36 protein-coding genes (1 of these 36 running past the window's edge) are annotated in these 49201 nt (G+C 65.3%); 11 read left to right on the top strand and 25 right to left on the bottom strand.

Going from position 1 to position 49201, the window contains the following annotated elements; all coding sequences use genetic code 11:
• The coding region (locus JJB74_RS27285) for a methyl-accepting chemotaxis protein (protein WP_234484902.1) at positions 1–419 on the top strand (419 nt) is incomplete at its 5' end.
• A 106-nt stretch (positions 420–525) separates the two neighbouring features.
• Here the strand turns inward: JJB74_RS27285 and JJB74_RS27280 are convergent.
• The 3 genes from JJB74_RS27280 to JJB74_RS27270 are packed head-to-tail and all read right to left on the bottom strand — an operon-like array spanning position 526 to position 2966.
• Complete coding sequence (locus JJB74_RS27280; RefSeq protein WP_200597470.1) at positions 526–804, bottom strand: DUF6587 family protein; 279 nt, start codon at positions 802–804, stop codon at positions 526–528.
• Positions 804–2678: a ferrous iron transporter B gene (gene feoB, locus JJB74_RS27275; RefSeq protein ID WP_200597468.1), complete on the bottom strand. Its 1875-nt coding sequence runs from the start codon at positions 2676–2678 to the stop codon at positions 804–806. Before feoB ends, JJB74_RS27280 begins: the two co-directional genes overlap by 1 nt.
• 9 nt (positions 2679–2687) lie before the next feature.
• Entirely contained in the window at positions 2688–2966 is a 279-nt protein-coding gene (locus JJB74_RS27270; RefSeq protein ID WP_200597466.1) for a FeoA family protein, read from the bottom strand.
• Positions 2967–3268: 302 nt separating this feature from the next.
• Here JJB74_RS27270 and JJB74_RS27265 point away from each other — a divergent pair, with 302 nt between their 5' ends.
• Complete coding sequence (locus tag JJB74_RS27265) at positions 3269–4450, top strand: GGDEF domain-containing protein (RefSeq protein ID WP_200597464.1); 1182 nt, start codon at positions 3269–3271, stop codon at positions 4448–4450.
• Positions 4451–4648: 198 nt separating this feature from the next.
• Positions 4649–6529, top strand: coding sequence for a sensor domain-containing diguanylate cyclase (locus JJB74_RS27260; protein ID WP_200597462.1), 1881 nt, complete (start codon positions 4649–4651; stop codon positions 6527–6529).
• On the opposite strand, the gene JJB74_RS27255 is transcribed toward JJB74_RS27260, so the two are convergent.
• Together JJB74_RS27255 and JJB74_RS27250 are read right to left on the bottom strand one after the other, a co-directional pair.
• Positions 6526–7113 carry a M23 family metallopeptidase gene (locus JJB74_RS27255; protein ID WP_200597460.1) on the bottom strand — a complete coding sequence of 196 codons (588 nt, stop codon included), beginning with the start codon at positions 7111–7113 and terminating at the stop codon, positions 6526–6528. The two genes, JJB74_RS27260 and JJB74_RS27255, sit on opposite strands and share 4 nt — an antisense overlap.
• Before the next feature lie 81 nt (positions 7114–7194).
• Positions 7195–8289, bottom strand: coding sequence for a two-component system response regulator (locus tag JJB74_RS27250; RefSeq protein ID WP_200597458.1), 1095 nt, complete (start codon positions 8287–8289; stop codon positions 7195–7197).
• A 290-nt stretch (positions 8290–8579) separates the two neighbouring features.
• On the opposite strand from JJB74_RS27250, the gene icmF reads away from it, so the two are divergent.
• Together icmF and rarD are read left to right on the top strand one after the other, a co-directional pair.
• Positions 8580–11864: a fused isobutyryl-CoA mutase/GTPase IcmF gene (icmF, locus tag JJB74_RS27245; RefSeq protein ID WP_200597456.1), complete on the top strand. Its 3285-nt coding sequence runs from the start codon at positions 8580–8582 to the stop codon at positions 11862–11864.
• 110 nt (positions 11865–11974) lie between these two features.
• Positions 11975–12862 carry an EamA family transporter RarD gene (rarD, locus tag JJB74_RS27240; protein WP_200597454.1) on the top strand — a complete coding sequence of 296 codons (888 nt, stop codon included), beginning with the start codon at positions 11975–11977 and terminating at the stop codon, positions 12860–12862.
• Between the two features lies 1 nt (position 12863).
• On the opposite strand, the gene JJB74_RS27235 is transcribed toward rarD, so the two are convergent.
• The 3 genes from JJB74_RS27235 to JJB74_RS27225 all read right to left on the bottom strand — a co-directional run bounded on the left by JJB74_RS27235 (position 12864) and on the right by JJB74_RS27225 (position 21315).
• Entirely contained in the window at positions 12864–18425 is a 5562-nt protein-coding gene (locus JJB74_RS27235) for an ankyrin repeat domain-containing protein (RefSeq protein ID WP_200597452.1), read from the bottom strand.
• A gap of 160 nt (positions 18426–18585) precedes the next feature.
• Positions 18586–21093: an ankyrin repeat domain-containing protein gene (locus tag JJB74_RS27230; RefSeq protein WP_200597450.1), complete on the bottom strand. Its 2508-nt coding sequence runs from the start codon at positions 21091–21093 to the stop codon at positions 18586–18588.
• 9 nt (positions 21094–21102) lie between these two features.
• Entirely contained in the window at positions 21103–21315 is a 213-nt protein-coding gene (locus JJB74_RS27225) for a hypothetical protein (RefSeq protein WP_200597448.1), read from the bottom strand.
• Between the two features lie 135 nt (positions 21316–21450).
• Between JJB74_RS27225 and ettA the strand changes: the two genes are divergently transcribed.
• The gene (gene ettA, locus JJB74_RS27220) at positions 21451–23118 is read left to right on the top strand and encodes an energy-dependent translational throttle protein EttA (RefSeq protein WP_200597446.1); all 1668 of its coding nucleotides are present in this window, start codon (positions 21451–21453) and stop codon (positions 23116–23118) included.
• A 233-nt stretch (positions 23119–23351) separates the two neighbouring features.
• On the opposite strand, the gene JJB74_RS27215 is transcribed toward ettA, so the two are convergent.
• From JJB74_RS27215 to JJB74_RS27185, 7 genes are all read right to left on the bottom strand, one after another.
• A complete protein-coding gene (locus tag JJB74_RS27215) occupies positions 23352–23786 on the bottom strand; it encodes an ankyrin repeat domain-containing protein (RefSeq protein ID WP_200597444.1) in 435 nt (144 codons plus the stop codon).
• 590 nt (positions 23787–24376) lie between these two features.
• Entirely contained in the window at positions 24377–25771 is a 1395-nt protein-coding gene (locus JJB74_RS34010; protein WP_200597443.1) for an ankyrin repeat domain-containing protein, read from the bottom strand.
• A 64-nt stretch (positions 25772–25835) separates the two neighbouring features.
• Positions 25836–26261, bottom strand: a complete 426-nt coding sequence (locus JJB74_RS27205) for a type III secretion system chaperone family protein (protein WP_200597441.1) — start codon at positions 26259–26261, stop codon at positions 25836–25838.
• Positions 26258–26959, bottom strand: coding sequence for a hypothetical protein (locus JJB74_RS27200; protein WP_234484901.1), 702 nt, complete (start codon positions 26957–26959; stop codon positions 26258–26260). Before JJB74_RS27200 ends, JJB74_RS27205 begins: the two co-directional genes overlap by 4 nt.
• Positions 26960–27145: 186 nt before the next feature.
• Positions 27146–28066: a hypothetical protein gene (locus tag JJB74_RS27195; RefSeq protein ID WP_200597437.1), complete on the bottom strand. Its 921-nt coding sequence runs from the start codon at positions 28064–28066 to the stop codon at positions 27146–27148.
• 234 nt (positions 28067–28300) lie between these two features.
• A complete protein-coding gene (locus tag JJB74_RS27190) occupies positions 28301–29470 on the bottom strand; it encodes a zinc-dependent alcohol dehydrogenase (RefSeq protein ID WP_200597435.1) in 1170 nt (389 codons plus the stop codon).
• Positions 29467–30498: an SRPBCC family protein gene (locus JJB74_RS27185; protein WP_200597433.1), complete on the bottom strand. Its 1032-nt coding sequence runs from the start codon at positions 30496–30498 to the stop codon at positions 29467–29469. The genes JJB74_RS27190 and JJB74_RS27185 overlap by 4 nt, the downstream gene beginning before the upstream one ends.
• 205 nt (positions 30499–30703) lie before the next feature.
• On the opposite strand from JJB74_RS27185, the gene JJB74_RS27180 reads away from it, so the two are divergent.
• On the top strand, positions 30704–31030 hold the full coding sequence (locus tag JJB74_RS27180; protein ID WP_200597431.1) for a cupin domain-containing protein: 327 nt from the start codon (positions 30704–30706) through the stop codon (positions 31028–31030).
• 4 nt (positions 31031–31034) lie between these two features.
• On the top strand, positions 31035–31922 hold the full coding sequence (locus tag JJB74_RS27175) for an ion transporter (RefSeq protein ID WP_200597429.1): 888 nt from the start codon (positions 31035–31037) through the stop codon (positions 31920–31922).
• Here JJB74_RS27175 and JJB74_RS27170 read toward each other — a convergent pair.
• Positions 31874–35482 carry a hypothetical protein gene (locus JJB74_RS27170; RefSeq protein WP_200597427.1) on the bottom strand — a complete coding sequence of 1203 codons (3609 nt, stop codon included), beginning with the start codon at positions 35480–35482 and terminating at the stop codon, positions 31874–31876. The two genes, JJB74_RS27175 and JJB74_RS27170, sit on opposite strands and share 49 nt — an antisense overlap.
• Before the next feature lie 125 nt (positions 35483–35607).
• Between JJB74_RS27170 and JJB74_RS27165 the strand changes: the two genes are divergently transcribed.
• Positions 35608–36396: a phytanoyl-CoA dioxygenase family protein gene (locus tag JJB74_RS27165; RefSeq protein WP_200597425.1), complete on the top strand. Its 789-nt coding sequence runs from the start codon at positions 35608–35610 to the stop codon at positions 36394–36396.
• A gap of 99 nt (positions 36397–36495) precedes the next feature.
• On the opposite strand, the gene JJB74_RS27160 is transcribed toward JJB74_RS27165, so the two are convergent.
• The 4 genes from JJB74_RS27160 to JJB74_RS27145 form a co-directional block, all read right to left on the bottom strand.
• Positions 36496–37485, bottom strand: a complete 990-nt coding sequence (locus tag JJB74_RS27160) for an ROK family protein (protein ID WP_200597423.1) — start codon at positions 37483–37485, stop codon at positions 36496–36498.
• A 90-nt stretch (positions 37486–37575) separates the two neighbouring features.
• The gene (locus JJB74_RS27155) at positions 37576–39366 is read right to left on the bottom strand and encodes a glycoside hydrolase family 15 protein (protein WP_200597421.1); all 1791 of its coding nucleotides are present in this window, start codon (positions 39364–39366) and stop codon (positions 37576–37578) included.
• Positions 39363–40163, bottom strand: a complete 801-nt coding sequence (gene otsB, locus JJB74_RS27150; RefSeq protein WP_200597419.1) for a trehalose-phosphatase — start codon at positions 40161–40163, stop codon at positions 39363–39365. Before otsB ends, JJB74_RS27155 begins: the two co-directional genes overlap by 4 nt.
• On the bottom strand, positions 40163–42421 hold the full coding sequence (locus JJB74_RS27145) for an alpha,alpha-trehalose-phosphate synthase (UDP-forming) (protein ID WP_200597417.1): 2259 nt from the start codon (positions 42419–42421) through the stop codon (positions 40163–40165). The genes otsB and JJB74_RS27145 overlap by 1 nt, the downstream gene beginning before the upstream one ends.
• A gap of 248 nt (positions 42422–42669) precedes the next feature.
• On the opposite strand from JJB74_RS27145, the gene JJB74_RS27140 reads away from it, so the two are divergent.
• Complete coding sequence (locus JJB74_RS27140; RefSeq protein WP_200597415.1) at positions 42670–43284, top strand: type 1 glutamine amidotransferase domain-containing protein; 615 nt, start codon at positions 42670–42672, stop codon at positions 43282–43284.
• Between the two features lie 305 nt (positions 43285–43589).
• Here the strand turns inward: JJB74_RS27140 and JJB74_RS27135 are convergent, their stop codons facing one another.
• Positions 43590–44087 carry an ankyrin repeat domain-containing protein gene (locus tag JJB74_RS27135; protein WP_267913205.1) on the bottom strand — a complete coding sequence of 166 codons (498 nt, stop codon included), beginning with the start codon at positions 44085–44087 and terminating at the stop codon, positions 43590–43592.
• A 275-nt stretch (positions 44088–44362) separates the two neighbouring features.
• Between JJB74_RS27135 and JJB74_RS27130 the strand changes: the two genes are divergently transcribed.
• Positions 44363–45166 carry an alpha/beta fold hydrolase gene (locus JJB74_RS27130; protein WP_200597411.1) on the top strand — a complete coding sequence of 268 codons (804 nt, stop codon included), beginning with the start codon at positions 44363–44365 and terminating at the stop codon, positions 45164–45166.
• A 9-nt stretch (positions 45167–45175) separates the two neighbouring features.
• Here JJB74_RS27130 and JJB74_RS27125 read toward each other — a convergent pair whose 3' ends face one another.
• The 4 genes from JJB74_RS27125 to JJB74_RS27110 form a co-directional block, all read right to left on the bottom strand.
• On the bottom strand, positions 45176–47446 hold the full coding sequence (locus tag JJB74_RS27125; RefSeq protein ID WP_234484900.1) for a PAS domain-containing hybrid sensor histidine kinase/response regulator: 2271 nt from the start codon (positions 47444–47446) through the stop codon (positions 45176–45178).
• Between the two features lie 163 nt (positions 47447–47609).
• Positions 47610–47912: a DUF1330 domain-containing protein gene (locus JJB74_RS27120; protein WP_200597409.1), complete on the bottom strand. Its 303-nt coding sequence runs from the start codon at positions 47910–47912 to the stop codon at positions 47610–47612.
• 13 nt (positions 47913–47925) lie between these two features.
• Entirely contained in the window at positions 47926–48894 is a 969-nt protein-coding gene (locus JJB74_RS27115; protein ID WP_200597407.1) for an NAD(P)H-dependent flavin oxidoreductase, read from the bottom strand.
• A gap of 174 nt (positions 48895–49068) precedes the next feature.
• Positions 49069–49201 carry the final stretch of an outer membrane beta-barrel protein gene (locus tag JJB74_RS27110; protein WP_200597405.1) on the bottom strand. It continues 449 nt past the right edge of the window, so the window shows 133 of its 582 coding nt (coding positions 450–582); its start codon lies beyond the right edge, outside the window; its stop codon occupies positions 49069–49071.

Raw genomic sequence — 49201 nt, 5'->3', positions numbered from 1 at the left:
TGAACGCCGCGGTCGAAGCCGCCCGCGCCGGCGAGCAGGGTCGCGGCTTTGCGGTGGTGGCGTCCGAAGTGCGCAGCCTGGCGCAACGCTCGGCGTCGGCCGCGCATGAGATCAAGGCATTGATCAGCGATTCGGTGGCCAAGGTCGATACCGGCAGCCAGCTGGTGAACCAGGCGGGCGCGACGATTGAGGAAGTGGTGCAGAGCGTGCGCCGGGTGACGGACATCATGGCCGAGATCACTGCAGCCAGCAGCGAGCAGAGCGCAGGCATCGAGCAGGTCAATGGCGCGGTCACGCAGATGGACGCGGTCACGCAGCAAAATGCCGCGCTGGTCGAACAAGCTGCCGCTGCCGCCGGCAGCCTGCAGGAACAGGCCGCCGCGCTGGCTCGCCTCGTTTCCAGCTTCCGCCTGGCTTAAGCAACTACGCGCAGCGCTTTTAGCGGCGGAAACCGCACGCATGCCAGCAAAAAAGGCCGCTCCGGAATCAGACGGAGCGGCCTTTTTCATTGTTGAGATGGCGTTTCTACCCTTGACGCCGCGCCGTGCGCCGCAATGCTTCCGCGCTGATCGCGAATTCCTTCTGCGCCGGCTTGGCCGGGCCGCAGCCGTCGCAGCCGCCGCAACCGCCCGCCGAGGCGCTGGACATGGCAGCCAGGCGATCGGCAAGCGCATGCCAGCCGAAGGAACGCGCCGCGCCGGCGGCCCGATTTCGGATCGCCATGCGCAATGCGCGCGGCAGCAGGCGCACCGCCACCGCCCAGACGGCGACAGCGACGATGATGGCAACGATGAGTCCTTGCATCAGCTTCCTCCCAACAGCACGCGGCTGATCTGATAGGTGGCGAAAGCGCCGAGATAGGCCAGCGCGAACATGTAGCTGGCCATGGCAGCCACCGGTTTCCAGGAATTGGTTTCCCGCCGCACCATCGACAAGGTCGACACGCACTGCGGCGCAAACACATACCAGGCCAGCAGCGACAGCGCCGTCGGCAGACTCCAGGTGGCGGCGATCATCGGCGTGAGCGTGGTCGACAGCGCGTCGCCGGTGGCCGACAGCGCATAGACGGTGCCGAGCGCGCCGACCGCGACTTCGCGCGCGGCCAGGCCCGGGATCAGCGCGATGGCGATCTGCCAGTTGAAGCCGACCGGCGCGAACACGACTTCGAGCAGGCGGCCGAGATGCCCGGCCAGGCTGTACTGGATCGCCGGCCCGGTGGCGCCATCCGGCGGCGCCGGGAAGCTCGACAGGAACCACAGGATCACCATCAGCGCCAGGATGATGGTGCCGACGCGCGAGACGAAAATACGGGCGCGCTCCCACAGGCCCAGCGCCAGGTTACGCAGGTTCGGCCAGTGGTAGTTCGGCAATTCCAGCATCAGCGTATGCGCGTTCTTGCTGTGGAAGGCGCGCTTGAATACCCAGGCCACCGCCATCGCCGACACGATGCCGGCGATATACAGCGCGAACAGCACCAGGCCCTGCAGATTGAAGATGCCCACGCTGCGGTCAGGGATGAAGGCGCCGATGATCAGCGCATACACCGGCAGCCGCGCCGAACAGGTCATCAGCGGCGCGATCATGATCGTGGCCAGGCGGTCGCGCGGATTCTGGATGGTGCGCGTGGCCATGATGCCCGGCACCGCGCAGGCGAAGCTCGACAGAAGCGGAATGAAGGCGCGACCGGACAAACCGACGCTGCCCATCAGGCGGTCGAGCAGGAAGGCCGCGCGCGGCAGGTAGCCGGAGTCCTCGAGCGCGAGGATGAACAGGAACAGGATCAGGATCTGCGGCAGGAACACCAGCACGCTGCCCACGCCAGAGAGAATGCCGTCGACCACCAGGCTCTTGAGCACGCCGTCCGGCATCATGTCGCGCACCATGCCGGCGGTGCCGTCCACGCCGTTCTTGATCAGGTCCATCGGCAGCTTGGACCAGGAAAACACCGCCTGGAAAATCAGGAACAGCACCGCGGTGAGAATCAGGTAGCCGAGCACCGGGTGCAGCACGAAGGCATCGATGCGGTCGTCCACCGTATGCGCGCGGCCGGCGTTGCGGATCACGGCGTTCAGGATGCGGCGTACTTCGGCCTGGGTGGCTTCGGGCGATACCGTGGCGGCGTCGGCATGGGCGCCGGTTGGGACGATCAGCTTGCCAGTCTTCGCCATGGCGTCCAGCTGGCTGACCAGCGCGGTGCTGCCGCCGGGCTTGATCGCCACGGTCTCGATCACCGGAATGCCGAGCTCGCCTTGCAACTTGGCGATATCGATCACCAGGCCGCGCTTCTTCGCCACATCCATCATGTTGACCGCCAGCACCGTCGGCCGCTTCAGCCGCAGCACTTCGAGCACCAGGCGCAGGTTCAGGCGCAGATTGGTAGCATCGACCACCAGCACTACGACGTCCGGCAGCGCGGCGTCGGCGCGGGCGCCAAACAGCACTTCGCGGGTGATCGCTTCGTCCGGCGTCATCGGCTCCAGGCTGTAGGCGCCGGGTAAATCGATTACCTGGTAATGCACGCCCGCCGTGGACGTGAACTGCCCTTCCTTGCGCTCGACGGTCACGCCGGCATAGTTGGCCACCTTCTGACGCGCGCCGGTCAGGCGGTTGAACAGCGCGGTCTTGCCGCAATTCGGATTGCCTACCAGGGCGATGCGCAGGGGCTGATTCATGGTCATGGCGCTCGCCTACAAGGGTTGGACAAGCACCATCGCCGCTTCATGACGGCGCAATGCGAAGGTGGTATTGCCAAGGCGCACGGCGATCGGGTCATTGCCCGGAAAAGAGACCGCGACGATGCGCACCTGTTCTCCCGGCACGAAGCCGAGCTCGCGCAGGCGCAGCTGCGTCGCGCGCTGCTCGTCGCTTTCAGGAGTGCGCATGCCGGTAACGGTGGCGCGATCGCCCTTTTTGATCGTCGAAAGCGCTTGGAAGGCGAGTGAAACGGTTTGGGAAGCGTTGGACATGACAGCCACGGAAGTGCCCGAATCGGAAATGCAGCCGGAAAAACCAGCGATGAGGGAGTGTACCACCGTAATGATAATGATTCTTAATCCTGGCAATAATTGCTACACATGCCGTTCGCGGCATGCTGGCCGTCGAAAGATGGGGCCGACGTGCCGGACATCAACAGTTGCTCATGCTGATCGCACACCCTGTATTGTTGAGCTGCTGCCTGGCCTAGCTGATGTGCTGCGCGTCCGAGAGATTGAAAGGAGGTCAACAGCTATACTTCGCTGATCGGTCAACAAATCCACAGCCAGCTTTCATGTCCAGTGCCATCTACCCGCTGCTGCTGACTGCCGCGCTGTGCGTGGTCATGGTCTTCGTGTTGGCGTCGCTTGGCCGTAGCGGCATTCCCGGAGTCCATGCCTGGGCACTGGCCAATGGCGCAGCCATGCTGTCGCTGCTGCTGTTTTCCGCTGTCGCCGGACTGCCGGCGCTGTTGGCGGTCGAGATCTCCGAAGCGCTGTTGGGTCTGTCGATCTGCTTGCTGTATGACGGCTTCCGCCGTTTCCTGGGCCGTCCGACGCCGTATGCCGTCCTGGGCGCCGGGCTTGCTCTCATGTTGGCTGCTGTTGCCTGGTTCCACTACGTCGTCGACGATCCCGACACGCGTATGGCCATCGCCTCGCTGCTGCATGGCGGCGTGTGCCTGGCCATTGCCGCTGACATCCTGCGTCAGCCGCACGACGCGCGTCTGGCCTATGCCCATCGTTTCACCGCCACGGCGGCCCTGCTGTTTGCGGGCGGCCACCTCGGACGGGCACTGGCGCATCTTGCCCATCCGCGCATGCTGGCCGGCGCGGCGCCAAGCCTGTCGAACAGTTTCTATCTGGCGCTGGGCACGGTGGCGCTGCCAGTGCTGACCATCGGCGCGGTGATGATGGTGCACGAACGCATGCTGGCGCAGGCCGAAGACATGGCCAACCGCGACTATCTCACCGGCGCCTGGAACCGGCGCGCGCTGTTTCGCTTTGCCGATCGCGAACTGCAGCGCGCGCGTCGCACCGGCCGGCCGCTGTCGCTGCTGGTGCTCGACGTGGATCACTTCAAGCGCATCAACGACCTTCACGGTCATGCGCAGGGCGACCGGGTGCTGGTCGATCTGACAGCGCAGGCCGGCGCGATCATCCGTCGTTTCGATTTGTTCGCCCGCCTCGGCGGCGAGGAATTCGCGCTGCTGCTGCCCGAAGCGGATGCCGACGCCGCGCTGCATGCGGCGCACCGTCTGCGCCAGGCGATGCAGCGCACGCTGCCCGAGAGCAGCGGCGCGATTGCCTATACCGTCAGCATCGGCGTGGCAACGCTGCGGGAGGAGGAAAGCTTTTCCGCGCTGTTGGGACGCGCCGATGTCGCACTGTATGCAGCCAAGGAAGCCGGTCGCAACACGGTACGCATGGCCGAGCCGCCAGATGGGCTGCCGCAAGCGCCACATGCCAGGGGCTAGGAAAGCCAAATTACGCGAAACACCAAGTGAAACAGGACGGCTCCGACCAATTTGCATTCAGGAATTCACGATAAAGAAACGGTCGCCTACCGACCACAAGTCCGCGCCCTCGTGTTACTCTCGGGCACCATACTCATCCAAACGGTGCGCCCTCTACATTGCGCACGCTTTCCGTAAAACGCGTTTCCTTTCTTTCGCATGGTCACTTCAGTGCCGCTGAGCAAGCGTGCCGAGCACGGCTACCGGTTTTCATCGGCGATTTTCCTGTGGCCAGTGATGGGCCTGCTCACGGGATTGCTGTTCTGGGGCTTCGTGCAGCTGCGGCTTGAAAAGGAATACGCCAATGCCGAGCAGGCCGGCATGCAAAAAGCCACTTCCCTGTCCCGTGCCTATGCCGCGCAGCTGCGGCATACGATCGGACAGCTCGACCAGCTCACGCTGCAGTTGCGTTATGAATGGCGGCGTCATCCGGGCAAGCCGAATTTTGAAGAACAGTTGGCCGAAGGACTATATCCGCTGTCGTCCCAGATCTATGCGCTGATCATCGACCGTAACGGCAATCTCGTCGACAGCACCCTCGGAAAGTCGCAGTCCGGCATCAATGTGGCTGATCGCGACTTTTTTCGGCAATTGCAAACGACAGGATTTTCGGGCCTGCAGGTCAGCGGACCGGAAGTCGCGCGCCTGACCGGGATGACGGTGCTGCGCTTCTCGCGTGCGCTGACGCGGAGCGACGGCAGCTTCGACGGCGCCGCCGTGGTTGCGGTACAGCCGCAATACCTGGCCTCCTTCCAGGACATGTCCAATGCCTCGCGCGAGGATTTCGTCTCCCTGATGGGATCGGATGGACGGGTTCTCGCCGCCAGCCGGGAAACCGGCGTGGTCACCGACACCGTTTATCGCCATGCGCCGAGTTTTCCGGGTGAGCAGGGCGTTGCGCGGATATCGGCTGAGCATTTCCTCGACGATGTGCCGCGATTCGTCGCCTGGCAGACGCTGCAACCCGAAGGACTGCTTGCGGTTGTCGGCATTGCCGAGTCAAGCGTGTTTGCCGCGTATGACAAGACAGCGCGTGATTACCGGTCTGCCACAGTGACGGCAAGCGCCTTTCTGCTGCTGTTCGTCTTCATCGGCATGATCTATACCGCCCGCCTTACCTGGAAAAAGGAGTTGGCCGAGGAAATCGGCGATACCTACCGCCTGGCGCTCGAAGGCGGGCGCGAAGGCTTCTTCATGGTGCGGGCACTCTTCGACATGGATGGCGGCATCGAGGATTTCGTCATCGAGGTATGCAATGAGCGCGGCGCTGCGTATGCCGGCCAGACTCGCACGCGCCTTGTCGGCCAGCGGATTTCCGGCGTGTGGCCCCCTCGACAGGCCGAACGCATCGCCGCGGTCTGCCGCCATGCGATGCGCGCGGGTTTTCACGAGGATGAGGTGCGCACGCCTGCGCTGGATGAAACGCGCCCCCTGTGGCTGCACCGGCGTTTCGTACGTTATGGCCGCGGATTGGCGATCACCGTACGCGACATTTCCGATGCGCGCGCGCACCAGGAAGCGCTGTCGCGCATGGCGCATGCCGATGTGCTGACCGGCCTGCCCAACCGCGCCTGGCTGATGCGCCACCTGCCGCAGGCCATCACGCGCGCGCGCCGCCAGAATCGCATGCTGGCGGTCATGTTCATCGATCTCGATGACTTCAAGTCGGTCAATGACAGTCATGGCCATGCCGCCGGCGATGCCTTGCTGCAGGTCGTGGCGCGGCGCCTTTCCGGCGCGGTGCGCGGCAGGGATCACGTCGCGCGCCTGGCGGGCGATGAATTCACGGTGGTGCTGGAAGACGTCGAAGGCGACGAGGTAGTACAAATCGTGGAACGCATCATGGCGGCGATGTCCGAACCCTTCCTGATTGGCAATAGCCATCGGCATCAGACGCTGGCTTCCATCGGCATCAGCCGCTATCCCGAGGATGGCGAAGACATGGATGCGCTGCTACGGGCGGCCGATGCGGCGATGTATTGCTCCAAGTCCACCGGGAAGGGACGTTACGTCTTTTACCAGGCGCAAGACAACGACTAGGACGCGGACTCCGAAGCGCCACGCTGGGCGCCTTCGGTATGCACGTCCAGATGCAGCAGCGGATAGGGATTGATGGGCCCGCGCGCGGTGTAGATACCGTAATGCAGATGCGTCGGACCGCCGCGGGCATTACCGGTGTTGCCGACATAGCCAAGCACCTGGCCGGCAACGATGCGCTGCCCGCGTCGCAGATCGCCGTAGCGGTCCAGGTGCGCATAGTAATGGCGCTGTCCGCCGGGTCCGAGTACCCACACCACCTTGCCGCCGAGCCGGTCGACCCCGATGCCGAGCACGATGCCTTGCGTGGCCGACAGCACTGGCCGGCCGCGCGGCGCGAAGATATCCATGCCCTCGTGCCGGCGCGCGCCGCCATCGCGCGGCACATGCCAGGAATCACGCAAGCCGGACGCGGCCACGCCCTGCACCGGCGAAGGGATGTGCGATGGCGCGGGAAGCGCGGTCAGCCGCGCGGCATACCACGCGGTTTCCAGGGCCGGCCTGATCGCGCCGTCCAGCAGGCCGGCAAGCAGAAGCAGCAGGCAGGCGCCAAGCGCAGTGCGCAGAAAACGGAGAAGAAAGCCCATGGAAGCGCATCGAAACCTGTGGATGGCGCGGCACTCTCCACCATGGCGGGCCGGCGCGGCAGGCGCCGCGGATCGGCGCCGTCAAGCGTTCGATACGCAGGACACGTGTCGGTTCGCCGCCAATGCGCGATGAAACCGGTAGCGTCCCTTGCCCGCGCCCTTGGCGGCATACATCGCCAGGTCTGCCGCATGCAGCAGCGCATCTTCGTGCTGCGCATCGCGCGGATAAAGTGCAATGCCGATGGACAAGCCGACAAGTGCACGACCATGCATGAGCTCGAACGGATTGCGCAGCGACTCCGTTAGGCGAGTCGCCACATTGGCGGCATCGGCTTCGCTTTCTATACGTTCGATCAGTGCAACGAACTCATCACCGCCCAAGCGTACGAGCTGATCGCCCGGCTTCAGCACCGAACGCATGCGCAATGCCGCCGCGCGTAGCAATTCATCCCCGGCGGCATGACCATGACTATCGTTGACCGCCTTGAAACCATCCAGATCCAGGTAGAGCAAGGCCAGCATCCGACCACTGGCGGCCGCGCGCGCCATTGCCAGCGGCAAGGCGTCGCGCAGCCAGTTGCGGTTGGGCAAAGCGGTCAACGCATCTTCATTGACCAGGCGCGACAGCGCCTGCGCCCGTGCCCGGGATTCCTGCATATGCGCCTCGGCACGCGCCAGCTGCCGCTCCAGGCGTGCCACTTCGCTTGCGTGCGCGGCAAGCCGGCGCTGCCCCGAAAGCAGGGCTTGCTGCAGACTGGCGCGGATACGCCACTGTTGCCGCATATCTTCGGCACGCAACAGCGCTGCTTCGATTGCCGGCAGAACATGGCCAACATCGGCCGGCTTGACCAGGTAACCGAGGGCGCCGCATGCAGCCGCCTTGCGCGCTGCCGCCGGATCCGGACTCGCCGAAAGAAAGAGAAAGGGAAGTTGCCTGTCCTGTTGCAGCCGACACGCGAGCTCGAAACCGGACATGCCGGGCAGGGAGACGTCGATGAGCGCCATATCGGGCGCCGGAACGCGTTCGCCGAGCAGGGCCAGCGCGGCTTCGGCCGAAGTCGCGGTGACGACCCGGTAACCGGCTAGCGTCAGGCAACGCTGCAGTTTCGCCAGCAGGATGCTGTCATCGTCGATCGCGAGTATGCAGCGCTGCCCTGTTTCACGTTCCCTGTGCACGACGATCTCCCCTTGGTGCGCGCTTGTAGTGCGGTTTGCGCAGCGACTGTAACGGCCGTCGCTGCCGGGGTATTGATGTAGGCCAAATGGATGGAACTGGCGAAAGATCAGCGGGATGAACGGCGAGGACAGTCCGGCTAAGCCGTCGAAGCGGAAAAAATCCGCGCTATACTACTTTGACGTTGACGTTAACGTAAAGCGATTCTTCACCGCATTCCATTTCGGTCGACACCGCAAATCCGCAGCACGGCATGTCGACCGACACAACACCGACACCATACGGAGACTCCATGACCGACCTCTCGGTTTCCGGCAAGCTTGCGTCCGCCACGACCGGCGCCAAGCCGCGTTTCGTCACCGCCGCCTCGCTGTTCGATGGCCACGACGCCTCGATCAACATCATGCGGCGCATCCTGATGGCGCAAGGCGCGGAAGTGATTCACCTCGGCCACAACCGCTCGGTGGAGGAAATCGTGACCGCGGCCCTGCAGGAGGATGCGGATGGCATCGCGGTGTCGTCCTACCAGGGCGGCCATGTCGAATACTTCAAGTACATGATCGATCTGCTGCGCCAGCGCGGCGGCGGCCATATCCGGGTATTCGGCGGCGGCGGCGGCGTGATCGTGCCGGCCGAGATCGCCGAGCTGCACGACTACGGCGTGGCGCGCATTTTCAGTCCCGAAGACGGCCAGCGCATGGGCCTGGCCGGCATGATCGAGTTCATGCTCGATACCTGCCGCGCCGAGCCGAACGCCGCGCGCGCCATCGCCTCGCTCGATGCGCTGGCCGAAGGCGACATCGACGCACGGCACCTGGCACTGGCGCAATGCATTACGGCGGTCGAAAACGGCGCGCTTGCGCCGACGCTCTTCACGGAACTGCGCGAGCGCGCCTCGACTCTTTCCACACCCGTGCTCGGCATCACCGGCACCGGCGGCGCCGGCAAGTCCTCGCTGACCGACGAGCTGATCCGGCGCCTGCGCCTGGACCAGGACGACGCCTTTCACATCGCGCTGATCTCGATCGACCCATCGCGCCGCAAGTCCGGCGGCGCGCTCCTGGGCGACCGCATCCGCATGAATGCAATCAGCCCGTGGCAGGGCAGAACGCGGGTCTTCATGCGTTCGCTCGCCACCCGCGAAGCCGGCTCGGAAATCTCGGCGGCGCTGCCGGACGCCATCGCCGCCTGCAAGCTGGCCGGCTTCGACCTGGTGATCATCGAAACCTCGGGCATCGGCCAGGGCGACGCGGCCATCGTGCCGCACGCGGATGTATCGATGTACGTAATGACGCCCGAATTCGGCGCGGCTTCGCAGCTGGAAAAGATCGACATGCTCGACTTCGCCGACGTCATCGCCATCAACAAGTTCGACCGCAAGGGCGCGCAGGATGCGTTGCGCGACGTGGCCAAGCAATACCAGCGCAACCAGGAACGCTTTGCCGAGCCAACTGAAGCGATGCCGGTCTACGGCACCCAGGCGTCGCGCTTCAATGACGATGGCGTGACGGCCTTGTACCAGGGCCTGTTGCCGCTGCTGGCGCAGAAGGGCCTGCGGCTGCGCGAGAGCCGGCTCGCGCCGGTGCGGCAGCGCTACTCGTCAGGCCGCAACGCCATCGTGCCGCCGGCGAAGAACCGCTATCTGGCCGAGATTGCCGACACCGTGCGCGCATACCGCCGCCATGCCGAGCGCCAGGCCGCGTTGGCGCGCGAACGCCAGCAGTTGCGCGAAGCGGCACGGATGCTCGCGGCCGACGGCGGCGACGCCAGCCACCTCGAACGCCTGGCCGAGATGCGCGATGCGCAGATGGATGCCGGCGCCAAGGCGCTGCTCGCATCCTGGCCGGCGCTGCAGGCCGCGTATGCCGGCGACGACTACGTGGTGAAGGTGCGCGACAAGGAAATCCGCACGAGCCTCGTCCACACCACGCTGTCCGGCTCGAAGCTGCGCAAGGTCGCGCTGCCGAAGTTTGTCGACCATGGCGAAATCCTGCGCTTCCTGATGCTGGAAAACCTGCCCGGCGCCTTTCCGTACACCGCCGGCGTATTCGCCTTCAAGCGCGAGAACGAAGACCCCACCCGCATGTTCGCCGGCGAAGGCGACGCCTTCCGCACCAATCGCCGCTTCAAACTGCTGTCGCAGGGCATGCCGGCCAAGCGCCTGTCCACCGCCTTCGATTCGGTCACGCTGTACGGCGCCGACCCGGCGCTGCGGCCGGACATCTACGGCAAGGTCGGCAACTCGGGCGTGTCGATCGCCACGCTGGACGACATGCGCGTGCTCTACGACGGCTTCGATCTGTGCAGCCCGGACACCTCGGTATCGATGACCATCAACGGTCCGGCGCCGACCATCCTGGCGATGTTCATGAACACCGCCATCGACCAGCAGATTGCGCGCTTTTGCCAGCAGCGTGAACGCGAGCCCAGCCTGGATGAAGCCGCCGCGATGCGCGCGCAAGTCTTGAAGACCGTGCGCGGCACGGTGCAGGCCGACATCCTGAAGGAAGACCAGGGCCAGAACACCTGCATCTTCTCCACCGAGTTCTCGCTGAAGGTGATGGGCGACATCCAGGAATACTTCGTAGAGAACGAAGTCCGCAACTTCTATTCGGTGTCGATCTCGGGCTATCACATCGCCGAAGCCGGCGCGAATCCGATTTCGCAGCTTGCCTTCACGCTGTCCAACGGCTTCACCTTCGTCGAAGCCTATCTCGCGCGCGGCATGCACATCGACGACTTCGCGCCCAACCTGTCCTTCTTCTTCTCCAACGGCATGGACCCGGAATACACCGTGCTGGGCCGCGTGGCGCGCCGCATCTGGGCCACGGCGCTCGCCGAGCGCTACGGCGCGAACGAGCGCAGCCAGAAGCTGAAGTACCACATCCAGACTTCGGGCCGCTCGCTGCACGCGCAGGAAATCGCGTTCAACGACATCCGTACCACGCTGCAGGCGCTGATCGCGATCTACGACAACTGCAACTCGCTGCACACCAATGCCTATGACGAGGCCATTACCACGCCCACCGACGAATCGGTGCGGCGCGCGCTGGCGATACAGCTGATCATCAATCGCGAATGGGGTCTGGCGAAGAACGAGAATCCGAACCAGGGCAGCTACATCATCGAAGAACTGACCGACCTGGTCGAAGAAGCGGTGCTGCAGGAGTTCGAGCGCATCGCCGAGCGCGGCGGCGTGCTCGGCGCGATGGAGACTGGCTACCAGCGGGGCCGCATCCAGGAAGAGTCGCTGCTGTACGAGCACAGGAAGCACGATGGCAGCCTGCCCATCATCGGCGTGAACACCTTCCGCAATCCGCAGGGCGACGGCGCACCGCAGGCGATCCTGCTGGCGCGCTCGACCGAGGAGGAAAAGCAGTCGCAACTGCAGCGCCTGGCCGACTTCCATGCGCGCCATGCCGATGCGGCGCCCGCGATGCTGCACAGGCTGCAGCAGACGGTGATTGGCGACGGGAACGTGTTCGCGGCGCTGATGGACGCGGTGCGGGTCTGCTCGCTCGGGCAGATCACCGAGGCCTTGTTCGAGGTCGGCGGGCAGTATCGGCGCAGCATGTAGTCCGCCACGGCCGGGCGCGCATGGCTGCGCGCGCCCGGCGCCGACGATTAAGAAAAGCAACTTTCCCGACCGGAGCGCATAATCGCGGCTTTGCAAATTCCGCTCCCTCGATGAATCCCGGCATCCTGCAAGCCGCCTCGGCCTTCCTGGCCTGGGGCCTGTTCCCCCTGTACTTCAAGGCGCTGCGCGAGATCGCGCCGATGGAAATCCTGATGTACCGGGTGCTGTGGTCGCTGGTGTTCATCGTGCTGGTGCTGGCCTGGCGCCGGCAATGGGCCTGGATCAAGGCGGTGGCGCGCCAGCCGCGCGTGCTGGGCAGCTTCGCCGCCAGCGCCTTCCTGCTGTCGGCCAACTGGTGCATGTACATCTGGGCGGTCAATACCGACCGCATCGTCGATGCCAGCCTGGGCTACTTCATCAATCCGCTCGTCAACGTGGTGCTGGGCTACCTGCTGCTGAAGGAAAGGATGCGGCCGCTGCAATGGGGCGCGGTGGCGCTGGCCGCGGCCGGCGTGGCCTGGCTGGGCTGGCAGGCCGGGCATGCGCCGTGGATAGGCATCGGGCTCGGGCTGACCTTCGGCTTCTACGGCCTGCTGCGCAAGACCGCCGCGCTGGGCGCGCTCGAAGGCCTGGCGCTGGAGACCATGGTGCTGGCGCCCATCGCCGCCGCGGCGCTGGCCTGGATGGCGCTGCACGGCGACACCGGCTTCGCCACCGCCTCCCCGGCCACGCGCTGGCTGCTGGCCGCCTCGGGCCCGGTCACCGCGGTGCCGCTGCTGCTGTTCGCCGCGGCCGCGCGCAAGCTGCCGCTGTCGCTCCTGGGCCTGATGCAATACGTGGTGCCCTCGATGCAACTGCTGCTCGGCGTGCTGCTGTACCGCGAACCCTTCGGCGTGGCGCGGCTGATCGGCTTCGCGCTGATCTGGGGCGGGCTGGCGCTGTATTCGGCGCATGCGCTATTGGCCGGGCGCAATGGACGCGGCACGCGCAGCGCCTGAATCAGCTGTCGCCGCGCTCCTTCGGCGCGGCTGTATGGCGCGCGACGAAATCGAAGTCCTTCTCCCTGTCGCCACTGATCTGCGCCAGCGACTTATCCATCGAGGCATTTACCCGCTGCGCGTGGACGACCGCCTGCTTCACATCAATCATGGCAAGCGCAGCGCTGTGTGCAGCGTCAGCAGGGGGACGCTGCAAGCCGGCCAGGAGCCGTGCGAAGGCCGAAGGGAGCATGAAAGCTTGCGCGCGATCCAGCAGCACGGCCAGCCAAGCGGTATCGCCGCTCTGCAGCGCCGTCTGAATGCCGTTCCTGGTGCCTCTCAACAGGTTGAAGTCCGCCACATCGACCGACGTGTGACCAGGCATCGTCTGCGGCGCTGCCAAGTTCCGGTTTCCCGCGACGCTTTCCAGTCGGGATATCAATTCATCGTTTTTTATCAAATCGGGCAATGAAATCTTGGCGAACAACTTATTCAGGCTGGCCGGGTTCAGTATCGCGTCCGCAGGATCTTCGCCGTCTTCATATTGGTAGCCGGACGTCGGCTGGGGCGAAGACTGACTCAGCGGCGCCCCGGGCTGCATCAGATCCTTGGCCTGCATCGTATGCGGCCTTGCATCGTCGCTGCGATGACTCTGCCGGAGTGCGGAAGCGGCATCGGCGGCGGGACCGGATTGCTGTCCCGGCATGGAACCTGAGCGCTGGACTGGCACTTTCGCTTCTACCGTGCGCTGAGATATTTCCCGAGCATAACGAAGCAGGCAATCATGAATCTGGACATGGCCGTTTGCTTTCGCCAAACCAAGCGCTGTTTCACCCGTACGCGACGTCTGCCCCATCAATGCCGCGCCATCCGCTGCCAGCAATGCCTTGACCACTTCCCCATGCCCGTTTTTCGCGGCAAGCATCAGCGCGTTCTCGCCGGACTGCGTGAGCTTGCGCGTGTTGATCCGGTAGTCAATCAGGGTCTTGACCGCAAGTAAACATCCGTTTTCCGCAGCCAGCGCCAGCGCGTTTCTGCCGTCCGGCAAGCAAGCCTCCAGCATCGCACCGGCCCCCGGTATTTGCAGCAGCAAGGCCAGCACCATGAAATGCCCTTCCTTTGCCGCGAGCAGCAGCGGCGTATAGCCTTGAGGGTTCGCCGTCAGCGCCAGGCTGCCCTGGCGCCAGCCCAACAGCGCCAGCACCACATCCGGCTTGCCGTATTCGGCGGCAAACGTCATCGCCGTCTGGCCGCTTCGCGTCACCACGCCTGCCTGCGCGCCGTCCTCGAAGTTCAACAGCATCCGGACCACGTCCCCATGCCCTTCTTTCGCCGCGAGGATCAGGGCATTCTCCCCGGACCAGGTCAGCTCGCCGGACGCGGCGAGCTGACCGCCATTCCACGCCAGCAGCAGCCCCACGCAATCCAGCTGGCCGCGCACCGCCGCCATCATCAGCGCGTTCATGCCATCGGAGGCTCTCCTGTACCGCGCCAGGCGCCCGTTGCCAAAGCCGAGCAGCAGCTTCACGGTTTCCACATGCCCCATGCCGGCTGCGAGCAGCAGCGCGGTGCTGCCATACATGGACACGCCCTCGGCCAGCGCGCCATCGTCCACTTCAAGCAGGACCTCGACCATCCGCGTCTTCCCGGAAAAAGCCGCATTCATTAACGCGTTGACGCCGCCTTCCCTGCATTCCCAGGCCCATGCCTTGCCGGCCGGCGTGCGCAGCAACCCGCGCATGGCGGCCACGTCGTCGCTCTGGTAGGCATGCTCCAGCAAGCCCGGTGTCGCAAGCGATGCAGCCGGCGCCATGGCCGGCGACACGCCCTGCGTCGTGGACGCGGGCCTGACCATTTCCAATGCGGCGCTGCCGTCACGGCGGTGCAAGGTATATCCCACCTGCGGCAGATCCACCTTTTGCCGCACCACCGCCGGGCCGCCTGCGCGCGCCAGTTCCTCGGCGACATCTTCATGGTCGTTCAGTATGGCCAGCGTCAACGCCGATGCGGCTTCCGTCGCGCACGCGCGCAAATCGAGGCCGGCATCGAGCAGGCGCCGCAAGACGCCGAGATGGCCTTCCCTTGCCACGTGCGCCAGCAGGGCGGGAGCCTGCTGCTGCAAGAACCGCGTCCGCATGGCGCTGTCGAGCGACGCCAGGAGAACGCCGAGCGCCTCGTCGTGACCTTTCTCGGCCGTGGAATTGAGCGCCACGAAAACTCCCCCGACGGCGACGTTCAGCGCGCCTTGCCGCCAGCCCAGCAGTACGCGCAGCACATCCGCATGCCCGTGATAGCTGGCCTGCATCACGGCGGTGAGACCGTAATCGTGAAAATGGCGGGCAAGCCTTCTGTCGTTGTGATCCATCAGCGTGCGGACCACGTCCACGTGCCCATTCGAAGCGGCAAGGGCCAGCGGAGAGTCCACGCCGAAGTTGCTCTGCCAGGAGCCGAGCAGCAGGCCGCCCTGCCAGGCAAGCAGGAATTTCACGCAGTCCAGATGGCCGCCCTCGACCGCAAGCAACAGCGCGTTCCTGCCATTCACGGTGTTTTTCTGCAGGGCCAGCCGGCCCCTGTCGAACTTGAGAAGTATCTTCATGGCTTCCAGTCGCCCGGCTCCGGCGGCAAACAGCAAGGCGCTGTTTCCTGCCGCGTCGAATTGCCCGGCCAGCGCGCCGTTGTCGACGTCGAGCAAGGCCTCCACCATCCTGGCATTGCCGCTGGCAGCGGCCAACATCAAGCGGTTGCTGCCGGATGGGCTTTGCCAGCGCGCCCATTCCCGTCCAGCCTCCGAGCGCAGCAGCCTGCGCACGGCGGCCGCATCGCCATCCTGGAACGCCTGCTGGATCCTGTCGGCATCGCTGTCGAGCGCGTTGGCCGTGCGATGCGGCTGGCCCGGCGCCGCCGCTCCGGACCACGCGAATTCGGTTGGAAGCGAAGCTGCCCCGGCTTGCGCGCGCTTTTCGACCTTGCCCCTTCCAGCCTTGCGCTTGCGCGATTTCCCGGCAGCGGATGCGGGCTTCGCCGGCGCCACGTGTCGAACCTCGTCGCGCGGCTCCTCGTCCTCTTCATCCTTCCCACCGAACAGGCGCCGCGCCGCGGCGTCGAAATCCTCGCGCGCCAGCCTGGCTGCATTCCAGTTCCTTGAACCGAAGAGCGCGCTGTCGATGCGGGCATCGAATGTCTCCAGTGACATGCCCAGCGCAAAGCCCGGCTGCTCGATCAGCCAGGCCATGGCCTGGCGCTTGCCGGACACGATCAGGTAATACAACGCGCTGTTGCCTGCGCCGTCGACCGCGCCGATCAGGGTCGGCTTTTCCCTTGCAAGCGCGCGCAGCGCCTGCAGCGTGGCGTCGTCGCTTCTGTCGCTGCTGGCCAGCTCGAACCATCGGGTAACCGGATCGGCGGCAGGCTGGTGGAAATCGCCGCCGGCGACCTGCCTGGCGCGCGGCGCCTGCGATGCCGTGGACACGCTGGCACCGGCGGACAAGGCAGGCGTGGTCGTGGTGTTGGAAGGCACGAACGATTGCGCGCTCGTGTCCACGGGCGCGCGGTAGGTGGTGGAAGGCTTCGCGGCGCCCTCCGGCCGCAGCGCCGGCGCGCTCGACAGCGCGGCCAGCTTGCCGCCCGGCGGCACCCAGCCGACTTCACCCGGCAAGGGCTGCGGCGCCGGCGCCTCGACGCTCGTTTCCAGCACGATGGGCGCGGCCTCTTCCCGGTGCGCCAGGCCGGCGATGGCCGCCTCCACGTCGCCCGCACCCGGTTCGCCCGCGCCCTTCCAGCCCAGCAGCGTTCTTGCCGCCTGGCGCCACGGGGCCGCGTCTTGCGTCACCCATTTCTCGCGCAGGCCCAGGCGCAGCGCCTGCAGGCAATACAGCCGGTGCGTGTCGTCCGTGACATCGCTGGCCTGCAGCAGTCGCAGCAGGTGCGCGAACGCCAGCTTCATGGCCGGCGCAGCGTGCGCATCGCCTCGCGGCAGCTCGACGATGGCGCGCAGGCACAGCGCGGTGGTGGCGCCATCCCAGCGCCCCGATTCGCAGTCGGGAATGGCATGGATGAGGCGCTGCGCGAGCGCGTCGCACGCGTCGGCCGGCGCAAGACCGCAGGCGCGCAGGTAGCCGATGGCCGAGAGCATGCCGCCCAGGCTGATCGGCGACAGCCGACTTTCATCCTGCTTCTGCGCCAGCGCGAGCAATTGCTGCGCCGCCGCCTTCAGCAACGCGCGATCGCGCGCGGTTTCCTCATTCTGCGCGGCGAGCGGCTTGCGCTTTTCGCTGGCCTTGACTTCCATGCGCGCCATCGCCCTGACGAAGCTCATCAGGTTGGCCAACGACTGGCCGCCATCGCCGTCGAGCCGGAAGCCCGGATGGCGCAGCATCTCGATCAGGTGCGCGCACGCCTCCCTGTAGCCGACGGCGCAGCCGACGAAGGCCGCTTCCTCGTGCAGTTTCAGCTCGAACACCATGCGCAGGAAATTGCTGTAATTGGCCAGTACCTGGCCGCCACGCGCGAGCAGCTCCGCGCGCGCGGTGTGCGGCATGCGTTCCAGCAGCACTGTCACCAGCGGCATCAGCCAGCCATGCGTGGACTTCGGCAGCAAGCCGGCATCGAGGCAGTCCTTCAGGGTGTTGCAGAGGTTGGCGATGCCCACGCCGCCATGCGCCAGCAGCGCCGGCGCGCACTTGCACAGGGCCTCGAGCGTGTCCCGGAAGCTTGCGCGCGCCGCATGCGCCTTCCTGTTCTCGCCCTTAAGCGGCAGCAGCTCGAATTGCCGCACCGTGTTCATCCCCACGAAACAGGCCGCCAGCTGCTGTGCGTCCAGCCCATGCGCGGCGGGATTTTTCGCCCACGCCGGCATCTGTTGCAGCGCCTCGCCGAAGGCCTTGCGGATGACGGCATCATCGGATTGCAGGAGCCTGGCTTTCAGGCCGCGGCTGAACCAGGTCAGCAGCGCCAGCGTGGCCGTGGTTTGCGCCCGGTCGCCGGCCACGCCGCCGCGCCCGACGCAGCGCGCCAGCAACGGGCCCAGGCGCGTGGCGGCCGCGCGCAGCGACTTCACCTGCGCGGCGCTGCACACGCGGCAATCGACGAGTTCTGACAGCATGCCCAGGCCGTTGCAGATGAGCGCGGCGGTATCGGCGCCGGCGGCGTCGAGATCGATTGCCTTGCTCGCCACATGGCGTTCGAACTCATCGAGGAAGCGCGGCAGTGCGCGCGCCAGCGCGGCCAGCGCCTTCGGCGGCGCATGCGCATGGGCCGCGCGCGCGGCCACCTGGCGGCAATACGCCAAATCCCTGAAGCATTCTTCCCATTGCCCCGAACCGTCGAAACGCGGACCGGATAGAGACGTGCACAACGATTCCAGCAGCGCGGCATCGTCTGCCGCCGTCCAGCCGGACTCATCATGCCCCGCGCGCGCCGCTGCCGCTGCCGCTGCCGTTGCCGTTGCCGATGTCGATGCCTGATGACCGGCCTGCTCGTGCAGCGCTGGCGACTGCGCGGCATCGTGCTGCATGTTTCGACCATCGTCCGCGGGCGGCGAAGCTGGCGGCTGGCGGGAAGACATGCCTGAGTAATTGAGTTGCATGGGAGACCTTTCTGGACGGGCTGCAAAACGGGGGAACCGGGGGAATGGGCACGCTGCATGAGTGCGCCATGCCCATGCGCGGTTCCTCGCGCCGCACACCCGTGCGTGCGGCGCCGATGCCGCCCGGGCGAACGGGCCGGCATCGGGCTTCTTCCCTTCCTCAGTCGCGCCGGGATACCGCTGGCAGCGCCATGTCTTTGGCTTGCCCGGCTGAAGGCACGCCGGATGCGCCTGCGCTGCGGAGCGTCTCGCCTGCCGGTGCGGCGGTTGCGGCGTGCCCGGTGGATTGCGGCATGGCGGGCATGGCGGGAATTGCGGGAATTGCGGGAATGGCGGGAATGGCGGGCATGGCGGCAGGCGCATTCGTGCCGCCATCGTCCATGCGCGCCGACGGCGCCGGATTTGCTCCGGCATGGTTTGCTCCGGCATGGTTTGCTCCGGCCTGGTTTTGCGATGTCGCCAGGAGCGCGGGCCGCCCTGCACGCAACTGCCGCCGCAACAGCGCCGCGCCTTCCGCGCGCAACAGGACATCGGCGGCGCGCCCATGCCCTCCCCGCGCGGCGAGCGCCGACGCGGTTGCGCCGGCGTCGGTCTGCAGGCACGGGTCCATGCCCGCGGCGAGCAGCGTATCGATGGCCTGGTCGTGGCCTCCCTCGGCGGCGAGCATCAGCGCATTCCTGCCATCCGGAAGGCGGGCCTGCGCCAGCGCGGCGCCGTTCCAGCTCGGCAGCAGGCAGGCCAGCACGTCGGCGTGGCCCTCGCGCGCCGCCAGCAGCAGCGGCGTGTAGGCACTGGAAGTGGTTTGCAGGGCGAGCTGGCGCTGCCTCCAGCCCAGCAGCAGGCGCACCACGTCGGTCCATCCGCGCTCGGCGGCGTGGCTCAGCGCGGTGTGGCCTGTCGGCGTGGACAGCGTCGCCAGCGCGCCGTCCTGATGCGCCAGCAGAACCCTGACCACCTCCGCATGTCCTTTTGCGGCCGCGAGAATCAGGGCGTTTTCGCCCGTGTTCGTCAGCGCGTCGCGCGCGGCGAGCGCGCCGCCCTTCCATGCCAACAGCACCTTCACGCAAGCGAGCTGACCGTTTACCGCCGCCATCATCAGCGCATTCATGCCGCCCAGGGTGCCGGTCTGCCACGCCAGCGATCCCTTGTCGAACTTCAGCAGCAGTTTCAGCACGTCGAGGTTGCCCGCGCCGGCCGCCATCATCAGCGCACTGCTGCCCCTGACCGACAGTTCCCTGGCCAGCGCGCCATCGTCCACCTCGAGCAGGGCTTCCATCATGCGGGCGTCGCCGCGCAGCGCTTCCACCATCAGCTTGTTGCAGCCGTCCTGCACCTTTTCGCGCGCCCAGGCCTTGCCGGCCGGCGTGCGCAGGAGCTTGCGCATGGCAACCACATCGCGATTGCCGAAAGCCTCCAGGAGCATGTTCGGCCCGCCTTGCCTGCTGCCTTGCCTGCCGCCGGCCGCGGCCTGCCGCCGGGTCGCCTTCGCGCCCGATGACGGCGGCGTGGAACGATCGAGCAGGCTGAGGTTTTCACCGGCTTGTCGCAACAGCTTCCAGATATCGACGTTGACGTCCTGCAATGCCTCCCTGTGTTCCGAAGCCAGGCTGGCCGAGCGGAGCAGCGCCGTCGATCCATCGCTGAGGATCTGCGCGACGAGCGTCTGATCGAAGCGCAGCAGGCGCTCGAGTATCCCGACCTGGCCATATTGCACGGCCAGGACCAGCGCGGTGCGGTTCGCCTCCAGCTCCTGCCGCGCCAGGGCCGCGCCGCCGGCGCGCAGCAAGGCATCGAGCACCTTGCCATGGCCATGCCTGACTGCGCACAGCAGCGCCCTTGCGGCCGCGTCAGGCTGGGCATGCGTGTCGACGCCGGCAGCGAGCAATCGCGCGACGATGTCGCCGTGCCCGGCCTCGGCGGCCCGCACCAGCGCCTTGCCACCCGCGTGCGCGCAAAACATCCGCAGGGTCGCGCCATCGAGCGCGCTCAGAGCAAGGGCGAAAGCGCCATCGTCCCCCTTGCCGGCCGCATCGACCAGGGCCGCGAAGTCCATTTCCTGCGGCGCGAGCGCCATGCGCTGCGGTCCCTGCGGTCCCTGCGATCCATTGGTCGACGTGGTGTGCGTGGGCATGGATGTGGCCGCGGTCGACAACGGCGGCCCGCCATGCGCAAGCAAGGCCGGCGCGCTCGTCAATGCCGCCGGCTGGCCGCCCGGCGGTATCAGTCCGGCTTGCGCCAGCAGCGGCTGCGGCGTCGCTGCGGAGACCGCGCGAACGACATCGTCATCGGCCGACAGGAGCCCGGACTGCACGCCGTTGCAAAACCAGGTCAACAGCGCCAGCGTGGCTGCGGCGCCTTCCGCGCTGATCGCGATGTCCTTTTTGAGGATGCCTTCAACCAGGTGCGGGCACAGGCGGGTGGCGAAGGCACGCAGGCTGCCGATCTGTTCAGCGCTGTACAGGCCGCCGTCGACGAGCTCGCAGAGCATGCACAGGCCCTTGCACACGAGCGCAACGGCTTCGTCGCCGGCCGTGCGCAAATCGATTGCGCCGCTTGCGACCTGGCGCTCGGCCTCGTCGAGGAAGCGCGCCAGGCATTGCGCCAGCTCGCCCGGCCATGGCGACTGCGGCCGGGCGCGTGCGGTCTGCGCCAGGGCCTGGCGGCACATGTCGAGCGTTCAGAAACACTGCTGCCATGAATCGGGCTGGTCGAAGCGCACATCGGCGAGCTGCGCGCATAGCGCTTCGAGCAGGATGGCATCGCCGTGCGATGCGCGTTCGCCGGAGACCCGCGGCACGCCCGTTGCAGGACCGCCGTGTCCATCGTCCCTGCCGCTGATGGCCGGAGACGGGGAAGCGCAGCGGGGACAGTGGCTGACATGTCGCGACATGGCGGACCTTTCGGAAGGAATGCGGTTGGATTGGGCGTGCTTGAGTGCATGGCCAGGCTTCCCGGTTCCGCGCTGTACCCTGTCGCCGCCATCGGTTATCCTCAACCCCCTTTCTTCGCGAACCCTGCAATCGCCATGGCAAATTACGTATACACGATGAACCGCGTGGGCAAGATCGTGCCGCCCAAGCGCCAGATCCTGAAAGACATCTCCCTCTCCTTCTTCCCCGGCGCCAAGATCGGCGTGCTCGGCCTGAACGGCTCGGGCAAGTCCACGCTGCTGAAGATCATGGCCGGCATCGACCGCGACATCGAAGGCGAAGCGGTGCCCATGCCCAACCTGAAGATCGGCTACCTGCCGCAGGAACCCGAGCTCGACCCGGAACAGACCGTGCGCCAGGCCGTCGAGGGCGGCCTGGGCGAAGCCTTCGAAGCGCAGGCCAAGCTCGAGGCGGTGTATGCGGCCTATGCCGAGCCGGACGCCGATTTCGATGCGCTGGCCGAAGAGCAGGCGCGCCTGGAAGCCGTCATCGCCGCGGCCGATGGCGGCAACCTCGACTTGCAGATGGAAGTCGCCGCCGATGCGCTGCGCCTGCCGCCGTGGGACGCCAAGATCGGCGTGCTCTCCGGCGGCGAGAAGCGCCGCGTCGCGCTGTGCCGGCTCTTGCTATCCAAGCCGGACATGCTGCTGCTGGACGAGCCGACCAACCATCTCGACGCCGAATCGGTGGACTGGCTCGAGCAATTCCTGCAGCGCTTTCCCGGCACCGTGGTCGGCATCACCCACGACCGCTATTTCCTCGACAACGCCGCCGAATGGATCCTGGAGCTGGACCGCGGCCACGGCATTCCGTGGAAGGGCAATTACAGCTCGTGGCTGGAGCAGAAGGAAGGCCGCCTGAAGCAGGAGGAAGCGACCGAGAGCGCGCGCCAGAAGGCGCTGAAGAAGGAACTCGACTGGGTGCGCCAGAACCCGAAGGGCCGGCAGGCCAAGAGCAAGGCGCGCCTGGCCCGCTTCAACGAACTGTCCGAATACGAATACCAGAAGCGCAACGAGACCCAGGAAATCTTCATCCCGGTGGCCGAGCGCCTGGGCAATGAAGTCATCGAGTTCAAGAACGTCAGCAAGGCCTATGGCGATCGCCTGTTGATCGACAACCTGTCGTTCCGCGTGCCGCCGGGCGCGATCGTTGGCATCATCGGCCCGAACGGCGCCGGCAAGTCGACGCTGTTTCGCATGATCGCCGGACGCGAGCAGCCGGACTCGGGCGAAATCGTCGTCGGCCCGACGGTGAAGGTGTCGCTGGTGGACCAGTCGCGCAACGAGCTCGACAACAGGAAGACGGTGTTCGAAGACGTGTCGCAGGGCGCGGACCTCCTTACCGTGGGCCGCTTCGAGATGCCGTCGCGCGCCTATCTCGGCCGCTTCAATTTCAAGGGCAGCGACCAGCAGAAAGTGGTCGGCAACCTCTCCGGCGGCGAACGCGGCCGGCTGCACCTGGCCAAGACGCTGCTCATGGGCGGCAACGTGCTGCTCCTGGACGAACCGTCGAACGACCTCGACGTGGAAACCCTGCGCGCGCTGGAAGATGCGCTGCTCGAATTCGCCGGCAGCGTGATGGTGATCTCGCATGACCGCTGGTTCCTGGACCGTATCGCCACCCACATCCTCGCCTTCGAAAGCAATTCGCAAGTGGTGTTCTTCGACGGCAATTACCAGGAATACGAGGCCGACAAGAAGAAGCGCCTCGGCGAGGAAGGCGCCAAGCCCAAGCGCATCCGCTACAAGCCGCTGCACCAGTAAGTGCGTTGGAATGAAGCGCTCACAAATCGGGCGCTTCGGATCCCTCTTCGGCAAACGGCCATGTGTTTTCTCCCAGCAGCGGCGGACAAGGCATAGGCGATAGTGCGCCGCTATTGACCGCTGGCGCGGGGCCGGCGCTGGTAGTTGATGTGCTCGACTTGCTCGACTTGCTCGATTCTGACGACGGCAAGGTCTCCATTGCAGCTCAGGATCGGCGTCCAGAACGGAACACCTCACTTGGGCAGCTGCGTCTTATGCGGCTTGCACCCGCTGGTAACTTCATGAATCGGTAGCCTGCCCAAAGCGCCTGCCGCAGCCAGGCGTTGCTCCTCTCCCTTCAGGGCAAGCAGCAATGCGACGATCTCGGGCGCTTCGGAACGGGCGGCCCGATGAATCGGCAACCTGCCCTCGAAGTTGTGCACCATCCTGAGCGCCTCCTGCGCATCGTCGAAACTCAGGAGCAGCCGCGCGGCCTCGACGTTGGAATATTCGGCGGCGACATGCAATGCCGTGTCTCCGGATTGATCCGGCGTGAGCAAGGTAGCCTGTCCGGCGTCGATATTGAGCGCTTCGGCGAGCAGCGCGTTGAATCCGAATTCGACCAGCAGCGAAATGAGCGGCCCGCCGTTTGACCATCCTTCGACGAGCAGTCGCTGCAGCCCCGCCATGTTGCAGCATTCGAACAATACGTCGCGCCAGTTTTAGAGGCGCGGACACCAATGCTCCCCAAGACGATCGATAGTCAAGAGACCGAAACGGAGTCGTTCCTCTGCCGCCTTCCCGGCGAGTTCACGATGCCATGCTTCCGGACCGTTTGCGATCTCCATCCTCACGCACCGCTCCATGTGGTCCCGGGCGCTGCCGGCGGCACTTGGCCAATGCTGGCCGGAAGCGGCGCGGTATACATAGGCATAGACGCTGTGCTGCCCGGCCTGCGCTGCCGCCATTGCGGTGGCTGATTGAGTGGCAAAAGCGGCATGGCGGGAGACAGGGACGGCATGCCAGCTACCGTGCCAAGCGCCTGAAGCGGCGGCGTCCAGAGCCGGGGCGCATTGCCTGGATTCTGACCATTGCCCTGCGCGGCATTCGCCATATTGGCCAACTGCTGATGATGGACCAAGCACTGCACCGTGTCAGATGAACGATCCTTGCGGGAACCGGTACGTTTCATCGGCACGCCTCCTGAAAAATTGGAGCTACCTGGCAACGCTGTGCCGATGCATGTTCCGAGGTCATGGCACCTGAACGCTTCGGCGCACTACTGCTGCGCCTCCTGCGTCTGCAGCGCACTCTTCTCGTCCTCGCCACCCTGCGGCGTGGGCGCGCTCATGGGCCACAATGGCGCCTGCTCGCTTTCGGGGAACGCCTTGCGCATTGCCGCCTCGATCTGCCCGAGCACCTCCTGATTGCCAGCCGCCTGTGCATGCTGCAGCGCGTTTAGGTCATCCACATCGCGCTGAAACAGTTGCGCATGCAATGCCGAACTCACCGCCAGCAATTCCTTGACGACGCCGCTTGCGCCCCAGCGCACCGCATGCATCAGTGCGTTTCTTTTGTTGGCATCCACGGCGCACAGCTGGCTTTGCGCATGCTCGGCCAGCAGCATCTTGACCAAGCGGGTGCGGCCATGCATCGCCGCGATGTGAATCGTGCGCTGGTCGCCGCCGACGGTGGCGCTCCGCTGGATGAGCTGCTGGCGCAGCAGGAGATGGCGGCCGGCGCGCTCCGCGCCCGCGCGGGCGGCAAGGTGTATCGGCAACCAGCCATCTCGATTCGGCTTCAGCACGAGCGCATCGGCAAGACGATGGCAATTGAGCATGGTGCCGGTCGCTTCCGCGTCGTCGGCGGCGACGGCCAGATGCAGGGGCGTCATGCCATCCCGGTCCAGGTCGGTCAACGCATCCTTTACAGCATGCTGCGCGAGCACGGTGCGCACGAGTTCCTTGTCACCGAAGCGAAGCGCGAGATGCGCGAGACGACATCCGCGTGGCCACACCATGCGCTGCAGGCGGTCCAGCGGCGCTTCGCGAAAGATCAGCGCGACGGCGGCGCTCCAGTTCGCCTCGATCACATGCGGCAGGCTTTCCATCAGAAAGCGGATGCGCTGGTCTTCCTCGAGCTTCAGACGCGCATTCAGCCATGCATCCATGCCCTCGCGGACATGCCGCGCGGCGAACTCAGCAAAATCGACGCGCGCAATCTCGGTGACTGCCGGGAAAACATGGCGCCAGCAGGCAAAGGCATGCTCGCTCATGGCGGCCCTCGACGCGCCGGGCGCGGCGACCTGCGCCGGGATCGGCCTTTCGGTCGGCGGGGCTTTCGGCGGTGGCACATATTGCGGAAGGGGATCGATCACAGGGCCTGCCGCGGCCGACGAATACGGCAAGGCACCGATGCGTTCATGGAACGCGATGGCGCCGTGGCCGCGTCCGCCCATGCCGCCCAGCGTGAAAGTCAGCACGCGCCGGCCTTGCGGCGAAGCGGCATTCACGCTAGGCCGGCTGGTGCCTTCCGCGGGCGCGTCCGGCAGCACGGCCTGTTCGGGGGTGCCGCCACGCGCCGCCTGGCGGGCGCTGTTCGTGATCTGTTCCGCCATTGCATGGCCGTCGCCCGCATTCGACTCGCCAGCGGAGCTGCTCGCCGAGCGTTTCACGCGGGCCGCCATGCAGAAGGAAAAACGATGGCCGCGCCCTGCGCGCAGCGGCGCCCATGCGGTCCTACCATGCGAGCTCGTTGCGACATCCGGTCTCGATGCCTTCCCTGAGCAGCAATGCCGCCTGCACGCAGGCCTGCAGGAATTCGAAGCTGGTCTCGCAATCCTCGTCTTCGCGACACAGGGGCATGCAGGCAATCAGCGCCATGTGTCCGGAGGGCGCATGCAGCGCGGAGAGCATCGCGAACGGCGGCGGCAGGTTGAATTGCGCCTCCAAGAGGCTCTGGCACAGCGCGGGCAGTGTCGCGGGCGTCGGCATGCCGACATCGATATGCAGCTTCACGAATCCGGATGCCTCGTCCAATTGGAACAGCACCGGCAGCTCCGCGATCATCATCGCTTCCTGCCGCAGCACCGGCTCGTGCTCCGCGTCCGGCACGCCGGCCAAAACGCATAACCGCCTGAGCATGGCCATGTAGTCACGCGTCATTCGTGCTCATTGCGCTCACCGCGCACGATGACCGAAGTCTTGGCCGCCGCCGCCACCAGCGTGAACGTGCCAATGACATTCGATACGTTGCGTGGCACATGCAATGTCTGCAGCAGACTGCGTCCGTATGCCGAGTCCATCATGGCCGGCACCGAGAACAGCAGCCCGGCCTGCGCATAGGTTTCCGGCCGTCGGGCAACGCGTTGCGACAAGGTCGGCGGCTTGGGAGGTTGCGGCCGTCTGACGAGTTCGGCGCCGCGATTGTGGTGATACTGCGCCGACAGCAGAGCGCCGGCCGAGGCCGCAACCATTTGCCAGAAGCCGCGCGCGAGCGTGAAGTTGATCGGATAGCGTTCCGCTGCCCTGGCGAAGGCGCCGGGCCGCGCGCTCCAGAACGTCTTCCATGCCGTTTCGGTTTGCCTGGCAATGCGGGCAAAGGCGCTATGCGGATCGGCGCAACACGTTTCGCTCACGTGCGTTTGTAGTGCATACGCAGGAATGAAGGGAAACAGGCTGAGCATGAGGCCGACGCGTTCCTGCCGCCGACTCGGTCGCGGCGCGGAGCCGATGCCCGACGGTTGCTGCTGCAGGTCGGCATAGATCATTCCCGCCACCGGCAGGCGCGCCGGTCGCACCATCGGCGGCAACAGCGGCGTGGCCGCGGTCAGCGTCGTGAAGGCAAGGAAGGTGTTGCACATGGAGCGGGCGACATGGGAAGCGACGGGAACCGCTTCGCCGTACGTCCGGGCCCGATGACTGGCAACAGGAGCTTTGGCGCGCTGCCCCGCGCCCTGGGTTCGTATATTTTCCATGCGGCTTGAGTAGCGCAAGGTCTGACGCTGCTGCAGGCGCCTGCCGAAGAAAAGCGCGGCATTTGAGCTAGCTCAAGCTTTAGCCGGTGCCTGCTCCGTTTCGCTCTGATGCGCGTCGCGCGGATGCACCATGGCTGTGATAACGCAGGCAGCCACCACGGCGGTGGTCAGGCGCGCCACGGCCGCGGCGGATGGCGCCGTGCCGCGCTCGGCGGCACGGTCGATGCGAACGGCCATCCGATTGGTGAACGAGAACCCCAGCGCGGCGCTCGCATAAGCTGCCGGGTTGGCGCGAATGCGCTCCATCAGGCCGGGCGGCGCTGCCAGCTGCGGCGCCGGCGCCGGCTCCAGCGTCGCGCCGCGCGCGCGCTGCAAGGCGCCGCCGACGACGCTGCCCACGCCGACCGAAGCCATTTGCGCCACTACCCGCGCCAGCACGAAATTGAACGGATAACGCTGCGCCAGCTCGCGCCCGGCGCCAGGCGGCAGCCGGCGGCACAGCCCGGCCCAGGCATCGCGCGCGGCCCGCGCCATGGCCTCGCCGCGGCTGCCATTGCGGCTGCACCAGCCATTGGTCAGATGGGTTTGCAGCGCGAAGAAGGGGATGTAGAAGAACATGCCGATGGCGTAACCCAGCATTTCCTGCGCCGGACTTGCCGCCGGCGTAAAGCGCACCCGTTGCGGCGGCTGCATCTGGTCGATGAAGATCATGCCGGCGGCGAGGTTGCGCTGACGGTAGCAACGCAGCATCGCGCGCCCCGGCGCGCGCGCGGCCATGCTCTCGGTCGGACGCAGCAGCGGCGACAGGATGGTCGGCCAGCTGAAGGCATTGAAGGTGATCGCCGCCGCCTGCAGCGAGTAGTGCCATTGCGACACCTGCTGGCGCGGCCGTGCATCGGGCGTGCCGTTCGTGCCGGCGACGTCATGATCGGCCGCGCGACTTGCCGAAAAAACGGCCGCGTTCGCACGGCTGGAAGCGGTTCGGGTATCCATGGCGGCATGAGTGCCGTGGCGCGGGCTTTTGTTGCCGCGGCTTGATGTGCATCGCACGGCAATGTCCCTGAAGCCGCAACTGGTATTCCACGGCAGTGCGCGTGCGTGCGAAGGGGCTGACGCCTGCAGCGCGCACAGGTTTGCCGGCACGGCCCTTGCATCAGGCCCGTGCCGGCGGATTACAGGTCCATTCCAGCGCCCATGACAGGCTGCCAGGGGTATCAGGACCAGGTACTAGGGCTTGAGCACGACCTTGGTGCACTCATCCTGCTTGTCGCGGAACATGCGGTAGGCATGCGGCGCTTCCTCCAGCGGCAGATGATGGCTGATCACCACCGACGGATCGAGCTCGCCCTTCTGTATGCGCTCCAGCAGCGGCTTGAGGTAACGATGCACATGCGTCTGGCCGGTGCGTATGGTCAGCGAGCGGTTCATCATCGAGCCGATCGGCATCTTGTCCAGGAAGCCACCGTACACGCCGGGTATCGATACCACGCCGCCATTGCGCGCGGCCATCAGCGCTTCGCGCAGCACGACCGGGCGCCCGGTCTCGAGCATCATCGCCTGCTTGATGCGGTCGTAGGCGCCGATCAGGCCCACGCCATGCGCTTCCATGCCGACGGCATCGATGCAGGCGTCCGGCCCGCGTCCGCCGGTCATGGTCTTCAACGCATCCAGGGTGTTGACCTCTTCATAGTTGATGGTCTCGGCCTTGGAGATTTCGCGCGCCATGCGCAGCCGCTCCGGGAAGCGGTCGATCGCGATCACCCGCTCCGCGCCCAGCAGGTACGCGCTCTGGATGGCGAACTGGCCCACCGGGCCGCAGCCCCAGACCGCCACCGTATGGCCCGGCTTGATGTCGCAGTTCTCGGCGGCCATGTAGCCGGTGGGCAGGATGTCGGACAGGAACAGCACCCGGTCATCGTCCAGGCCGTCCGGAATCTTGACCGGGCCGACGTCGGCATACGGCACGCGCAGATACTCGGCCTGGCCGCCGGCATAGCCGCCGGTCAGATGCGAATAGCCGAAGATGCCGGCCGGCGAATGGCCCCACATCTTCTCGGCCATGGCCGCGTTCGGGTTCGAGTTCTCGCAGCAGGAATACAGCGTCTGCTCGCAGAAGAAGCAGTTGCCGCAGGCGATCGGAAACGGCACCACGACACGGTCACCAATCTTCAAGTTGGTGATCGCGCTGCCGACCTCGACCACCTCGCCCATCGGTTCATGGCCGAGAATGTCGCCGGACTCCATGCTAGGCACATAGCCGTCGTACAGATGCAGGTCGGAGCCGCAAATCGCGGTGGAGGTCACGCGGATGATGATGTCGCGCGGGTTCAGTATCTTCGGGTCCGGCACCGTGTCGACGCGCACATCGGTGGGGGCATGCCAGCAAACCGCTCTCATCCTGGAACTCCTTTTCTGATCAGTCGGGTAATCGGGCCGCGCGGGCCGGCGCTCTGGCCGACCGTGGTCGGGATTTCGCCGGTCTCGATGAGCTGCTTGAAATGGCGCAGGTCATCATCGACCTGCAACGACGGTTCTTCGCCAAACAGCTTGGCAATCAGCGCGCCAGTCTTGCCGCCTGGCGGGCTGTACTGCATGTCCACGCGCACGACGGTGCCGCGTCCGCCCGGCGCGGTCTCGAAACGCACGGTGCCGGCATTGTCGACATCCGCGCCTTCCACCGAATGCCAGGCCAGCAGCTCGCCGGGCTGGTCCACGGTGACTTCCGCATCCCATTCCACGGACTTGCCCAGCGGCGCTTTGGCCTTCCAGTGCGAACGCGTGGCCGAGGTGCTCTGCACCGATTCCAGGTGCTGCATGAAGCGCGGGAAGTTATCGAAATTGCGCCAGAATTTGTAGCACTCCTCGGGCGACTTGTTGACCGTGATGCAGCGCTCGATCGATAGCGCGCCGGAGGAAGTGCGATGCTCGCCCATGCCCTGGCGCGAGCCCTGCTGCACGGCGGTGATCAGATCGAACACCGCGGCCGCGCCGATCACGGCGGCGGTGATGCCGATGCGGCTGCGGCGGTCGGCCGACTTGGCATTCGTCGCGGCGCGGCCGATCAGCGTGGCTTCCATCGCGATGCAGCCCAGGCGCGCCAAACCCAGCGGCGCCGGCTTGCCGCCGTTGAGGATGTTGATGCCTGAGGCGACATTGAGCGCGCCGGAAGTGCGGATCAGCGCATCGTCGGCATTCACGCCGCTGGTGCGCGATACGGTGCGCGGCGCGAGCAGTTTGGTGATGCCCAGCCCGAGCACGAACAGGCCGAGACCGGCGGCAATGGGTGACAGGCTGCGGTCCTCGTCCTGCTGATAACGGAAAGGCCGCCCTGGCGGCAGCTTGGCGAAGGCGCTGCCGGCGTCACGCCCGACGCCGCCCTGGCTATCGCCGTCCTGGGCTTGGGTGAGATTGCTGGTGCTATTCATGCACGGCTCCATGTTGTCGGCCGAGCGCATGTTGCTGCCCGGCGCGTGTTTGCATCGCATGTTGATGTCGCGGGTTGATATCGGTTTCCCGGCGTTACGGCATTGCCGCCGCAACAACCATGCAAATTAGTCCACGCTGCGCATCCTTGAGTTCTATGCCTTTCGTGCTATCCGGCGCGCCGTTGATCTGACGCATAATGCGCGGATGAATAACGGACACTTCTTCCAGAACCTGCCTTCTGCGCTGCCGGAAGAAATCATCGAGGTGCTGATCGCGCATCCTTCGCTACGCATCGAGCGCATCGTGTCGCACGGGCAGCATTCTCCCGATGGCTTCTGGTATGACCAGGACGAGCATGAATGGGTAATGCTGCTTGCCGGCGCAGCGCGGCTGGGCTTTGCGGATGGCAGGATGCTGGAAATGACGCCCGGCTGTCATGTGCTGATCGCTGCGCATGAGCGGCACCGCGTCGAATGGACCGCTCCCGACGCCGACAGCATCTGGCTTGCCGTGTTCTATCGTGATGGATGACCCCATGGACTTAAGGCTCGACCCCCTGCCTCCCGCCACAAGCAATCCGGCCCGCCAATACGGCCGCCCCGAACATCCCGGCTTGCGCGCGGACCTGTACCGCATCATCTTCGAATCCGACACCCGTGCCGGGCGCCTGTTCGACCTGGTGCTGATCGCGTTGATCCTGGTCAGCGTGACGGTGGTGGTGCTCGACAGTGTGCAGGCGCTCTCAGTCCGGCATGGCGAAATCTTCGATGTGCTCGAATGGTCGTTCACGCTGATCTTCACCGTCGAGTACCTGCTGCGCCTTTACTGCGTGCGCCGGCCGCTGGCCTATGCGACCAGCTTTTTCGGCATCATCGATTTCCTGTCCGTGGTGCCGACCTATCTCGCCATGCTGATGCCCGGCGCGCACCTGCTGCTGGATGTGCGCATCCTGCGGCTGTTGCGCATCTTCCGCATCCTGAAGCTGACCTCGTATGTGGATGAATACCGCATGCTCGGCCGCGCGCTGGTGGCCGCGCGGCGCAAGATCCTGATCTTCCTGTCGGTGGTGTTCATGGTGGTGCTGCTGCTGGCCACCGTGATGTATGCGGTCGAAGGCCCGGCCAACGGCTTCACCAGCATACCGACAGCGCTGTACTGGGCCATCACTGCGGTAACCACGGTCGGCTTCGGCGACATCGTGCCCAAGACCGATCTGGGCCGCGCGATCTCCTCGGTGACAATGCTGCTGGGCTGGGGCATTCTCGCGGTGCCGACCGGCATCATCAGCTCGGAGATTGCTGCCCAGCGCAGCCTGCCATCCGCTGACCGTCGCTGCGCGGCCTGCGGCAGCGACGGCCATGCGCCGGATGCGCGCTACTGCAAGGACTGCGGCGCGCGGCTGGAGGCGGCAGCGGAAGAATGAGCAGCGGCGTCGCGCTCATCGGCATCGATCCGCGCTTCGACGGTCTTCAGCACCGCCAGCATCGGCTCGTCGATGCCGGGAAAAACGCCGGCCCAGTCGCTTGCGTTGGCTTCCCTCTTCAAGGCAACGAGCTGCGCGCGGGTAGCGCTGTTGAGCAGCAGGCTGGCCAGGTCGCTGCGCTTGTGTTCAACGGCGCACCGCATGGCCGGGGCCATACCCTTGGTGCTGCTGGCGTTGAAGAACAGGTGCCTTACACATTCCATCCAGTGCGCCAAGTCGGCAGAGTTCCCGATGTGTGGGATGCAACGACACAGGTGAGCAACCATGAAATCTTCGAGCATTTCCCTGACCGCGGGTTTCAGGTCCGGCCACGCGAAAATCTCTTCCCAATGCGTAGGGCTGGTTTGCACGGCGATGCGTCCATGGTCATGGCGCAGCAGTACGCGCAGGCAGCGCAAGGCCGCAGACCCGGAGGCGAGCGCCAGCAGATTGAAGCCGGGCATGCTGCCGAGCGTGAAGCGTGGAAGCGTAACGAGATTGACTTCCAGCGCCTTGGCGCCGGCTCTCCTGTACTTCGCCTCTTCGGGTGACAACACGGGCTCGGTCGCAAGCGTATCCACCACCTCCGCGGGCAACTCGGCAAGCAGGTGCAAAAGCATATCCGCATCGTCTTTCAGCACGGCGGCCGAAAGCACGCTGAAACCGAACAGGTATCGCTCGGCGAGAACTTTCGGCACCATTTGCAGCATCAGCTCGAGCACCGGCCGTCTTGCATGGGCGATGGCGCTCATCGGGAAGCTGTAGAAAGGCGCTTCGGCGCCTTGCGGGGTCAGTGCCATCAAAGCGAAAGGCTGACGCAGCCATTCGGCTCCGATCTGCCTGAACAGGCGTTCCAGAGCGTTTTTCTGGAGCGCGTCCTTGAGGGCCGTGTGCATGAACCTTCGCATGAGCTGACGGCACGATGACGTCTTCTTGACGGCGCCCAGGTACCAGGCCGTCGGCGCTTCCTCCTCCAGTAACAGCAATGCATTCAGGATCAATTCCGGGAATTCGAGCCTGTCTTCTGCCAGTTTTGCAATGCAGGCTTCGTCGGCCTGGAACAGGACATCGGACAGCTTGGGCAGAACCTCATCCGGATCAGTCGAATTGGACAGCACGTTTTGAAGCGACTTGAAGAGCCCAGCGTATTGCGACAGCCCGTATCGTTTGCCGGTACCGCGCTGAGCCAGCAATGCATGCATGGCCGAGGATAGCGCAGGGGTTTTTCCAAGCTGAATCGCGAAGCGATCCTTGTCCGCCTTGTCGAGGAAGCCAAGATAGGCCTCCATGGCCTTCACGCGCGCGCGATCGTTGAGGAATTTCTCCCGGCCGGCTTCGGCGAGGAATGCTTCGGACAGCAATGGCAGCGGCCTCTGCGGATTGCCCTTCAACGCCTGCATCATGCGCTCGACGCCTTCTGCATTGCCGTTGCGTATGGCGGCGCTGATCATGTCCGCGTCCGGTGCATTGCGCACGGCCATGGCCGGCAAGGCCACGTCCGCGGCCAGGGCGGAGTGGGAACGCCGCGTCCTGCCGGTGTCCTTTTGCCTGGTCTTCACGCCTTTCCCTGCCTCGCCACTGGTCTTCCCGCTGCCGCGGTTGGCGCCTCCGGTTCCCCTGCGCTCGCCGGCGCTGGCATTCCTGCCCGCATCCATCGCGGCGCGGGTCTCGTTGCCCCGCGCCTGCGCCGGTTCTTCCTCGTCGTCGCTGGCGCCGCTTCCCGTGCCGTTCCCGGCAACCAGCGCTTCCTGCGCCGCCAGGCTGAACGCATCCGCCTCCACCCGGTCCGCCCTGGCGAACTTGCCGCGGCCCGCGGTGGGACGCAGGTAGGTGGTGCCCGGCACGATCTGCGCGGCGTCGAACGCCGGCAGCGGCTTGACGATCGCGCCCTCCCCGGGGATGCGCCGCCTTGCCTCGCCCGACGCATCGCCCGGCCCGGTCGGCGCCGCCTTCAGCACCGGCTCGGCGCTGAGCGTCGGCAATTGCGTATCCATCGACTCCAGCGGCGCCGATGCGTCGACCTTCTCGCGGGGAAGCCCCGATTCGCGCGCGCGCAGAGCGCTGCGAAAGGCTTCCAGCGCAGTCGAGTTGCGGCACAGCCTCTGGCCTTGCAGGTAGGCGATCGCGTCGAGCAGGCCCGTGATGTTGCGGCGATCGTCGAAAGCCTGCGGACGCGTTGCCAGGATGCGCGCAAGCAGCTTGTCGAGCGCGGCAACGAAATTCCTGCCCAGTTCCTCGTCCGCGACGCCGGACACCGCATGCTGGTGCAAGGCCTGCAGGAAGGAAGCGAGGTTCGACAGCGATTGCGCATTCTTCGCGTCGACGCCGAACGCAACGGCGTTCAGGGCTGCAAGCACGCGTTTGCAGGCCGGCATCAGCATCAGGCGGTGGGCCTCTCGCTGCGCGCCATCCCCGGGCGCACGCATGAGCAGCATGCGCAGGAAATTGCCGGCGTTGGACAGCACGCGGCCGTCGCCGCCGCTCATCGTCTCGTTCGGGATACTGACGATCAGGTCCAGCAAGCGCTTCAGTTGCGCCTGCGCGCGATCGACCGACAGCGAACCCCTCTCGACCAGATCCTTGACGAAGTTGCACAGGTTGACCACGGCCACGCCGTTGACGGGCGGCCTTGCCAGCACGGCGAAGGCGCGGTCCGAGCACAACAGCAGCGCGCATCGCGTGAATTTGTCCAGGCGCTCCTGCGCGGCTTCGTCCCTGCGTTTCAGGTCCAGCAGGTCGCGATCGATGACGGTAGTCAGGATGGCCGCGCATTCGCCGATGTGATGGGAATCCATGGTCGAATCGTCAGCGTCCATCCACCCGACGATGCCGCCGATGGCGCCTTCGAACCGCGCGGCGATATGGCCGTCGGGCTTGAGCAGGTCCTTCTTCACGCTGCGGCAGATCCAGTTCAGCAGCGGCAAGTGCGCTTCGGCGCGCGCCGCGTCGGCAAAGTCCGCTCCCGACGGCAGCAGCGTGGCGCACAAGTCCTGCATCAGCGGTTGCAGCGCACGGCGTTGCGCTCGATTGAACAGCGGCGGCCAGGCCGGATTGGCCAGCGCCGACAGCGCGCCAAATACGGCCTGGCGGGCGGGCACATCGAAGTCGGCGACGGCCAGGCCGTGTTCGGCCTCCGGCTTCAATGCGTGGACGAAGCGTTTCAGCAGTTGCTCCAGCGCGTTGATGCAGCTTGCCAGTTCCGGCGCGGCCGGATGCGCATCATGGATCGCGTGCAACTGCGCGGCGCCTGTCTTGAGCTCTGCGAAGAAGGCCAACACATCGGCACGCGTGGCCGCGTCCTTGCCGCCTGCACCCCAGCGCAATGCATGCGCGCGGCTGCACAGGGTGTTGAGCAGGGTGCGCTGCACATGCGTCAGCGCACCCTGCCCGGACTCCGACTGTGACTGCGCCTGCGATAGGTGCGGCGCCGGTGCGGCCCCGGACGCGGGCTGCCCGGAAGTGGAAGGTGCCCGCGGGCCATTACTGGTCGATGTTCGATTCGATGATGCTGGCTGAGTCATGGCGTGCGCCTCCGTGGAAAGAATCGAGGACGCCTTGGTCCCTTGCGACATGCTCCGGTTCCCGCGCCGGTTGTCCGGGCTCAAACCTGGGGCGATAATGCGCCTTCGACTCAGGCCATCCGATCATGACGCTGCCCTCTTCCCCCGATTTCCCCGCTTCCCTGCTCAGCGCGGCCCAGCTTGCCCGCTTCCATGGCGACGGTTATCTGCTGTTACCCGGCTTCGTTGCCGATGCCGATTGCGGGCGCATGCTCGATGTCACCCGCGATCACCTGCACCGCGCGGTGCCGCCAATCGAATACGAAGCCGAGGTCGGCTATGCCGGCGCGCCGGCTTCGCTCGATGCGCCGGGCGGACGCACGGCGCGCCGCCTGAAGGCGGCATGGCAGCGTGACCCGGCCTATCGCGACTGGGCCGCCGATGCCCGCCTCGTCGCGATCCTGCGGCAGTTGTTCGAGGAAGATCCGGTGCTGTCGCTGGCGCATCACAACTGCATCATGACCAAGCATCCCGACTATGGCACCGCGACCGGCTGGCATCGCGACATCCGCTACTGGTCCTTCACGCGGCCGGATCTGATCTCGGTGTGGCTGGCCTTGGGCGAGGAGAACGAGAACAATGGCGCGCTGAAATTCATCCCCGGTTCACACCGCATGCCGATCGCACCGGAGCAGATGGATGCGCTGGACTTTCTGCGGCCGGAAGTGCCGGAGAATCGACGGTTGTTTACGCTTGGCGTCACGCCCGAACTACGGCGCGGCGACGTGGTGCTGTTTCACAGCAAGCTGTTCCATGCGGCGCGGCGCAACGACAGCGACCGGATGAAGGCCTCGGTGGTGTTCGCGTACCACGGCAAGTCGAATCCACCGCTGCCGGGATCGCGTTCGGCCGCGGCGGGGGAAGTGGCGTTGTGATGGATAGCGGCGCAGGGTTCGGACCGTTGGGCTGCCAAGCCCATCATCAAACGCGAACGTGATATCCAGTCTGCGTAAGCCGCGTCTTGCCGCCGACCGCTACCTGTTCCGCAACCCGTCCCACGGCTGACTCACCCGCCAGGCCTGCACCCACTCCTGAGGCATCACCAGGCTGAATGCGCCGACATCCGCCACGATGCTGCCCAGCGCCGCCGGCAAGAGCTCGATGCCGGCTGTCAGCGCCTGCATGCGGCTATCGATTTCCCGTCTCACCATCGGCAGCAGCCACTCGCCATGATGCTGCCAGACGCTGCCGCCGATGACGAACTTGGACGTATCCAGCGTAACGGCAACGTTGTACAGCCCGCGACCGAAGCGGCGCGCGGCTTCCTCGGCGATGGCCAGCGCCTGCGCCTGGCCGCGGCGCGCGGCGTCGAACACATCGGCGGTCGATTGGCCGAGGCGGTTGCCGAGGTTGCGGCCGGAGATCAATGCCTCGAGGTCGCCGACATTGCCGCAGCCGCAGACCGCGTCCGAGGTTTCGCTCATCAACTGGTGTCCGGCATGGCCGGCATTGCCGTGCTTGCCGTGCAGGACATGGCCATCCACGCACAGGCCGAAGCCGATGCCGGTGCTCCAGGTCACATACACGCAGTTCGGCTCGTCCTGCACCGCGCCGAAGGTGCGCTCGGCCACCAGCGCCGAGACGCAGTCGTTCTCAATCTTCACCGTGGTGAAGACCTCGCGCAGCGGACCTTCGAGCGGAATCACATCCCAGTCATTAGGCAGGTCGGCGGAGCCGGAACGCTTGCCGGAAATGTTTGGCGCGGCCAGCCCCAGCATGCCGTCGATGCGCGCGAAGGGTCCGGCCGAGCACACGCCCAGGGTTTGCAATGCGTCGCGCGGCACGCGCTTGTCATCGCACAGCGCATGCAGCATCTCGATGGCCTGGCGCGCGAGCGTGCCGAGGTCGCCGCTCTTGGGCGTGGGGCGCGTGATACGTCCCAACGGGCCATCGGCATTGGCGATGGACACCGCCATCTTGGTGCCGCCGATGTCCAGCGCACCCAGGTAAAGTTGATCGCTCATGTGCTTTCCTTTTTTGCAGGGTGGGTGAAACCCACGCGTTTCAGGTTGATCCACCCGAGACCGCGTGGGTTACACCCACCCTACCGATCTTCAATAAGCTTCATCCCAAGACTTCGACAACCTGGTCGCGCACTGTATCAAGCCGACCATGCTGTAGGTCTGCGGGAAGTTGCCCCACAGCTCGCCGTTCTCGGTCGACAGATCCTCGGACATCAGCCCGAGATGATTGCGCTTCTCCAGCACTCGCTCGAACAGTTCGCGCGCACGGTCCTTTTCGCCGATGCGCGCCAGCGCCAGGATCCACCACAGCGTGCAGACCAGGAAGGCGGTCTCGGGCAGGCCGAAGTCGTCCTCCTCGTCATAGCGCAGCAGGAACTCACCGCGCTTCAAGTGCTTTTCGATTGCATGCACCGTGGACGCCAGGCGCGGATCGTTGTCCTTCAGGAACTGGAACTCGCCCATCAGCAGCAGGCTCGCATCCATGCGGTCACCGCCGAAGGTAGAGACGAAGCTGTTGAGTTCCGCATTCCATGCCGATTCGCAGATCACGCGATGCATTTCGTCCGCATGGCCGCGCCAGTAGACATGGCGGTCTTCGAGCTGCAGCCGTTTCGCGATCGTGGCCAGGCGATCGCAGGCGGCCCAGCACATCATGCTCGAGAAGGTATGCACCCGCTTGCTGCCGCGCAGCTCCCAGATGCCGGCATCCGGCACGTTGTAGTTCTGGATGGCCTGCTCGCCGAGCCGCTCCAGGTCATGGAACATCTGCTGCCCGGCGGGACGCTGCAGACGATGGTCGAAGAAGGCATGGGTGCTGGCCATGACGGCCGCGCCGAAGACATCGTTCTGGATCTGGAAATAGGCCGAATTGCCGACCCGCACCGGACCCATGCCGCGATAGCCTTCCAGGTGCGGCGCTTCCCATTCATCCAGCGCGGCCTGGCGCCGGATGCCATACACCGGCTGCAGCGGCTCGTCGCGGCTGTCGGCAATGATGTTGAGGATGTATTCGAGGTAGCGCTCCATGGTGCCGGTGGCGCCGAGCGAGTTCAGGCCATTGACCACGAAATAGGCGTCGCGTAGCCAGCAGAAGCGGTAGTCCCAGTTGCGCTGGCTGCCCGGCGCTTCGGGAATCGAGGTGGTGACGGCTGCGATCACCGCGCCGGAATCGTCGAAGGCATTCATCTTCAGCGTGATCGCGGCGCGGATCACGACGTCCTGCCATTCGAAGGGGATCGCCAGACCGCGCGTCCAGCCCTGCCAGTAGGCCAGCGTCTGCTGATGAAACGAGCGGCCGATCTCGGCCGGCGAGCCGGACACGGTTTCATCCACGCCCATCAACATCGTTACCGTGTCCTGCAGGAAGAAGGGCTTCTCGTCGACGATTGCCGTCACCGCGGCGTCGGTGGTCAGGCGCATGCTCTGTTCGCCGCCGAGGAAGGAGATGTGATGCGCGCCACGGCGGATCTCGGCCGGCTCGCGGCCATAGTCGATCGACGGGCGTACCCGCAGCGCGATGCGCGGCCGGCCCGAGGTGCGGTGGATGATGCGCACCAGCATCGAGGGCGAGAACATGCGGCCATGCATCTGGAAGCGCGGCGCGAAGTCGGTGATCTGTATGCCGTTGCCGTTGGCATCCTCGAGGCGGGTCACCAGGATCGCCGAATTGCGCTCGTAATGCTGCGCGGTCAGGCGCGCGCCGTCGAACTTCACATCGATGAAGCCGTGCGCCTCGCCATCGTCCTTGTCGGCCTGCAGCAGCCGGTTGCACAACGGATCGCTGTCGAAATACGGATAGCACCACCAGACGATGGCGCCATGGCGGTCGATCAGGGCATTGGTGCGGGAGTTGCCTATCAGGCCGAGGTCGAGTGTATTCATGCGGATGTCCTTGGTGTTGGGTCCTGCGATGGTCTGGCCAGCCGGCGCACCAGCTCGTCGAGCAGGCGCACGATGTCCGGCATGGTCGGAAGATGGAATTCGGCAGCGGAATCGGCATGCGGTTCGATGCGCACCGTAAGGATGTCGGGCCGGCGCAGCCGGAACACATCTTCGTCGGTGACATCGTCGCCGACATAGATGGCGCCGGAGGCGCCGCTTTGCGCCATGAGCTGCAACAGCGCGCTGCCCTTGTTCAAGGCTTCATCGGGCATCAGGCTGAAGACGAACTTGCCGTCGACCACGCGCGGCGGCGGCGTCAGTTTTGAAAACAGCGCGGCCAGCCGCGCCTCGGTTTCCTTCGTGTTCTTGGCCATGCGGTAATGCACCGACAGCGAATAGCGCTTGTCCTCGATGCGTATGCCGGGATCAAAACGCTTTTTGTCGCGCATGGCCATGAACAGCGCTTCGCGCCAGCCGTCGCAGGCGGCGGCGAACTCGGCGCTCTTGCCTTCCCAGCCGGGCAAGCCTTCCAGGCCGTGATTGCCGATCACGTAATGCGGCTCGAAGCCGAGGCGCTTCTTCACATCGGTAAGTGAGCGGCCGGTGAGGATGGCCACCGGCGCAAGCGTGGCAAGCGCCATGAGCCGCTCGCGCACTTCGGAAGGCAGGCGCGCGCAATCCGGCTCGGGCACGATGGGCGAGAGCGTGCCGTCGAAATCGAAGACGCACAGCATACCTGGCTGCACGATCGCGTCCAGGCGGCGCATGCCGGCGTCGGAAAACAGCTCGGTCATCATCAGCGCACCCTCCGCAATGAGCGCTTGGTGTGCGAACGGAGCTTGGCGCTGATGCGCTCGCGCCGCCGCAGCCGTGCGGCGTCGAGCAGCATGCGCCCGGCCCAGCGGTAGACATTGAAATCGCGCACCAGCGAGCGCATGGAGCGCATGCGTTCGCGCTGCTCGGCTTCAGGCATGGTCAATGCGCGGTACAGCGCATCCGCGCCCTGTTCGATGTGATACGGGTTGATGATCAGGGCTTCATGCAGCTCGCGCGCCGCGCCGGTGAATTGCGACAGGATCAATACGCCGAGCTCGTCATCGCGCGCGGCGATGAATTCCTTGGCCACCAGGTTCATGCCGTCGTGCAGGCTGGTCACCATGCAGACGTCGGCGGCGCGGTAATAGCGGCTGACCTGGTCCGAGTCGTAATGCTCGACCTTCAGCACGATCGGATTCACGCCGCTTTGCCCGAAGCGCAGGTTGATGCGCTGCGCCAGCGCCCGCACGCGGTTTTCCAGCGCCTGGTATTCCTCGAGCGAGGAGCGCGAGGGCGCGGCGATCTGCACGAAGGAAAAGCGGCCGACCATCGAAGGATGCAACTCCATCATCCGCTCCACCGCCTGCAATCGTTCGAGGATGCCCTTGGTGTAATCGAGCCGGTCCACGCCTATGCCCATCAACAGGTTCCTTGGCAAACCGAGCTCGGCGCGTACCGACGCGCGCGACTCGGCGATGCTTTCCGGGTAAGGCCCTTCGGGCCAGGCGATCGAGATCGGATAGGGCTCGACCTGGGTCAGGTCGCCGCCATAGGAAATCGTCGAGGCTTCATGTTCGATGCGGGTTTCGAGATAGCGGTCCACGGTCTCCAGGAAGTTCTTGCAGTGGAAAGGCGTGTGAAAGCCCAGCAGCGTATTGCCGAGCAGACCTTCGAGAATTTCCTCGCGCCACGGACAGATGCCGAAGGATTCCGGGTTCGGCCACGGGATATGCCAGAACATGATGATGGTGGCGCGCGGCAGCTTTTCGCGCACCATGCGCGGCAACAGCGCGAAGTGATAATCCTGCACCAGCACCACCGGGTCCTCGGTGCGCGCCTCGGCCACTACGGCATCGGCGAAGCGCTGGTTGACTTCGACGTACTGGTCCCAGTCGGAAGAGCGGAACACCGGACGCACATGCGCGATATGGCACAGCGGCCACAGGCCTTCGTTGGCGAAGCCGTAGTAATAACCCTTTTCTTCCTGCTCGGTGAGCCAGACCCGGCGCAGCGTGTAGGACGGATTCTTCGGCGGCACCCGCACCCTGTCGTGGGCATCGACGACTTCGCGGTCGGCATTGCCGGCGCCATGCGCGATCCAGGTGCCCGAGCAGGCGCGCATCACCGGCTCCACCGCGGTCACCAGGCCGCTGGCCGGGCGCCGCACCTCGATACCCTTGTCGCTGCGGCTGTGGATGTAGGGCTCGCGGTTCGACACCACCAGCACTTCGTCGCCGGCGAGTTCGTCATGCAGCAGCGCGCGCAGCTTGTCCGGATTCCACGATTGCGTCGCGCCTTCCAGGCCGCGGCGCTCGACGTTGTATTCATGGAGCAATGCGCGCAAGTCGCTCATCAGCGGCTGCACTTCCGGCGGCGGCTCGTCCACGCCCTGCGGCCGCGGCGCATCGCCACCGCCGCGCAAAAGGATGCGCATCGCATTCATCCAGCCCCGCCAAGACAGGTGAGCGACGAAAACCGTGATCAGCGACACTACGACGGCAATCAGCGCGAACACTGCCAGCACGTATTTGCGCGCATCGGCGCTGCGGCGCTCGATGTAGCTCATATCGTTGACCAGCATCAGCTTGCCGAGATATTGCGCGCCGTCGCGCACCACGCCTTCGGTCACGTGCACGCGGCCGCCGGGCAGATCCTGCAGCGACTGGCGCAAGGTGCCGGGGAAATTCGTCGGCGGGCAGCCGAGCGCTTCCGGATAGCCCGCGGTGTGATAGACCACACGGCCGGAGGGGTCGCAGAACGCCAGCGAAGACAATTGGCTCTGCTGCGCGGTGCGATCGAGCAACTGTGCGATGCGCCGGGTTGCGCCCTGCGGCGCATATTCCTTCAGCGGTTCCTGCAGGGCAGAGACCAGCGTCTGCGAGCGCGCCTCCAGGTCGCGCACGAACCAGCGCAGCGTGATCTCGTCGACCTGTGGCACGACTGCATAGGCGAACAGGCCGAGCACCACGGCCAGCGGCAGGATGAAACGCAGGGAAAGACGGAAGGTTTGCAACGCCATGAGTTCTGTCTTGGGGGTTCAGTTCTTCGATCGGGTTCCATGGTGGACAGCGTCGGAACTGGAGTGTTCTGCGAAATTCTCCCGCGCATCGGAAAGCGCAAAGCCTTGATGATGCAGGGCGGCAAGCCTGGCGTCGGTTCGCCACGCCACTTACCGTATCCCTCTCCTCGTTTGCCCACCGGCTCGAGCTTACGAACTTTTCGTCATTCCGGCACTCCCTGCCGATATGCTCTTTGATGGAGACGATGATGGCGGACATACCCGAAACCCGGCTGGCCGGCCTGTCGGTGGCAATCCTGGTGACCGATGGCTTCGAACAGGTGGAACTGACCGGTCCGCGCGAAGCGCTGGAGAGAGAAGGCGCGGCCGCGCATATCCTCTCGGCAAAACCGGGCAAGGTGCGCGGTTTCAGGCATGACGAGAAAGCCGATGAATTCGACGTGGCCAGGACGTTCGATCAGGCAGATCCGGCCGACTTCGACGCCGTGCTCTTGCCCGGCGGCGTGATGAATGGCGATGCGATCCGCATGATTCCCGAGGCGCGCCGCTTTGTTGAAGCGATGGCGGCCGAGGGCAAGCCGATCGCGGTGATCTGCCATGGCGGCTGGCTGCTGGTGTCGACCGGGCTGGTCAAGGGCAGGACGATGACCTCATGGCCATCGCTGCAGGACGACATCCGCAATGCCGGCGGCAACTGGGTGGACCAGGAAGTCGTGGTCGACGGCAACCTGGTTTCCAGCAGGAAGCCGGACGATATTCCGGCTTTCAACCGCGCCTTCATCGCGGCCTTGGGCGAGCGCGTGATGGCCAGCGTGCGCGGGACCCCGGATGAGAAGGCATCGTCGGTGGGGGTGGATGCCTGAGACATGTACCTGACCCCAGCTGCGCGGGTGGCAATCATTATCCGCGTGGCCGAAGTCATTCATGGCTTCATCACCGATAGACATGGTGCGCAACTTTGGCGAGCTTACGTAATCGCCACGCCGGTCCGTGCAACTTCACGGGACGGACGATCCCGCTCGCTGAGATTGGGTCAAATAGCAACGATTTCGGTTCGGGCTTTTCTTCACGACACTTTGGCACCTTCCGGTCACCAGCCAAGGCATGCCTGCGTCTTTCACCAGGTACTCTCTTTACCCAAGCTCATGTAATTTTTCCGCCCAGGGTTCTAATCATCCATGGCGGCTTTCCTGAGCAAAGCGTTAACGACTTCGGTACGGCCTTTATGCTTGGCCAACTTCACCGCAGTCATGCCATCTCGATTGGCATGATTAACGTTCGCGCCCACGCGCAGCAGAGCTTCCACCAATTCGATCTGACCGCTAACGGCTGCCAACATCAGTGCAGTTAAGCTGTCAAGCTGTCGTTCCTGATGAACCCCGGCACCCTTTTCCAACAGCATGCTTGGCATGACGATACTGCCTTTCATTGTGGCTTTGATGACCGCGGTCGATCCATCCAATGAATCAGCGCAATTGACCTCGGCTCCATTGCGAAGGAGCGCATCCACCACCGCGACATGTCCTCCGTCCATAGCAGCCATCAGCGGAGTCACGTCATCCCGGTTGGCCAGATTGATATCGGCCCGAGCATTGATCAGCGCGTTCACCGTGTCCAGGTGACCTTTGCTTGCGGCATGCGCGCCCGTTGCCCTGCGAAGTGGCAGGGCCGGCGTGGCTGTTGCGGCGCATCGCCGTGCGCTTCACTGCTTCAGGCGGATACCTACGCACGCTTGGCCGTCCGCTGCTGCCCGCCGTATTGAAATTGAGTGCGAGCGCAGGTCATCACCTTCGATTGCTATCGGCACCGGTCGCCACGACTCCGCTTTCGAGCGCTGCAACCGCTTATCGAAAATTCCCACCCAGTGCACACGTCGGCGCTTTCCGCCGATCGCGATGCCGTCGATGCCGGCTCGCCGTCCCTATTTCTCCGCGAGCGCCCATGCCCTCCTCCTGCCGAATGACACTGCGTGTTTTCTTTTGCGCGTTGCTGGTTTCCGCCGCCGCCAGCGCGACCCCGGTCTGCGACATCGCCGACTTTTCGACGTATCAGTTGCAATACTGCCGCTATCCCGGCGAGCAGCCGGCGCTGGTGCTGGAAAGCGGGATGGGACGCGGCATGGACTCGTGGCCGGCCGAGTTCATCGAAAGGCTTAATCGCTCCTCGGGAGTGCTGATCTACAACCGCATCGGCTATGGCAAGAGCCACTATCACCGGCGTCATCCGCGCGGCCCGCTGATGGCAAGGGAAAGCAGCCGCAGGCTGCATCGCTTGCTGGACCGGCTGTATGGCCACGCGCCAGTCGTGCTGGTCGGTCATTCTCTGGGCGGCCTGTATGCGCAGTATTTCGCGCGGGCCTATGCAGCACAGACGGCGGCGCTGGTGCTGCTCGACGCGGCGAGCCCCTTTGAACCAGCGCTCGACAATCCCTTCGAAGGACACGCACCGCGCGCGCATCGCTCGCTGGCGTATCTCGAGTGGAAAGGCGCGCAACTGTCACAGGCGCAGATGCGGCGCATGCGCGCGCAGCCGCGCTCGCCGATGCTGGTCATCGCGGCCACCGACCATGCGAGTCCGCCTGCGATCGAAGCGCTATGGCGGCAAACGCAGGAACGGCTCGCCGCCTCGTCGCTGCGCGGCAGATTCGTGGTCGCAGAGGGCAGCGGCCATGACGTGTACGCCGATGCGGCGGAGCTGGTGGCAGAGGAAACCGAGCGCCTGCTGCGCGAGGAAGGCCTGCGTTGAGTTAGAGGATCAAGCCTGGGGCCGCCCTTTCTTCAGCGCCGCCATCAGCTCGGCTGGCTCGGCTGGCTTGACGAAGTGATGGTCGAAGCCGGCGGTGCGCGACAGCACCCGATCATGCGGCTGGCCGTAGCCGGTCAGCGCGATCAGCAGCGCATTCTGCGTTCCCGGATCGGCGCGCAAACGTCGCGCGAGCTCATAACCATCGATGTCCGGCAGGCCGATGTCGAGGATGAAGACCTGCGGCGCATCCCGGCGCGCAGCGTCGAGCGCGCTCTTCGCGTCTTCCCGCACCGTCACGTCATGCCCACTGGCGCGCAGCAGCGCGGCCAGGGTGTCGGCGGCGTCGGCATTGTCATCCACGATCATCAGGCGCAGCGGCTGCAGCAATGGCGGCGACTCACTCGTACCGGACGCTTCGTCCTGCGGCGCTTCTCCTTCGTCGACTAGCGGCAGCGAAAGCGTGAAGGTGCTGCCGCAACCGGGGCCGTCGCTGTGCGCGGCGACACTGCCGCCATGCAGCGCCATGATGCTCTTGACCAGCGCCAGTCCGAGGCCAAGTCCTCCCTGCGAGCGGTCCGGCGTGCGTTCGGCCTGGGTGAAGAGATCGAAGATATGCGGCATCAGCGCCGCATCGATGCCGCTGCCGTTGTCGCTCACTGCAATCTCCGCAACGGCATGCCGCAGCGAAATCGACAGCCGGATTTCACCGCCGGGCGGCGTGTACTTGGCGGCATTGTTGAGCAGGTTCGCAATCACCTGGATCATGCGCACCCGGTCTGCAAGCACGATCGCGGGGCCGGCATCGAAGCCGGTCTGCAACCGGTGCCGGCGCGCTTCGATCAATGGCCGCGCCTGTCCGATGGCGGCGGCCAGCAGCGGCTTGACATCGATACGTGCCATCTCCAGGCTCACCAGCCCGCGGGTGACGCGCGACACATCGAGCAGGTCATCGACCAGGCCGGTCATGTGCCGCACCTGCCTGCTGATGATGTCGCTGGACTGGCGCACCCGCTTCGCATCGTTGGCCGTCAGCGTCAGCAATTGCGCGGCCGTAGCGATCGGCGCGAGCGGATTGCGCAGCTCATGCGCCAGCATCGCGAGGAATTCATCCTTGCGCCGGCTCGCCGCCTTGAGCTCCTCTTCGGCGAGCTTCTGGTCGTGGATGTCGGTGCAGGTGCCCATCCAGCGGATGATCGCGCCGGATTCGTCGCGCACCGGCAGCGCGCGGCCGAGATTCCATCGGTACTGGCCCGAGCGGTGGCGCAGCCGGTAATGCACTTCATACGGCTCGCCAGTGGCCAGGCTGTGGCGCCAGCGTTCCCAGGCCAGCGGCTGGTCGTCCGGATGGAACATGCCGCTCCAGCCTTCGCCATCAGTGGTGCCTTCCGGCACGCCGGTGTAGTCATACCATTGCCGGTTGTAGTAATCGTGATGGCCGTCGGCTCGCGTGGACCAGACCATCTGCGGCATCGCATCGGTAATGCCGCGGAACTTGGCTTCGCTTTCGCGGATCGCGCGCTCGTTGTGCCTGCGTCGGGTGATATCGCGGAAGAAGACCACCAGTCCACCGTCGGAAGGGTAGGCGCGCATGTCCAGCCAGAGTTCCCGGTCGTTGTAGCCATAGCAGTGCTCGAGCGCGATCGGCACGCTTTCCGTCATTGCCCAACGATAGGCCGCGCCCAGCGGCGAGTGCTCCGAGCCGGGCCAGGCTTCCCAGTGCGTGCGGCCAAGGATCTTGGAGGCGTCGCGACCATCGATGCGCAAGCCTTCGGCATTGATCCTGAGCACCCGATAGTCGCGATCCATCAGTACGAAGCCTTCGCGTATGGCCTCCACGATCTGCCGGTTGCGATCGATTTCCTGGCGCAGCGCATCCTCGGTGCGCTTGCGGTCCCCGATCTCGCGCACCATGCCCAGCGCATGCAGCACCCGGCCCTGCGCATCCCGGACCGTGGTGGTGGAAATGCCTACCCACAAGATGCGACCGTCCTTGTGGAAATAGCGCTTTTCAACGCTGTAGACATCGTTGTCGCCCTCCATCAGCTGTCGCAGCGCAATGTGGTCCCGTTCGCGGTCTTCCGGATGCGTGATGTCGGCCACGCGCATGCGCAGCAATTCTTCGAGGCTGTAGCCGACGAAGTCGCAGTAGAACGCGTTGGCGCCGATGAAGTAGCCCTGCGCATCGAGCATGCAGATGCCGCCGGGAACCAGGTCGTAAAGACGCAGTGCTTCCGGAACAAGCGCCGGGCTGGTGGGAGCGGGATGCCGCGTAACAGTCATGAAAAGGTTTGCCGGTTCCTTGCGCGGATACGTGATGGCCAAAACAATGCGGCTATGACCAGCAATGCGCATGCCAGACGCAGCATGGCTGCGCGGGCGGGCTCGGGAAGCAATGGATGCCGGCAGGAATTACATCGGCATGTAAGCCATGCCGGCGCTGAACTCAAACGCCTTCGATGATGAAGAGCCGGCCGATGGAATTGGCGGTGCGGATCTCGCGCGCCTTTGCGTATTCCGGCGAGTCGTACCAGGCGCGCGCCGCGGCCAGCGACGGGAATTCGACGATGACGCTGCGCCAGCCGGCGTTGTGCTGCTCGTCCTCGCCTTCGAGCTGCACCCGTTCGCCGCCTCTGGCCAGCCAGGTGCCGCCGTATTGTTCGTTGGCGGCAGTGGACAGCGCGCGGTAGTCCGCGTACTTCTCGGGATTGGTGACGCGGATCTCCGCGACGACATAGGCTTTGGGCATCTCTTCTCCTTCGTTATCGATCCAGCGCCAGGCGGCGACGCGCAGCAAGGTATTCCTCTTCGAGCCGGCGCACGACTTCCTCGACCGTCGGCACATCGTGCATCAGGCCCACGCCCTGACCGGCGCCCCAGATGTCGCGCCAGGCCTTGGCGCGCGCACTGCCGCCGGAGCCGAAGTTCATCTTCGACTTGTCGGCTTCGGGCAGATTGTCCGGATCGAGCCCGGCGGCGACGATGGACTTCTTCAGGTAGTTGCCGTGCACTCCGGTGAACAGATTGGTATAGACAATGTCGGCGGCCGTGGATTCCACGATGCTTTGACGATAGGCCTCGCTGACATTCGATTCCTGCGTTGCCAGCCAGCGCGAGCCGATATAGGCGAAATCGGCGCCCATGGCCTGCGCGGCCAGGACGGCGTCGCCGGTGGCGATGGAACCGGACAGCGCAATCGGCCCGGAGAAGAACTTGCGGATTTCACCGATGAGCGCAAACGGCGACAGCGTACCCGCATGACCACCGGCGCCGGCCGCGACCGCGATCAGGCCATCGACGCCGGCTTCCAGCGCCTTCTGCGCATGGCGGATTGAAATCACGTCATGCAGCACGATGCCGCCATAGCTGTGGATCGCATCGAGCATTTCCTTCGGCGGCGCGCGCAGCGAGGAAATGATGATCGGAACTTCATGCTTCACGCAGACTTCGACGTCGTGCGCCAGGCGGTCGTTGGACTGATGCACGATCTGGTTCACCGCGATCGGACCGATGATGGCGTCCGGGTTGGCTTTCTTGTGTTCGGCCAGGTCGGCCTGGATTTGCGTGAGCCAGGTGTCGAGCAGTTCCGCCGGCCGGGCATTCAAGGCCGGAAACGAGCCGACGATGCCGGCCCGGCACTGCGCGGTGACGAGCTCGGGGCCGCTGGCAATGAACAACGGCGAAGCAATGACGGGAAGACGAAGCTGCTGCAGCGCGGCGGGCAATGCCATGGCGACCTCAAGTGGATGAACGGGGATATCGGGAGAATTGCCGGGCGTTTAACGGCTGGCCGCGCTGATTATAGGCGAGAAAAAGAACGGTCGTGCGGGGATTTGGGGCTGCTTGGGGAAGATGGACCGGCATCGCCGGTCAATGGTGAAGCGGGATGAGGATTTGAACGGATTTTAGAACTTGTAAATCAGGCTGGCGCTGACCAAATGAACATCGCCGTCCCAGACATCGGCTGCCTTGTCCGCCTTGTTCAGCCACTCATATTCCACGCGTCCGACGAAGTTTGGCGTGAAATTGTATTGGCCA

Origin of the sequence: Noviherbaspirillum pedocola, from assembly GCF_016632335.1 — a bacterium.
Lineage (GTDB): Bacteria > Pseudomonadota > Gammaproteobacteria > Burkholderiales > Burkholderiaceae_D > Noviherbaspirillum_A > Noviherbaspirillum_A pedocola.
Note: the sequence above shows the minus strand (reverse complement) of the source record. Positions and strands in the feature narration are given on the sequence as shown.

What these genes read in the sequence shown, in the direction of transcription:
- JJB74_RS27280 (WP_200597470.1), bottom strand. Translation starts at nt 804, where the DNA reads ATGCAAGGACTCATCGTTGCCATCATCGTCGCTGTCGCCGTCTGGGCG.
- feoB (WP_200597468.1), bottom strand. Translation starts at nt 2,678, where the DNA reads ATGACCATGAATCAGCCCCTGCGCATCGCCCTGGTAGGCAATCCGAAT.
- JJB74_RS27270 (WP_200597466.1), bottom strand. Translation starts at nt 2,966, where the DNA reads ATGTCCAACGCTTCCCAAACCGTTTCACTCGCCTTCCAAGCGCTTTCG.
- JJB74_RS27265 (WP_200597464.1), top strand. Translation starts at nt 3,269, where the DNA reads ATGTCCAGTGCCATCTACCCGCTGCTGCTGACTGCCGCGCTGTGCGTG.
- JJB74_RS27260 (WP_200597462.1), top strand. Translation starts at nt 4,649, where the DNA reads ATGGTCACTTCAGTGCCGCTGAGCAAGCGTGCCGAGCACGGCTACCGG.
- JJB74_RS27255 (WP_200597460.1), bottom strand. Translation starts at nt 7,113, where the DNA reads ATGGGCTTTCTTCTCCGTTTTCTGCGCACTGCGCTTGGCGCCTGCCTG.
- icmF (WP_200597456.1), top strand. Translation starts at nt 8,580, where the DNA reads ATGACCGACCTCTCGGTTTCCGGCAAGCTTGCGTCCGCCACGACCGGC.
- rarD (WP_200597454.1), top strand. Translation starts at nt 11,975, where the DNA reads ATGAATCCCGGCATCCTGCAAGCCGCCTCGGCCTTCCTGGCCTGGGGC.
- JJB74_RS27235 (WP_200597452.1), bottom strand. Translation starts at nt 18,425, where the DNA reads ATGCAACTCAATTACTCAGGCATGTCTTCCCGCCAGCCGCCAGCTTCG.
- JJB74_RS27230 (WP_200597450.1), bottom strand. Translation starts at nt 21,093, where the DNA reads ATGTGCCGCCAGGCCCTGGCGCAGACCGCACGCGCCCGGCCGCAGTCG.
- JJB74_RS27225 (WP_200597448.1), bottom strand. Translation starts at nt 21,315, where the DNA reads ATGTCGCGACATGTCAGCCACTGTCCCCGCTGCGCTTCCCCGTCTCCG.
- ettA (WP_200597446.1), top strand. Translation starts at nt 21,451, where the DNA reads ATGGCAAATTACGTATACACGATGAACCGCGTGGGCAAGATCGTGCCG.
- JJB74_RS27215 (WP_200597444.1), bottom strand. Translation starts at nt 23,786, where the DNA reads ATGGCGGGGCTGCAGCGACTGCTCGTCGAAGGATGGTCAAACGGCGGG.
- JJB74_RS27205 (WP_200597441.1), bottom strand. Translation starts at nt 26,261, where the DNA reads ATGACGCGTGACTACATGGCCATGCTCAGGCGGTTATGCGTTTTGGCC.
- JJB74_RS27200 (WP_234484901.1), bottom strand. Translation starts at nt 26,959, where the DNA reads ATGTGCAACACCTTCCTTGCCTTCACGACGCTGACCGCGGCCACGCCG.
- JJB74_RS27195 (WP_200597437.1), bottom strand. Translation starts at nt 28,066, where the DNA reads ATGGATACCCGAACCGCTTCCAGCCGTGCGAACGCGGCCGTTTTTTCG.
- JJB74_RS27190 (WP_200597435.1), bottom strand. Translation starts at nt 29,470, where the DNA reads ATGAGAGCGGTTTGCTGGCATGCCCCCACCGATGTGCGCGTCGACACG.
- JJB74_RS27185 (WP_200597433.1), bottom strand. Translation starts at nt 30,498, where the DNA reads ATGAATAGCACCAGCAATCTCACCCAAGCCCAGGACGGCGATAGCCAG.
- JJB74_RS27180 (WP_200597431.1), top strand. Translation starts at nt 30,704, where the DNA reads ATGAATAACGGACACTTCTTCCAGAACCTGCCTTCTGCGCTGCCGGAA.
- JJB74_RS27175 (WP_200597429.1), top strand. Translation starts at nt 31,035, where the DNA reads ATGGACTTAAGGCTCGACCCCCTGCCTCCCGCCACAAGCAATCCGGCC.
- JJB74_RS27170 (WP_200597427.1), bottom strand. Translation starts at nt 35,482, where the DNA reads ATGACTCAGCCAGCATCATCGAATCGAACATCGACCAGTAATGGCCCG.
- JJB74_RS27165 (WP_200597425.1), top strand. Translation starts at nt 35,608, where the DNA reads ATGACGCTGCCCTCTTCCCCCGATTTCCCCGCTTCCCTGCTCAGCGCG.
- JJB74_RS27160 (WP_200597423.1), bottom strand. Translation starts at nt 37,485, where the DNA reads ATGAGCGATCAACTTTACCTGGGTGCGCTGGACATCGGCGGCACCAAG.
- JJB74_RS27155 (WP_200597421.1), bottom strand. Translation starts at nt 39,366, where the DNA reads ATGAATACACTCGACCTCGGCCTGATAGGCAACTCCCGCACCAATGCC.
- otsB (WP_200597419.1), bottom strand. Translation starts at nt 40,163, where the DNA reads ATGATGACCGAGCTGTTTTCCGACGCCGGCATGCGCCGCCTGGACGCG.
- JJB74_RS27145 (WP_200597417.1), bottom strand. Translation starts at nt 42,421, where the DNA reads ATGGCGTTGCAAACCTTCCGTCTTTCCCTGCGTTTCATCCTGCCGCTG.
- JJB74_RS27140 (WP_200597415.1), top strand. Translation starts at nt 42,670, where the DNA reads ATGGCGGACATACCCGAAACCCGGCTGGCCGGCCTGTCGGTGGCAATC.
- JJB74_RS27130 (WP_200597411.1), top strand. Translation starts at nt 44,363, where the DNA reads ATGCCCTCCTCCTGCCGAATGACACTGCGTGTTTTCTTTTGCGCGTTG.
- JJB74_RS27125 (WP_234484900.1), bottom strand. Translation starts at nt 47,446, where the DNA reads ATGACTGTTACGCGGCATCCCGCTCCCACCAGCCCGGCGCTTGTTCCG.
- JJB74_RS27120 (WP_200597409.1), bottom strand. Translation starts at nt 47,912, where the DNA reads ATGCCCAAAGCCTATGTCGTCGCGGAGATCCGCGTCACCAATCCCGAG.
- JJB74_RS27115 (WP_200597407.1), bottom strand. Translation starts at nt 48,894, where the DNA reads ATGGCATTGCCCGCCGCGCTGCAGCAGCTTCGTCTTCCCGTCATTGCT.